Annotated in this window: 60 protein-coding genes, 1 tRNA gene and 2 pseudogenes (2 of these 63 running past the window's edge); 42 read left to right on the top strand and 21 right to left on the bottom strand. The window is 66.3% G+C overall.

Going from position 1 to position 55186, the window contains the following annotated elements:
• The 3 genes in view from BN973_RS01015 to BN973_RS01005 are tightly spaced (at most 47 nt apart) and all read left to right on the top strand, a layout consistent with a single transcriptional unit that may run on beyond the window.
• A protein-coding gene (locus tag BN973_RS01015; RefSeq protein ID WP_036465360.1) for an ABC transporter permease crosses the window boundary here: on the top strand, positions 1–111 show its end. It extends 576 nt beyond the left edge of the window; the window shows 111 of its 687 coding nt (coding positions 577–687); its start codon lies off the left edge, out of view; it ends in the stop codon at positions 109–111.
• On the top strand, positions 108–851 hold the full coding sequence (locus BN973_RS01010; RefSeq protein ID WP_036465358.1) for an ABC transporter permease: 744 nt from the start codon (positions 108–110) through the stop codon (positions 849–851). The genes BN973_RS01015 and BN973_RS01010 overlap by 4 nt, the downstream gene beginning before the upstream one ends.
• Positions 852–898: 47 nt before the next feature.
• Positions 899–1453 (top strand): putative glycolipid-binding domain-containing protein, encoded by a 555-nt coding sequence (locus tag BN973_RS01005; protein WP_084163250.1) that lies wholly within the window; start codon positions 899–901, stop codon positions 1451–1453.
• On the opposite strand, the gene BN973_RS01000 is transcribed toward BN973_RS01005, so the two are convergent.
• Entirely contained in the window at positions 1416–2360 is a 945-nt protein-coding gene (locus tag BN973_RS01000) for a prephenate dehydrogenase (RefSeq protein ID WP_036465354.1), read from the bottom strand. The two genes, BN973_RS01005 and BN973_RS01000, sit on opposite strands and share 38 nt — an antisense overlap.
• Before the next feature lie 131 nt (positions 2361–2491).
• Here BN973_RS01000 and BN973_RS00995 point away from each other — a divergent pair, with 131 nt between their 5' ends.
• From BN973_RS00995 to BN973_RS00985, 3 genes are all read left to right on the top strand, one after another.
• Positions 2492–3013, top strand: a complete 522-nt coding sequence (locus BN973_RS00995) for a tRNA adenosine deaminase-associated protein (protein ID WP_036465352.1) — start codon at positions 2492–2494, stop codon at positions 3011–3013.
• Positions 3010–3468 carry a nucleoside deaminase gene (locus tag BN973_RS00990; RefSeq protein WP_139830020.1) on the top strand — a complete coding sequence of 153 codons (459 nt, stop codon included), beginning with the start codon at positions 3010–3012 and terminating at the stop codon, positions 3466–3468. Before BN973_RS00995 ends, BN973_RS00990 begins: the two co-directional genes overlap by 4 nt.
• Before the next feature lie 29 nt (positions 3469–3497).
• A tRNA-Ser gene (locus tag BN973_RS00985) sits at positions 3498–3587 on the top strand.
• A gap of 40 nt (positions 3588–3627) precedes the next feature.
• On the opposite strand, the gene BN973_RS00980 is transcribed toward BN973_RS00985, so the two are convergent.
• From BN973_RS00980 to BN973_RS00970, 3 genes are all read right to left on the bottom strand, one after another.
• Positions 3628–4866, bottom strand: a complete 1239-nt coding sequence (locus tag BN973_RS00980; RefSeq protein ID WP_414098498.1) for an MCE family protein — start codon at positions 4864–4866, stop codon at positions 3628–3630.
• A 30-nt stretch (positions 4867–4896) separates the two neighbouring features.
• Positions 4897–5655 (bottom strand): alpha/beta fold hydrolase, encoded by a 759-nt coding sequence (locus BN973_RS00975; RefSeq protein WP_036471894.1) that lies wholly within the window; start codon positions 5653–5655, stop codon positions 4897–4899.
• Between the two features lie 105 nt (positions 5656–5760).
• Positions 5761–6531, bottom strand: a complete 771-nt coding sequence (locus BN973_RS00970) for a TetR/AcrR family transcriptional regulator (protein ID WP_232232005.1) — start codon at positions 6529–6531, stop codon at positions 5761–5763.
• A gap of 74 nt (positions 6532–6605) precedes the next feature.
• Here BN973_RS00970 and BN973_RS00965 point away from each other — a divergent pair, with 74 nt between their 5' ends.
• A complete protein-coding gene (locus BN973_RS00965) occupies positions 6606–7679 on the top strand; it encodes a GGDEF domain-containing protein (RefSeq protein WP_036465349.1) in 1074 nt (357 codons plus the stop codon).
• Positions 7680–7698: 19 nt separating this feature from the next.
• Here BN973_RS00965 and BN973_RS00960 read toward each other — a convergent pair whose 3' ends face one another.
• Positions 7699–8265: an isomerase gene (locus BN973_RS00960; RefSeq protein ID WP_036471893.1), complete on the bottom strand. Its 567-nt coding sequence runs from the start codon at positions 8263–8265 to the stop codon at positions 7699–7701.
• A gap of 88 nt (positions 8266–8353) precedes the next feature.
• Between BN973_RS00960 and BN973_RS00955 the strand changes: the two genes are divergently transcribed.
• Genes BN973_RS00955 through BN973_RS00930 form a run of 6 tightly spaced genes read left to right on the top strand, consistent with a single transcriptional unit; the run spans position 8354 to position 13383 of the window.
• Positions 8354–8989, top strand: coding sequence for a TetR/AcrR family transcriptional regulator (locus BN973_RS00955; RefSeq protein ID WP_051641056.1), 636 nt, complete (start codon positions 8354–8356; stop codon positions 8987–8989).
• A 50-nt stretch (positions 8990–9039) separates the two neighbouring features.
• Positions 9040–9813: an SDR family NAD(P)-dependent oxidoreductase gene (locus BN973_RS00950; RefSeq protein ID WP_036465347.1), complete on the top strand. Its 774-nt coding sequence runs from the start codon at positions 9040–9042 to the stop codon at positions 9811–9813.
• 11 nt (positions 9814–9824) lie between these two features.
• On the top strand, positions 9825–10262 hold the full coding sequence (locus BN973_RS00945; RefSeq protein WP_169718176.1) for a nuclear transport factor 2 family protein: 438 nt from the start codon (positions 9825–9827) through the stop codon (positions 10260–10262).
• Positions 10259–11107 carry an enoyl-CoA hydratase/isomerase family protein gene (locus BN973_RS00940; protein ID WP_407067551.1) on the top strand — a complete coding sequence of 283 codons (849 nt, stop codon included), beginning with the start codon at positions 10259–10261 and terminating at the stop codon, positions 11105–11107. The genes BN973_RS00945 and BN973_RS00940 overlap by 4 nt, the downstream gene beginning before the upstream one ends.
• A gap of 20 nt (positions 11108–11127) precedes the next feature.
• On the top strand, positions 11128–12231 hold the full coding sequence (locus BN973_RS00935; RefSeq protein ID WP_036465345.1) for a nitronate monooxygenase: 1104 nt from the start codon (positions 11128–11130) through the stop codon (positions 12229–12231).
• Positions 12232–12291: 60 nt separating this feature from the next.
• Entirely contained in the window at positions 12292–13383 is a 1092-nt protein-coding gene (locus BN973_RS00930) for a Rieske 2Fe-2S domain-containing protein (protein WP_051641519.1), read from the top strand.
• A gap of 68 nt (positions 13384–13451) precedes the next feature.
• Here the strand turns inward: BN973_RS00930 and BN973_RS00925 are convergent, their stop codons facing one another.
• The 3 genes from BN973_RS00925 to BN973_RS00915 form a co-directional block, all read right to left on the bottom strand.
• Positions 13452–14552, bottom strand: a complete 1101-nt coding sequence (locus BN973_RS00925; protein WP_139830081.1) for a glycosyltransferase — start codon at positions 14550–14552, stop codon at positions 13452–13454.
• A 144-nt stretch (positions 14553–14696) separates the two neighbouring features.
• Positions 14697–15827 carry a glycoside hydrolase 5 family protein gene (locus BN973_RS00920; RefSeq protein ID WP_036465343.1) on the bottom strand — a complete coding sequence of 377 codons (1131 nt, stop codon included), beginning with the start codon at positions 15825–15827 and terminating at the stop codon, positions 14697–14699.
• A 95-nt stretch (positions 15828–15922) separates the two neighbouring features.
• Positions 15923–16384, bottom strand: a complete 462-nt coding sequence (locus BN973_RS00915) for a TM2 domain-containing protein (protein ID WP_036465342.1) — start codon at positions 16382–16384, stop codon at positions 15923–15925.
• 306 nt (positions 16385–16690) lie between these two features.
• Between BN973_RS00915 and BN973_RS00910 the strand changes: the two genes are divergently transcribed.
• Positions 16691–17077, top strand: a complete 387-nt coding sequence (locus tag BN973_RS00910) for a DUF2237 family protein (protein ID WP_036465341.1) — start codon at positions 16691–16693, stop codon at positions 17075–17077.
• Here BN973_RS00910 and BN973_RS00905 read toward each other — a convergent pair.
• Positions 17067–17966 (bottom strand): IclR family transcriptional regulator, encoded by a 900-nt coding sequence (locus tag BN973_RS00905; protein ID WP_036465340.1) that lies wholly within the window; start codon positions 17964–17966, stop codon positions 17067–17069. The two genes, BN973_RS00910 and BN973_RS00905, sit on opposite strands and share 11 nt — an antisense overlap.
• A gap of 50 nt (positions 17967–18016) precedes the next feature.
• On the opposite strand from BN973_RS00905, the gene BN973_RS00900 reads away from it, so the two are divergent.
• The 5 genes from BN973_RS00900 (at position 18017) to BN973_RS30910 (ending at position 22660) form a co-directional block, all read left to right on the top strand.
• On the top strand, positions 18017–19285 hold the full coding sequence (locus tag BN973_RS00900) for a sulfotransferase family protein (protein WP_036465339.1): 1269 nt from the start codon (positions 18017–18019) through the stop codon (positions 19283–19285).
• Between the two features lie 9 nt (positions 19286–19294).
• A complete protein-coding gene (locus tag BN973_RS00895) occupies positions 19295–20554 on the top strand; it encodes an MBL fold metallo-hydrolase (RefSeq protein ID WP_036465338.1) in 1260 nt (419 codons plus the stop codon).
• A 22-nt stretch (positions 20555–20576) separates the two neighbouring features.
• Positions 20577–21062, top strand: coding sequence for a VOC family protein (locus tag BN973_RS00890; protein WP_139830082.1), 486 nt, complete (start codon positions 20577–20579; stop codon positions 21060–21062).
• A 1-nt stretch (position 21063) separates the two neighbouring features.
• Positions 21064–22029 carry an LLM class flavin-dependent oxidoreductase gene (locus tag BN973_RS00885; protein WP_036465337.1) on the top strand — a complete coding sequence of 322 codons (966 nt, stop codon included), beginning with the start codon at positions 21064–21066 and terminating at the stop codon, positions 22027–22029.
• A 349-nt stretch (positions 22030–22378) separates the two neighbouring features.
• Positions 22379–22660, top strand: a complete 282-nt coding sequence (locus BN973_RS30910; protein ID WP_139830083.1) for a hypothetical protein — start codon at positions 22379–22381, stop codon at positions 22658–22660.
• 17 nt (positions 22661–22677) lie between these two features.
• Here the strand turns inward: BN973_RS30910 and BN973_RS00880 are convergent, their stop codons facing one another.
• The 3 genes from BN973_RS00880 to BN973_RS00870 all read right to left on the bottom strand — a co-directional run bounded on the left by BN973_RS00880 (position 22678) and on the right by BN973_RS00870 (position 28655).
• Entirely contained in the window at positions 22678–24000 is a 1323-nt protein-coding gene (locus BN973_RS00880) for a M1 family metallopeptidase (protein WP_036465336.1), read from the bottom strand.
• The gene (locus BN973_RS00875) at positions 23997–27920 is read right to left on the bottom strand and encodes a Pls/PosA family non-ribosomal peptide synthetase (RefSeq protein WP_051641518.1); all 3924 of its coding nucleotides are present in this window, start codon (positions 27918–27920) and stop codon (positions 23997–23999) included. The genes BN973_RS00880 and BN973_RS00875 overlap by 4 nt, the downstream gene beginning before the upstream one ends.
• A gap of 75 nt (positions 27921–27995) precedes the next feature.
• A complete protein-coding gene (locus BN973_RS00870) occupies positions 27996–28655 on the bottom strand; it encodes a GntR family transcriptional regulator (RefSeq protein ID WP_036465335.1) in 660 nt (219 codons plus the stop codon).
• 67 nt (positions 28656–28722) lie between these two features.
• Here BN973_RS00870 and BN973_RS00865 point away from each other — a divergent pair, with 67 nt between their 5' ends.
• From BN973_RS00865 to BN973_RS00850, 5 genes are all read left to right on the top strand, one after another.
• Positions 28723–30096, top strand: a complete 1374-nt coding sequence (locus BN973_RS00865) for an LLM class flavin-dependent oxidoreductase (RefSeq protein WP_036465333.1) — start codon at positions 28723–28725, stop codon at positions 30094–30096.
• Positions 30089–31273, top strand: a complete 1185-nt coding sequence (locus tag BN973_RS00860) for a CaiB/BaiF CoA transferase family protein (protein WP_036465331.1) — start codon at positions 30089–30091, stop codon at positions 31271–31273. The genes BN973_RS00865 and BN973_RS00860 overlap by 8 nt, the downstream gene beginning before the upstream one ends.
• A gap of 13 nt (positions 31274–31286) precedes the next feature.
• On the top strand, positions 31287–32195 hold the full coding sequence (locus BN973_RS00855) for an HpcH/HpaI aldolase/citrate lyase family protein (RefSeq protein WP_036465330.1): 909 nt from the start codon (positions 31287–31289) through the stop codon (positions 32193–32195).
• An 82-nt stretch (positions 32196–32277) separates the two neighbouring features.
• Positions 32278–32433: a hypothetical protein gene (locus BN973_RS30905; protein ID WP_139830085.1), complete on the top strand. Its 156-nt coding sequence runs from the start codon at positions 32278–32280 to the stop codon at positions 32431–32433.
• 63 nt (positions 32434–32496) lie between these two features.
• Positions 32497–33192 carry a type 1 glutamine amidotransferase domain-containing protein gene (locus BN973_RS00850; RefSeq protein ID WP_036465328.1) on the top strand — a complete coding sequence of 232 codons (696 nt, stop codon included), beginning with the start codon at positions 32497–32499 and terminating at the stop codon, positions 33190–33192.
• 34 nt (positions 33193–33226) lie between these two features.
• On the opposite strand, the gene BN973_RS00845 is transcribed toward BN973_RS00850, so the two are convergent.
• The gene (locus tag BN973_RS00845) at positions 33227–34624 is read right to left on the bottom strand and encodes an aldehyde dehydrogenase (RefSeq protein WP_232232004.1); all 1398 of its coding nucleotides are present in this window, start codon (positions 34622–34624) and stop codon (positions 33227–33229) included.
• Positions 34625–34718: 94 nt separating this feature from the next.
• Between BN973_RS00845 and BN973_RS00840 the strand changes: the two genes are divergently transcribed.
• The 12 genes and pseudogenes from BN973_RS00840 (at position 34719) to BN973_RS00785 (ending at position 44550) form a co-directional block, all read left to right on the top strand.
• Complete coding sequence (locus BN973_RS00840; RefSeq protein WP_036465324.1) at positions 34719–35987, top strand: aromatic ring-hydroxylating oxygenase subunit alpha; 1269 nt, start codon at positions 34719–34721, stop codon at positions 35985–35987.
• Entirely contained in the window at positions 35984–36322 is a 339-nt protein-coding gene (locus BN973_RS00835; RefSeq protein WP_198048968.1) for a hypothetical protein, read from the top strand. Before BN973_RS00840 ends, BN973_RS00835 begins: the two co-directional genes overlap by 4 nt.
• On the top strand, positions 36319–37572 hold the full coding sequence (locus BN973_RS00830) for a metal-dependent hydrolase family protein (protein WP_036465322.1): 1254 nt from the start codon (positions 36319–36321) through the stop codon (positions 37570–37572). Before BN973_RS00835 ends, BN973_RS00830 begins: the two co-directional genes overlap by 4 nt.
• A 12-nt stretch (positions 37573–37584) precedes the next feature.
• A complete protein-coding gene (locus BN973_RS00825; protein ID WP_036465320.1) occupies positions 37585–38040 on the top strand; it encodes a MarR family winged helix-turn-helix transcriptional regulator in 456 nt (151 codons plus the stop codon).
• An 86-nt stretch (positions 38041–38126) separates the two neighbouring features.
• Positions 38127–38393 (top strand): annotated as a pseudogene (locus tag BN973_RS00820) (2Fe-2S iron-sulfur cluster-binding protein); the annotation flags it as partial.
• Positions 38390–39133 (top strand): SDR family NAD(P)-dependent oxidoreductase, encoded by a 744-nt coding sequence (locus BN973_RS00815; protein ID WP_036465316.1) that lies wholly within the window; start codon positions 38390–38392, stop codon positions 39131–39133. The pseudogene BN973_RS00820 and the gene BN973_RS00815, both read left to right, overlap by 4 nt.
• 21 nt (positions 39134–39154) lie before the next feature.
• Positions 39155–40426 carry an aromatic ring-hydroxylating oxygenase subunit alpha gene (locus tag BN973_RS00810; RefSeq protein WP_036465315.1) on the top strand — a complete coding sequence of 424 codons (1272 nt, stop codon included), beginning with the start codon at positions 39155–39157 and terminating at the stop codon, positions 40424–40426.
• Between the two features lie 2 nt (positions 40427–40428).
• A complete protein-coding gene (locus tag BN973_RS00805) occupies positions 40429–40764 on the top strand; it encodes a hypothetical protein (protein ID WP_139830086.1) in 336 nt (111 codons plus the stop codon).
• Positions 40765–40795: 31 nt separating this feature from the next.
• Positions 40796–41641, top strand: a complete 846-nt coding sequence (locus BN973_RS00800; RefSeq protein ID WP_036465311.1) for a TauD/TfdA dioxygenase family protein — start codon at positions 40796–40798, stop codon at positions 41639–41641.
• Entirely contained in the window at positions 41625–42194 is a 570-nt protein-coding gene (locus tag BN973_RS00795; protein WP_051641054.1) for a carboxymuconolactone decarboxylase family protein, read from the top strand. The genes BN973_RS00800 and BN973_RS00795 overlap by 17 nt, the downstream gene beginning before the upstream one ends.
• Positions 42191–43324, top strand: a complete 1134-nt coding sequence (locus BN973_RS00790; RefSeq protein WP_036465308.1) for an acyl-CoA dehydrogenase family protein — start codon at positions 42191–42193, stop codon at positions 43322–43324. Before BN973_RS00795 ends, BN973_RS00790 begins: the two co-directional genes overlap by 4 nt.
• The gene (locus BN973_RS00785) at positions 43321–44550 is read left to right on the top strand and encodes an acyl-CoA dehydrogenase family protein (RefSeq protein ID WP_036465306.1); all 1230 of its coding nucleotides are present in this window, start codon (positions 43321–43323) and stop codon (positions 44548–44550) included. The genes BN973_RS00790 and BN973_RS00785 overlap by 4 nt, the downstream gene beginning before the upstream one ends.
• Before the next feature lie 3 nt (positions 44551–44553).
• Here BN973_RS00785 and BN973_RS00780 read toward each other — a convergent pair whose 3' ends face one another.
• The 7 genes and pseudogenes from BN973_RS00780 to BN973_RS00745 form a co-directional block, all read right to left on the bottom strand.
• Complete coding sequence (locus BN973_RS00780; RefSeq protein WP_051641053.1) at positions 44554–44964, bottom strand: ArsI/CadI family heavy metal resistance metalloenzyme; 411 nt, start codon at positions 44962–44964, stop codon at positions 44554–44556.
• 24 nt (positions 44965–44988) lie between these two features.
• A pseudogene (arsB, locus tag BN973_RS00770) lies at positions 44989–46504 on the bottom strand (ACR3 family arsenite efflux transporter).
• On the bottom strand, positions 46504–46869 hold the full coding sequence (locus BN973_RS00765) for an ArsR/SmtB family transcription factor (RefSeq protein WP_036465302.1): 366 nt from the start codon (positions 46867–46869) through the stop codon (positions 46504–46506). Before BN973_RS00765 ends, arsB begins: the two are co-directional and overlap by 1 nt.
• A 63-nt stretch (positions 46870–46932) precedes the next feature.
• Positions 46933–47541 carry a TetR/AcrR family transcriptional regulator gene (locus BN973_RS00760; RefSeq protein ID WP_036465300.1) on the bottom strand — a complete coding sequence of 203 codons (609 nt, stop codon included), beginning with the start codon at positions 47539–47541 and terminating at the stop codon, positions 46933–46935.
• Positions 47538–48311, bottom strand: a complete 774-nt coding sequence (locus tag BN973_RS00755; RefSeq protein ID WP_036465299.1) for an SDR family NAD(P)-dependent oxidoreductase — start codon at positions 48309–48311, stop codon at positions 47538–47540. The genes BN973_RS00760 and BN973_RS00755 overlap by 4 nt, the downstream gene beginning before the upstream one ends.
• Complete coding sequence (locus BN973_RS00750; protein WP_084163247.1) at positions 48308–48814, bottom strand: VOC family protein; 507 nt, start codon at positions 48812–48814, stop codon at positions 48308–48310. The genes BN973_RS00755 and BN973_RS00750 overlap by 4 nt, the downstream gene beginning before the upstream one ends.
• A complete protein-coding gene (locus BN973_RS00745; protein WP_036465297.1) occupies positions 48811–49893 on the bottom strand; it encodes an NAD(P)H-dependent amine dehydrogenase family protein in 1083 nt (360 codons plus the stop codon). The genes BN973_RS00750 and BN973_RS00745 overlap by 4 nt, the downstream gene beginning before the upstream one ends.
• Before the next feature lie 95 nt (positions 49894–49988).
• Between BN973_RS00745 and BN973_RS00740 the strand changes: the two genes are divergently transcribed.
• Entirely contained in the window at positions 49989–50852 is an 864-nt protein-coding gene (locus tag BN973_RS00740; RefSeq protein ID WP_036465296.1) for an SDR family NAD(P)-dependent oxidoreductase, read from the top strand.
• Positions 50853–50997: 145 nt separating this feature from the next.
• On the opposite strand, the gene BN973_RS00735 is transcribed toward BN973_RS00740, so the two are convergent.
• Positions 50998–51630, bottom strand: coding sequence for a TetR/AcrR family transcriptional regulator C-terminal domain-containing protein (locus BN973_RS00735; RefSeq protein ID WP_036471883.1), 633 nt, complete (start codon positions 51628–51630; stop codon positions 50998–51000).
• A 94-nt stretch (positions 51631–51724) separates the two neighbouring features.
• On the opposite strand from BN973_RS00735, the gene BN973_RS00730 reads away from it, so the two are divergent.
• The 5 genes in view from BN973_RS00730 to BN973_RS00710 are tightly spaced (at most 53 nt apart) and all read left to right on the top strand, a layout consistent with a single transcriptional unit that may run on beyond the window.
• Positions 51725–52630: an alpha/beta hydrolase gene (locus BN973_RS00730; RefSeq protein ID WP_036465295.1), complete on the top strand. Its 906-nt coding sequence runs from the start codon at positions 51725–51727 to the stop codon at positions 52628–52630.
• A 4-nt stretch (positions 52631–52634) separates the two neighbouring features.
• Positions 52635–53249 (top strand): maleylpyruvate isomerase family mycothiol-dependent enzyme, encoded by a 615-nt coding sequence (locus BN973_RS00725; RefSeq protein WP_232232003.1) that lies wholly within the window; start codon positions 52635–52637, stop codon positions 53247–53249.
• Positions 53250–53281: 32 nt separating this feature from the next.
• Entirely contained in the window at positions 53282–53665 is a 384-nt protein-coding gene (locus BN973_RS00720) for a DUF1330 domain-containing protein (protein ID WP_036465292.1), read from the top strand.
• 53 nt (positions 53666–53718) lie between these two features.
• Positions 53719–55074: a WS/DGAT/MGAT family O-acyltransferase gene (locus tag BN973_RS00715; protein WP_036465291.1), complete on the top strand. Its 1356-nt coding sequence runs from the start codon at positions 53719–53721 to the stop codon at positions 55072–55074.
• Positions 55075–55079: 5 nt separating this feature from the next.
• Positions 55080–55186, top strand: the 5' portion of a protein-coding gene (locus tag BN973_RS00710) for an NUDIX domain-containing protein (RefSeq protein WP_036465290.1). 379 nt of this gene lie beyond the right edge of the window; the window shows 107 of its 486 coding nt (coding positions 1–107); it begins with the start codon at positions 55080–55082; the stop codon falls past the right edge of the window.

The raw sequence follows: 55186 nt of genomic DNA, 5'->3' as shown, positions 1-55186 counted from the left end.
ATCGACGTGTTGATCGTGGTGGCCGGCCGGCTCGCCACGCCCTGGTCGCACGCGGGTGCCGCCCCGCGCCGCCGATCCGTACTCGCCCCGGCGGTGGGAGGCGCGCGATGAACTTCATCGGCCAGGCGGTGTCCTATCTGCTGACCGTCGACAACTGGACCGGCCCGGTCGGCCTTGCGGCGCGGATCTTGGAGCACGTGGAGTACACCGTCGTCGCGGTGGGCGCCTCGGCGCTGATCGCCATTCCCATCGGCATGGTCATCGGTCACACCGGCCGCGGCACGCTGCTGGTCGTGGGTGCGGTCAACGGGCTGCGCGCACTGCCGACGCTCGGGGTGCTGCTGCTGGGCGTGCTGCTGTTCGGATTGGGACTCGGGCCGCCGCTGGTAGCCCTGATGCTGCTCGGTGTGCCGGCACTGCTGGCGGGCACCTACGCGGGCATCGCCAACGTCGACCCGGTGGTGGTCGACGCCGCGCGGGCGATGGGCATGACGGAGGCGCAGGTGCTGATGCGCGTCGAGATGCCCAACGCGATGCCGTTGATTCTCGGCGGGCTGCGCAACGCGACGCTGCAGGTGGTCGCCACCGCGACGGTGGCCGCCTACGCCAGCCTCGGCGGGCTGGGCCGTTACCTGATCGACGGGATCAAGGAACGCGAATTCCAGCTCGCCCTGGTCGGCGCGCTGATGGTGGCGGGGCTGGCGCTGATCCTCGACGGCCTGCTGGCCATGGCCGTCTGGATTTCGGTGCCGGGCACCGGACGGTTGCGCAGGCCTGTCCGCCGCGTCGATGTGACGGTGACCGCAGTTGCCGACCAGCCTGCCGCGGCCGGTGGGCACGTTTTACGGTAGGGAGTGTGAACAGCCCCTCTGACCCGACTGAGCGCGTCTGGCCCGCGATGCTGACCTGGCGCGCGCCGGATATATCTCGCATGGAATCCGTGCGAGTACAAGTGTCCGGCAAGCGAATTAGGGCTGCCGGCCGAATTGTGGCCGCGGCTACCGCGACCAACCCGGCATTCGGGGCCTTCTACGAAGTACAGACCGACGAGAGCGGAGCCACCAAGAGGTTCGGGCTGACGATCACGCTCGCCGAGCGGGAACGTCAGCTCGCCATCGCGCGCGACGAAGAGAACATGTGGATGGTCACCGACCACCAGGGCGACCGTCGCGAGGGATACAACGGCGCGCTCGACGTCGACGTGGTCTTCAGCCCGTTCTTCAACGCCCTGCCGATCCGCCGGCTGGGGCTGCACGAGCGGGCCGAAACCATCACGCTGCCGGTGGTCTACGTCAACGTGCCGGACATGACCGTCATGGCGGCCACGGTGAGCTACACCGGACAGGGAGTCCCCGAGGGGATCAAGTTGCGTTCGCCGGTCGCCGACACCACGGTGAGCGTCGACACCGACGGGTTCATCGTGGACTATCCCGGATTGGCAGAGCGGATCTGATCACCCCGCCGGCCCGCCCGGCGGCGGCCAGCTCCTCACGCCAGTCCGGCGCGCCGATCGTGATGGTGAAGATGTCGGAGCGCGGGAAACGGTCGTAGCGCGTTCGCGCGGCATGGCCGGCATCGACGAGTTCGGCCACCGAGTTGTCCCAGTCCAGCGAGTCGCGGGCGCGGCTGAGCAGGTCGATGACCCGGTCGACCGCCGTGAGCAGATGCGCGGTATTGCCTTCGCACATCGCGCGCACCAGGTCCGGGGCGCTGCCCGCCACCCGGGTGCCGTCCCGGAAAGACCCGGCGGCCAGCGCGAAGGCCAGCGGCACCTCCGCGGCCGTCACCGCCAACGCCTCGGCGAGCAGGTGCGGCAGATGCGAGATGGCGGCCGCCGCGGCGTCGTGCTCGTCGGATTTGGCGGGCACCACTACCGCGCCGCAATCCAGCGCCAGCGTCATCACCATCCACCACACCACCGGGTCCACGTGGTCGTCGACGCTGACGACCCACGGTGCCGCGGTGAACAATCCGGCGTGGCCGGCCGCCCAACCAGAGCTCTCGGTGCCCGTCATCGGGTGTCCGCCGACAAATCGGTCCTGCAGACCGGCCGCGACAACCTCGTCGAGCACTGCCGTCTTGACGCTGGTGACGTCGGTGAGCGGACATTTCGGGGCGAGTTCGCTCACATGGGCGAGCATGGCCGGCAGCGCGGGCATCGGCACGGCCAGCACGATCAGGGCGCCGCTGTCGGCGGCGCGGGTCAAGGTGTCCGCGAGCTCAGTCGTCGCGGCAAAGCCGTCGGCGAGCGCTCCGCGCGCGCCCTCCACGGAGCGGTTGTAGCCGAACACCTCCCGGCCCGCCGCCGCGGCCGCGCGCATGACCGAGCCGCCGATGAGTCCCAATCCGAGAACACACACCGGGGTCCTAGCCGCCGTCCACGACACAGACCAAGGTTGGCACAGTTGGATCGACAACGAAGGCCCGAGGTCCCCCCGGAGGCTTGCGCTGTCTGGTCAAGCCGCCTGGTCAGCGACTAGCGTAGGCGCCCATGGGACGAGAGCGGGCCGCAACGCAAGGCCCGTCCGTGGATACACCGGACGGCTTTGGCGTCGCCGTCGTACGCGAAGAGGGCCAGTGGCGGTGTTCGGTGATGGCACCCAATTCGCTGACGAGTCTGGCCGCCGCCGAGACAGAGCTGCGTGAACTACGCAGCGCGGGAGCGGTCTTTGGGCTTCTCGACATCGACGACGAGTTCTTTGTGATCGTCCGGCCGGCACCATCGGGAACTCGGCTGTTGCTGTCGGATGCCACGGCGGCATTGGACTATGACATCGCCGCCGAGGTTTTGGACAACCTGGACGCCGACATCGATCCCGAGGACCTCGAGGACTCGGAGCCGTTCGAAGAAGGCGACCTCGGGTTGCTGTCCGACATCGGCCTGCCCGAGGCGGTCCTCGGCGTCATCCTCGACGAGTCCGACCTGTACGCCGACGAGCAGTTGGGCCGCATCGCACGCGAGATGGGCTTTGCCGACCAGCTGTCGGCGGTGATCGACCGTCTCGGTCGGTGATTTCGGACGAGGAGCTGATCCGGGCCGCGCTGGCGGCCGCCGCGACGGCGGGCCCCCGCGACGTGCCGATCGGTGCGGTGATTGTCGCGGCCGACGGAACCGAACTCGCCCGCGCGGTGAATGCCCGTGAGGCACTTGGTGATCCGACCGCGCACGCGGAAGTCTTGGCGATCCGCGCGGCGGCGAACGTGCTGGGTGACGGGTGGCGCCTGGAGGGCGCCACGCTGGCGGTCACCGTCGAACCCTGCACGATGTGTGCGGGTGCTCTGGTGCTGGCGCGCGTCGCGCGGCTGGTGTTCGGCGCGTGGGAACCAAAGACCGGGGCGGTCGGATCGCTGTGGGATGTGGTCCGCGACCGCCGGCTCAATCACCGCCCCGAGGTGCGCGGCGGTGTGCTCGCCACCGAGTGCGCCGCGCCGCTGGAGGAGTTCTTCGCCCGTCAGCGATTGGGGTGAGCGGGCGCTGGTTGGGTAAGCTGCTCGGCGGTGGCGTGTCCGAGCGGCCTAAGGAGCACGCCTCGAAAGCGTGTGACGGCTAACACCGTCCGAGGGTTCAAATCCCTCCGCCACCGCCACAGCGTCCCGCGGGAAACCGCAGGTGAAGCTCTATTTCGTCTATCCGCCACCATCCGCTGGAGCCGTGGCCGGCGGGGGTCCGGGCAGCGGGCCGAATCCCGGTGGCGGCGCGGGCAGCGGCAGCGCATTGGGGTCGACCCACGGTGGCCGCAGGGGGTCATGCAGCGGATCGAGGGTGTAATTCATGCGAGACGGGGTCCCGGGCGCCGGCGGTATGGGCATGTCCGGCTGCCCCCAGTGGGTCCCCAACATCAGTCCGCGCTTGAGTCGTGGAATCGTCAGGTCCAGATCGGCAGTGATGTTGAAGTAGTCGCCGCGTACGGCGCGGTCGACGAAGTTCTGGTTGAAGGGGAACAAGAACAGCGCCGCCACCGCCATCCCGAGCTCGGGTCCCACATCGGCGAGCGCTTTGAGGGCCGGCTCCAAGTTCTTGAGGTTCCGAATCAGGTCCTCCTGGGCGTCGTTGACCAACCGATTCGCGGTATTGCTGAACGCGCGCAGGTGATCCAGGGCCTCCGTCAATCGCGGGCGCTCCTTGATCAACACCTCAAGAGCCGGCGGAATCTTGTGCAGCGCCTCGGTCAACACATCACGCTGGGCCGCGAAGGTGCCCGACAGCCGGTTGAGCGCCTGAATGGACTCAACGATGTTGTCGCGCTGCTGATCCAGCGTCCCCACGAACGTGTCCAGGCGGTTGAGCAGATCCCGCGCGGCACCCGCGTGCCCCGACAGCGCGGTCGAGAAGTTGTGGATGACCTCCCCGATCTGCCCCAGCCCGCCGCCGTTGACGACCGCGCCCAACGACGACAACGTCTGCTCGGTCGACGGATACGCCGTCGACCGGCTCAACGGAATCGTGGCCCCGGGCTGCAGCCGACCGCTGCCCGACTGGCCCAGCGGCGTATTGAGCTCCACATGCATCGAGCCCAGCAGGCTGGTCTGACCGACGGTGGCCACCACATTGGCCGGCACGACGACATCGCGCTTGACCGAGATCTCGACGTCGGCATGCCAGCCCTGCACCCGCATCTCACCGACACTGCCGACCACGACGTCGTCGACCATCACCGGCGAATTCGACTCCATCGTCCCAACATTCGGCAACTCGACGTGATAGATATTCGCCCCCGGCCCACGCCCCACCGCACCGGGCAACGGCAACGAATTCACGCCCTGGAAGCCGCATCCCGCTACCGACAACACCACGCTGCAGCCGAGGGCGCACCCCCGCCGCACCGCAACTCGGCCGACGCGCTCGGCGCTCGACAGCGAGACCAGCAGCGTCACCGACACTCCTTTCCCGTGCGACTACCGCGGGGTTAGTGAAGCGACCGGTCGGGTGGTGGTCGCGTGGACGAGCAGTTCGGCGAGTTCGGCGGGCCGGCTCAGAAAGGGTGAATGCGAGGAGTCGATCGTGAGCGGGTCGACACCCAGGCGGGTGGCCACGACGTCGGATAGCCACCGTGGTTTCGAACGGTCCTGTAGGCAACGGATGTAACTGCGGGGCAGATCGGCTTCCCAGAAACGAGGCACCGATACCGGCGTGGTCGTAGTGTCGCCGAACCGTTCCGGGCACAAGCGCTGAAACGCCCAGCGCGCGGTTTGCTCGTCGCAGTCGTGGTAGAAGTATTGCCACGCGCCTTCGAAGGTGGCGAAGCTCATGGCGCCGTCCTCGTCAAAATTCAAGTAGGACAACATTTCTCCGACATCGGCGTCAAAGGAGCCGTCTTCGGAATCGCGCATCGCCATTGCCTCGGGATAGGTTCGGCCCTCACGAGGCAGGGCGGCCGCCAAGTAAATGGTGTGGGCGACAAGGTCAGTGGCAGCATCGGCGGCCAAGGTGATGTCGAAACCGCCTCCGGAGTGCCCGACCAGGACGTCTCCTGGCCGTAGCACCTCGACGATGGCGTCGCGCCGGTTGGCAAGCGTGGATTCCTCGTGAAGACGCGCGCCGTGGCCGGGAATGTCGACCGCGACCGCGTCGTGCCCGAGGCGGTTCAGTTCGGGGATGGTTCGCTCCCAGCACCATGCCGCGTGAAAGCCGCCGTGCACGAGGACGAAACGCATCGAGCCTGCCTCACCCATGAGCCCAGACGCTAACACGATTTCTACAAATGTAGGAGACAAATCCTACGTTTGTAGAAAACTCGACCTAGCCTGCGGGGGGATGGGTCAGAGCTGGCCGTTGTGCACGTGGTGGGAAGCGGCAACTCCGGCGACCAGCGCGTGCAGCAGCTGAGTGAGTTCCTCGGCACTCTCCACGCCCGGATGTCCAAATACCTGCCGGAAGCTCACGCCGTTGATGAAGGTCGTGATCGCGCGGGCCTGTTTCTCCACCAGAGCCCGATCGACAGGGCCGGGTTGCAGTTGCGTGACGGCTCGTTCGCTCAGCGCTACGAAACCCGTCGTCACATCCTGGAGGGCGCTGTGCAGCACCTCATCTCGGTGCGCGTGCAGCGCCAATTCGTAACGCGCGCGCGACCGATCCAGGGCAGGTCCGGCCGCCGAGCGCATCACCATTTCGGCGAGCACCGACAAAGTCGTGTCGGTCGTCTTGGTCTCAGCCTGGGCGCAACGCTGCACGACTTCTTCGAAATCGATGGCGTCCAGTTCGGCCACCCGCTCGGCCGTCGCGCGGAGCAACGCCGAACGGGTGCGGAAATACGATGACGTCGTGCCGTCGGGCAGCCCTGCCCGTTGCTCCACCTTCCGGTGCGTGAGCCCCTTGGCCCCTTCGTCGGCAAGGATTTGGATCGCGGCATCACACAGAACGCGGCGGCGCCCCTCGACATCAGCTTTGCGCTTCATAGCAACGCGGGCAGTGTAACTCAGGTCAAAAGGGGTGCCGACGAGAAATCGCAGGTAATTGCCTGCTGCCAGGAAGCCACGGGCTATCGACCCCGCCTTTCTCGGCGATTCGAGATATTTGCGGGCCGTGATCATATTTACTGTGACCCAACTCACTCAATAGTCGCGGGCGTAGTTCGTGGGTAAATGAGTGCGGGAGGGGCAGACCGATGACGTGGCTGACGACGTGGTGGGGGCAGGACCACCATTTCGATTGGCTGACAGGCTATTTGCAATCCCACGGGCTGGGTTCGAAGACCCGCAAGCTGATGGCGGGGGTTGCCGCCTCGTTGGTGCTGGTCCCCGCGAACGAGTGGTTGGGCCCGGCCCCGTTGTTTCGGCCCGCGGCGCTGGCGTATTCCGTGCTGGCCGCCGTGATCGGACTGGGTATGGCGATACTCTGGCTGCGCGGATGGCCCACGCGGCGCCAGTCCCTTTTCTTTATCTTGACCGGCACCGTCATCATCTCGATCGGCTGCTTGTGGCAACCCGTGCCGCTGGTCGCGCTGATGGCATGTTCGGCGCTGGCGGTTCCCGGCGGCTACCTCGCGTTCTTCCACACCGCCAAGTACATGGCGCTCAACTTTGCCCTGGCCTGCGCAATCGCGGCCTGGGAAGCGGTGCGTGTGGCTGCTGCGGGGAACGCGGTCCTGGCCTTCTCCGGCTATTTTCTGGTGCTGGAACTCAACGTGGTCGTACCGTTGGCCATCCAGATCGTCGTGCGCGCACTCTGGGTGGATCTGTTGCGCGCCAACTGCGACCCATTGACCGGCCTGCTGAATCGGCGGGCCTGCGATCGCGCCGTGGTGGGGCGGATGGTTCTCGGTGCCCACCACATGTTTTTGATGGTGGCGATGATCGATCTGGACCGGTTCAAGAAGCTCAACGACACCCATGGACATGCCGCCGGCGATGAAGCGCTCGTCGCGGTGGCCGGGGCACTGAACGCCGCCTGCAGCGACACCGCGATCATCGGCCGCGTCGGCGGCGAGGAATTCTTGATTGCCGACATCGTGACGGCAGAACAGAAGCCCGACTGGGGGCGACACCTCTGCGATGCCGTGGCCGCGATCAACGCCCCCGTGACCGCAAGCGTCGGAATCGCCGCTCTGACGCTGCGCGGCATGGGCACCGACGACGCCGACCCGGCGTTTCGCCAGTTGGTCGCCCATGCCGACAATGCGATGTATGAAGCCAAACGGCGTGGGGGCAACCAAACTCACCACCACGCGCTCGTCGTCTGAACGGTCACTCCCGCCCGGATCAACGACGAAATCGCCGGGCGACCAGCTTGGTGAATTCGACCGTCGACCGGCGCACGGATTCGAACTCCAGTGACACCAACAACGTGTCCACCATCGCGAACGGCAGTGTGGTCGCCACGGCCCCGCGGCCGTACTCGATGTGCCATGAGCCGGGGTGAATGGTCAGGCCCCGTGCGCGGCCCCGCTCGAGGCAGGTGTGTTCACCGGGCATCAGCGTCATGGCTGTCGTATCGTCGCTCTCGAGATCGTAGGAGTCGATGCGCCCGGCCAACAGGAACTTGTGGATGTCCACATGCTTGTAGCGGCCCGAAAAGCCTTGAGTGCCAGTGGGAGAACCGAAGATCACGATGTACTCGCGGGGGCTGAAGTAGAGAAAGCGGACCTTGCCGAGGATCCCGCCGGCCTTACTGCCCACCCATCGGCCCGGCGTCGGATCGACCAGGCCGGGGTATTCGTCGGCGAGCAATTCGACGGCCCGCGTGATCAATTCGCCATCCTCGAGCGGCAGGCCGACGACTTGTTTGGCGATGTTGTGCAGCGCATCCGGATCGATTTTGTACGGCATCAGCACGTCCCTTCACACACCGAGCACCCGCCGCGAAACTAGCAGCGCTCGGCCGCCACGACCAGAGCTGACTGGGTATGGTTCGACGATGACGCCGGGCCGCGCAGCACAAGAGCGCCCGGACGCGTCCGACGCGAAAGCCGATGACGCCGCCCGGGGCCGTCCGCGCGACATGCAGCGTCGCGCGGCCGTCATCGCCGCCACCCGGGAACTGTTGATCGCCAGCGGCTACGAGGAGATCACGCTGGCCGGCGTCGCCCGCCATGCCGGGGTGTCGCGCCCCTTCGTCTACGAACACTGGGGCAGCAAGTTCGCGCTGGTCGAGGACGCCATTTTTTCCGTCCCCGGCGAGCTTCCGGCCATCGACGAACTCCCCTTCGCCGACGCGCTGACCAGCCTGATCACCGGCATGGTCCGCGTCCAATCGGATCCCGCCTATCTGGCCGGCATGCCGGGCGTCGCGACCGTGCTCTACAGCCGACCGGACCTGGTCGAACAGGTCGAAGCGCGGTACATGGCCCCGATCCGGGCGCTGTGGGTCCGACTGATCGAACGCGGAAAAACCGAGGGCCTGGTGCGGTCCGAGGTCGACGGGAGCGCGCTGATGGACACCGTGCGTGGCGCGGTCACGCTGCACACCTCGGTGAACAAGGCGCTCGGCGAGGCCGAACTGATCGCGCACCTGAAGTCATTGATCGCCCATGGCATTACGCTCCAGCAATAGTTTCCTTACATTGTGTAAGGTAATGGCGCTGCGGAGGAGGGCTGCCGACCTTGACCACTGACTCGCTGCGCGCACGCTTCGACCTCACCGGGCGCACCGCCATCGTCACCGGCGGCACGCGCGGCATCGGGCTGGCCATCGCCGAGGGATTGGTCGAGTGCGGCGCCAATGTGGTTGTCGCCAGCCGAAAGGCCGACGCGTGTGCGGCGGCGGCGGACAAGCTGCAGGCGCTGGGCGGCGGCCGGGCCGTCGGCGTCCCCACTCATCTGGGCGACCTGGACGCCATCGGTCGACTCGTCGAGGCCACCGCCGCGGCATTCGGGGGGATCGACATGGTGGTCAACAACGCCGCCAACGCCCTGTCGCTGCCGCTCGGCGAGTTCACCCCGGAAGCGTGGTCGAAGTCGTTCTCCGTCAATCTGCAAGGCCCGGTGTTCCTGATCCAGGCGGCGTTGCCGCACCTGCGCAACAGCGGGCACGCCTCGATCCTCAACATCGTCTCTGCCGGGGCCTTCATCTATTCGCCTGCGACATCGATGTATTCGGCGGCCAAGGCCGCGATGGTCTCGTTCACCCGCTCCATGGCCGCGGCGTTCGCAGCGCAAGGCATTCGCGTCAATGCCCTGGCGCCCGGCTCGGTCGACACCGACATGGCGCGGGCCAACCCGCCGGAGTTCATCGAGGTGATGAAGGCAGCCGCGCTGCTCAAGCGGATCGCCGACCCTGCCGAAATGGTGCCTCCCGCGCTGTTGTTGCTTTCTGACGCAGGCAGTTTCATCACGGGGCAGACCATCATCGCCGACGGTGGAATGGTCGCCAGGTAGGAATGGCAATCATGACCGGCACAGACGGCGCAACGCGCGAAGCCAACAAGCAAACACTCCGGCGGGCGATGGACGGCATCGGCGCGCTCGACCTCGACGCCGTCGTCGCCGAGCTCCATGACGGTGTTCGGTTCGAATTACCTTACGAGGAAGCGGTTCCCGACTCCGGCATGGACGGCATCCGCACCCTGCTCGGTTCGATGTTCGGCATGTTCGGAAAATTCACGATCACACTCACCGACATCTACGACCTGCTCGACCCGAACATGTTGGTGGCGCGCTACCGCGGCGACGCGCTGGGTCGTGACAAGCCCGTCGTGTACCGGAACGACTACATCGGCGTGTTCGAGTTCCGCGACGGCAAGATCACGCTGTGGCGGGAGTTCGACAACCCCATGGTGTCGGCCGCAATGGTCGCCGGGTTCGCCGCGGACGGGGCAAGCGCGTGAGCACCGATACGGCGATCACCGTCGAGCGGTTAGACGACGATGCGATCGCGATCCTGACGATCAATCGTCCGCAGCGCCGAAATGCCTTGGACTCACAGACTCTCGTCGAACTGCATCGCCTGCTGGACACGTTGAACGGTGATCCCGCGCTGCGCGCGATCGTGGTGACGGGCCAAGGCGTCTCGTTCTGCGCGGGCGCCGACCTGAGGTCGCAGCCGGACGATTTGTCCGACACCGCGGGTGTCCCGTACGCCCAGCTGCGCTCCGCGGCCACCTCGACCGTCGCTGTCACGATGGCCGCGCAGGAGCTGATGGCGTCGGCCTTCGAGAAGATCCACCGGCTGCGGGTCCCGGTGATCGCCGCGGTCAACGGATTCGCGTTGGGTGGTGGCTTCGCGCTGGCGTTGGCCTGTGACATCCGGTACGCGGTCGAATCGGCCACGTTCGGCGCGGTTTTCATCCGGCACGGGGTGTCGGCGTGCGACATGGGCACCAGTTATTTCCTGCCCCGGCTGGTCGGAGCGTCGCGCGCGGCCGAATTGATGCTCACCGGACGGGTTTTCGGCGCGGCCGAAGCGGTCGCCATCGGGCTGGTCCTCGAAGTCGTCGACGCCGCGAGCCTGCTCGACACCGCGGTCGCGAAAGCCCGTGAGATAGCCCAGAACTCGCCCTTGGCGATCTGGATGACCAAGGAAACGATGTGGCAGACCGTCGACTCGCCGAGTCTGCGTCACGCGCTCGACATCGAAAACCGGACACAGGTGATGTGCACGGGCACGGGGGATCTGGCCAACTCGTTCGCCGCCTTTCGCGACGAAGGGACAGCTCGTTGGAATCCACTGTGACTCAGGAAGGCCGCTAAAGCATGGCGAACGCTCTCTGTGAACGACTCGGTATCGAGTTCCCGCTATTCGCGTTCTCGCACTGTCGCGACGTCGTCGCCGAGGTCAGCAAGGCCGGCGGCTACGGCGTACTGGGCGCGCTGGCCTACAACGCCGAGCGCCTCGAGGTCGAGCTGTCCTGGATCGACGAGCACGTCGGCGGCCGGCCGTACGGCGTGGACTTCGCGATGCCGGAGAAGTTCGTCGGCAAGGGTGAGCCCTACAGCCTGGACGCGCTGCGCGAGCTGATCCCGGCCACCCACACCGAACACATGGAAAAGGTGCTGAGTAACCATGGCGTGCCGCCGCTGCCGGAGGACGCCGAGCGGCGGGTGATCGCCGCGGGTCTCGGGGTCGAGGCGGAAGGGCCCGGCCAGGTGGAGGTCGCGCTTCGTCACCCGGTGTCGATGGTCGTCAACGCGCTGGGCCCGCCACCGGCGTACGCCGTCGAGGCCGCACACGAAAAGGGCGTCCTGGTAGGCGCATTGAGTGGCTCGCCGCGCCATGCCCGGCGCAACGTCGACGCCGGCGTGGACGTGATCATCGCCCAGGGCGGCGAGGCCGGCGGACACACCGGCGAGATCTCCACGATGGTGCTGGTGCCCGCGGTCGTCGACGAGGTCGGACCCGACATCCCCGTGCTGGCTGCGGGGGGCATCGGGAACGGTCGACAGATGGCGGCCGCGATGGCTCTGGGGGCGCAGGGCGCTTGGACTGGATCGCTGTGGCTGACGGTCGCCGAGGCGTCGACCGAACCGTGGGTCGTCGAGAACCTCTTGAAGGCCGGGTACTCCGACACGGTGCGGTCGCGCGCGATGACCGGCAAGCCGGCCAGGCAGATCCGCACCGAATGGACCGAGGCCTGGGACGGCCCCGACAACCCGGAACCTTTGCCAATGCCGTTGCAAGGCATCATCTATGCCGATGCTTCCGCACGGTTCATGCGGGCGCGGTCGAGCGCGTTGTCGGGCTCCCCGGCGGGTCAGATCGTCGGGTCGATCAACAAGGTGCGGCGCTCGCGGGAGGTGGTCCTCGACATCGTCGAGGAGTGGCTGGCCACCGTGCGGCGTCTGGCGGAAGACGACTGAGGAGGAATCGCTGTGGTCGACATCGACAACGACGTCCGGGACATCGACACCGGTGCACCCATGACGCGCTTTGCTCGCGGCTGGCACTGCATCGGCCTGGCAGAGGACTTCCGCGACGGAAATCCACACGCGGTCAACGCATTCGGCACTCGACTGGTGGTGTTCGCCGACTCCGATGGCGATGTGCATGTCCTCGACGCGTACTGCCGCCACATGGGTGGCGACCTGTCCCAGGGTACGGTCAAGGGTGATTCGATAGCCTGCCCGTTTCACGACTGGCGCTGGCAAGGCTCGACCGGGCGCTGCTCGCTGGTGCCCTACGCCAAGCGCACGCCCCGGTTGGCGCGGACGCGGCGCTGGCCCACCGGCGAGGTCAATGGCCAACTGCTCGTCTGGCACGACCCCGAGGGGTCGACGCCGGCACCGGAGCTCTTCCCGCCGACCATCGACGGGTACGCCGAAGGGCAATGGTCGCCGTGGTCGTGGAACTCGATCCTCATCGAAGGGTCACACTGCCGCGAGATCGTCGACAACAACGTCGACATGGCCCACTTCTTCTACATCCACCACGCGTACCCGACGTTCTTCAAGAACATCATCGAAGGCCACACCGCGACCCAGATCATGGAGTCGAAGGCCCGCCCCGATACCACGAACAACTACGAAAAACTGTGGGAGGGAACGAAGCTTCGCTCCGAGGCAACGTATTTCGGCCCCGCCTACATGATCAACTGGCTGCACAACGACGTGGCGCCGGACTTCACGATCGAAGTGGCGCTGATCAACTGCCACTATCCGGTCACCCACAACTCGTTCGTGCTGCAGTGGGGGGTGGCCGTTCAGGAACTGCCCGGCCTGCCGGCGGACAAGGCGGCCAAGCTCGCCGCCGCGATGAGCCGATCGTTCGGCGAGGGCTTCCTCGAAGACGTCGAGATCTGGAAGCACAAGACACGCATCGAAAACCCGTTGCTCACCGAGGAGGACGGCGCGGTGTATCAGCATCGGCGCTGGTACGAACAGTTCTACGTCGACGCCGCCGACGTCACCGCGGAGATGACGGACCGCTTCGAAATCGAGATAGACACCAACCACGCCAACAGGTTTTGGCAACACGAGGTCGCCGAGAACCTCGCCGCGGCCGCCCAGTCCTAGCTTCGTCCTTCGACCAGGAATGTCCCGCGGGCCGCGGTCACGGGAGGCGCCCGCGGCATCGGCGGGGCTTAGTTCGCCAGCAGCGCCGCTACATCGTCGGGTGCGGGCATGTCGCCAATTTGCCCGGCAATCCTGCGGGCCGCGGCCCGGTATCCCGGATTGCGCAGAATTTCGTTTGCCGCCTGGGCAATTCGGTGTGGACTGAACTCGTCGCGTGGAATGCAAATTCCGGCGCCCGAAGCCGCGACACGCTCGGCTTGACCGCGTTGATCGGCACCCTGAGGTGCGAGCACCAGCGGAATACCGTGGGTCAGCGCGCCGAGATTGCTGCCCGCGCCGCCATGAGCCACCACGGCGTCGACACCCTCGAGGAGTTCGCGGTACGGCATGAACTCTTCGAAGCTTACGCATTTGCGGTCGACCGTGAAGTCGGCACGTGATTGGTTGCGGCCGAGCGTAACTCGCAACGAGAAATCGTGCTCCGACAATGCCCGGAGAATGGGATCGAGTACGGCAGGATCGCCGAACATCGTGCCGAATGTCACCAGGATCCCGGGCTTGCGAGCCAACGGTGTTGGCGTCTTGGATTGCGGCGCGCTGGGCGACCGATACGCCTCGGGTCGCATGGGTACCCATCCTGGCGGCTCCTGCCATCCATCGACTTGCAGGTCGGGCGGGCATATGTCGACGACCCACCTGGCCCGTCGCCAGCGCACCCCGCGGGCCCGATAATCGGCGGCGGCGCGCAACTCGGCGGCCCGGACGAAATCCGCCGACACATCCGCGCCGAAGGTGTGGCAGACCCTTTCCACGTCGCAGGCCGCGGCAAGAAACGCCCCGACGTAGTCCATCAGGTCATGGACCACCAGATCTGGGCCCCAGGCTTTCGCCACCGCGAGCGAGTCATCAACGGACATATCGATTCTGGCGCTGGTAAACGCTTCGATCACCGCTTCGCGAGAGCACTCGCCCCTGACGTCTTCACCGGTGCGTCGCATCACCTCGGCAATCACCGATGGAGTGTCCGCACCGGCCACCAGGACCTGAAGATCTTCGTCCGACACAACCGATACTTCGGCCCGCGAAACCATGATGGCCACCTGGTGTCCGCGCGCCCGGAAAGCTCGGGCAAGCGGCAACAACGGAATGAGGTGCCCATATCCAGGCACACAACTGAAGAGTATTCGCATCGGCTGACCTCACGTTCCGGGCGTCGGCTGGACCACAGTAGGGAACGACTTATCGGGACGCGAAATTCGTTTTTGTTACCTAGGCTTATCGTCTTGGCGTTCCGGCGTTGCTGTCGGACGCGCTCAGCCCAGGCCGCCGGTCAGCCCGCGAACCGCCTGCATTTCATTCGGCCGATAGGGCCGTCCGTCGGGAAGCAGCAGGTCGTGGAACCACAGTTTCGGCGGTGCGGTGTACGGGTGATTCCAGGAGTCCCACGGAAAGTAGGTCTGGGTTTTCCCGGCCACGAAGCCCCAGTTGAACGCACCGACATTGTGCCGCTTGGCGATTGGCAAGATCGTTTCGATGGTGCTGCCCTGGGACCGGGCCATGTACTCGGTGCACAGGATCGGGCGGCCCATCGGCGCCAGTTCGTTGATCTTCGATTCGAACTCGGCGGGTCTGCCGTAGTTGTGGAAGGTGATCACGTCGGCGCTGTCGAGCTGAATTGCGCTGATCGTGCTGCGGCTTCCCCGGTCTCCCCACGCCCCCTGCCACACACCGCTCGTCAGCGGTTGAGCCGGATCGACCGCCCGCGCCCACCGGAACACCTGGGGAAGCAGGTCGGCGACATGCTGCAGCTTGTCGGCGCGCTCGACCTTGCGATATTCCTTCGCGGGATTGTCTGGCTCGTTCCACAGGTCCCAACCCAAAACCCGGTCGTCATTGCGGAACTGGCTCAACACGCCGGTGACGTAGTCCTGCATAACCGGGACGTAGCGGGGGTCGCCGAGGCGTTCGGCACCCGGACTCTGCACCCAGCCGGAGTTGTGTACTCCCGGCACCGGCGCGTGCTGCGCTCCGGCCTTGGGAAGCGGGTCCCAACAGGAGTCGAACAAGACGAAGAGCGGCTTAATGCTATGGCGCGACGCGATTCCGACGAACTGGGCCAGCCGGCTCTGGAAGCCCTGCCGGTCGGTCGCCCACAACTGGTCGTGCAGGAAGACGCGCATGGTGTTGAACCCGAGTGCGCGGGCCACGCCCAATTCGCCGTCAATGCGTTGCGGGTCAAACGTTCCCGGCTGAAACATCTCCAGCTGGTTGATCGCGGTCGACGGGATGTAGTTCGCGCCGACAAGCCAACCCTGCGCGCGATACCAGGCATTGGCGCGTTCAGTCGACCACCGGGTCGCTTCAGCAGAAGCACGCGGCATCTGGGTCAATGCCGCGCCAGCTGCCAGCACCAGAGGCAACTTCATGGCCGTTCGGCGGTTCACGAAGTGACACTAGATTTCCCTTGTCCCGCAGGAGGTTCGACGCGCCGATCGCAATGATTTGAGGGTGGCAATTGTGACCTGATCGTGATCTGGGACTAGCGCAACCTGCGGCCGTAATTGTCTTTCACACTGCCGGTGAACATCATGATCGCGTCGACGATGGCCCAGACGATGCTGCCGAGCAGGAGTGGTGCTGCGATGAAGCAGAACAGGGTGAAGACGAGTCCGACGAGACCGAGCAGCAGCTGCGCGACCGCGATCTGGGTCGAGTCGATATAGAAGCGGCCGACGCCGAACACGCCGAAGAACAGCTGCAACAGCCCCGCCGTGGTACCGGACTTGTCCGACAGCGGAACACCCGTGGCGGGATCGCGCCCGAACGGCGCTTGGGGGTCAACTCCGGGATACCCGGCATAGCCGGGATACGGCTGCGCAGGTGGATAGCCGGGCGGCGGGTACCCCGACGGCGCCGGGTCTCGGGGCGGCACGTAGCCCGGCCGCTGCCAACCCTCGGGCGGCGGGCCCGCGGGGAAACCGGGTGGGTTCGGCGTCGACATTGCGCTGAGTTAACCCTGCCGGGGCGGGTGAGTCCATTCGCCGCGGGCGTGGTGCACCCAAAAGCGAGCAACCAGCCAGCACGGCGGTACTTGTGTAGACCCAAACAATTTCCTATCGCTACTATTGCATGCGATATCTTTTTGCCGACCCCAGGAGTGCGGCGATGCAGTCCATGTCCTTCGACCCGGCGGTGGCCGTCGTCGGCACGCGGATCGTCGGCAGTGCGATACACGCGCGGCACATTCGCTGGATCCAGTCGGTGCTGTCTCTTCTAACTTCGGCCCCGACGGCGCGATACTAACGAGATGTCCGATCGCAACGTGCTCGGCGGCCCACTGCAACCGTGTGGCACCGAACCCCTCACCGGTTACTACCGCGATGGCTGTTGCTCGAGCGGACCCGAGGACGTCGGCCGGCACACGATCTGCGCGGTGATGACCGCAGATTTTCTCGAGCACCAGCGTTCCATCGGCAACGACTTGCTGACTCCCGTACCCGAATACCGCTTTCCGGGCCTGCTGCCCGGTGACCGGTGGTGTGTGACCGCCATGAATTGGCTGCGGGCTCATCGAGATGGCTGCGCCGCGCCCGTGGTGCTGGCGTGCACCCACGAACGCACCCTCGAGGTCGTGCCGCTCGAGGCGCTGATGGAACACCAAGTCGACGTTCCCGACGACCTGGCTAACTTGTAGGGTTCGCGAGCTGCGGTTCGATCCTTCGCGCCGCGGCGCACACCTGCTCACGGAGCCGCGCGACGTCGGCCGCGCTCAGGTCGGTGAACGGTGCGGCGCTGATCGACATCGTGACCACCCCGTCGTCGTCGAAGATCGGCGCGGAAATGGTGGCGATGCTGTGCGTCTCGTTTTCGGCGAGCTCGCTGTCCAGCACGTCGATCACCGTCAGGTCGGCGAACGCCCGCGCCAGGTGCGCGGTGATCGCGTCGGGTTCTCCGTCGCCGCGCAGTGCGCGCAGTGCCGTGTAAACCTGCAGGTATTCGCGGCTGAGGCGTTCGACGGTATAACCACGTTCTCGAATCTCGCCGAGTACCGCGGTGATTCGCCGTGACAGCGCGGCCGACGGCTTGCCGATGCCCTCGAGCCAGGCGCGTTGCGCGGAAGGCGGGCTCCAGGCGATGTAATCGCGGCCGAACGGCGCGACCAGCGGCATGCGCAGTCCACGGTCGATGCGCATCCCGGAGGCGGATTCACCGGCACTGTCCAGCACCACGACGGCATTGCCCTCGCGTCGCGCCAGAAACGCCTGTGCCGCTGTCGATTCGGCGAGCTGCTGCAAAATCCCATGAAAGACTCGGTCGCCGGCCGGCTTGGCCAGCGACGCGATGCCCGGCCCCCAGGAGTAAGCGGCCGTCGCGTTGTCACGCACCACCCAATGGTGGGCGGCCAGGGTCGTCAGGATCGCATGCCCGGTGGCCCGGCTGATGCCCAGCTCGCGGGTGATCTCCGCGAGGGAGAAGGCGCGCGTGGGTTGCGAGCCGAGCAGCCGCATGATCGCGACCACGCGCTCGGTCGGTGGGGAAGTGGGTTGACGAGGCGTCTGCACCGCGTCTACCGTCCGTATCATATTTCGAATGATACGTCGAATATTCGACACTCGGTCGAGGAGGCGGTCGCATGGGCTCTGCGGGCCCCGACATCGCTGATATCGACTTCGACGACCTGACATCGCCGCGGCTGACCGAGGTCCAGCAACAAATTCTGGAATTCACCGAGGCCAAACGGGTCGAATTCGACATCGGCCGGATGCTCGCGGAGGCCGTCGAGCAAGCCGGCGCCGACGACCTGGACGACACGGACGGTTTCGCGGACCGGCTGATCGCGCACGTCGGTGCGATCGAAGCCGACGGCGGCTTGCGGCAGCTCACTCGTTCGACCTTGCGGCAGCGCGTGGTCCGCCTGCTGCGAAACCGGTTGTCGCTCACCGAGCTCATCAAGCGCTACCCCGAGATCGAATCGATTCGGATCGAGAAGCCCTTCATCGTCGTCGGAATGCCGCGATCCGGCACCACCCATCTGGTGAATCTCATTGCCGCGGACCCGCGCCGGCGCGCATTGCCGTATTGGGAGAGCCAGGAGCCGATCCCCGCGCGCGGGGAAGGCCCCGACATCTTCGGGGTCGATCCGCGCTACGCGCGCGCCAAGGCCGAACACGACGCCCTGATGGTCAGTGCGCCCGTGGTGGCCGCTATGCACGACCGCTTTCCCGAGGCGATCGAGGAGGAGGTCGAACTCCTCGATCTCGACCTCGCCGGCTACGTCCTGGAATGGCATGCCCGCGTGCCGGATTGGCGCGATTATTACCTCGCGCTCGACCAAACACGGCATTACGCGTACCTGAAGAAGGTCTTGCAGGCGCTGACTTTTCTGCGCGGCCCGCGGACCTGGATCCTAAAGAGTCCCCAGCATTGCGAGCAGCTCGGCCCGCTGATGGCGACCTTTCCCGATGCGACCGTGGCTTTCACGCACCGCGATCCCGTGGCGGTCGTGCAGTCGGCGATCACGATGATGGCCTACTCCGATCGACTGCGCCGGACCACCATCGATCCGGGGTGGCTGCTGGATTACTGGACCGACCGGGTGCACCGGCTGCTCAGCGCGTGCGTGCGTGACCGCGAGCTGGTGCCGCCCGAGCGCAGCATCGACGTGAACTTCCACCAACTCAACGGCAACGAATTACCGTTGCTCGACCAGCTTTACCGGCGCGGCGGGGTCGAATTGACGCCGAAGGTGCGCAACCGGTTTCAGCAATACCTCGACGGCAATCCGCGCGGTAAGCACGGTCGAATCCGCTACGACCTGCAACGGCACTTCGGCATCTCGGCCGAGGAACTGCGTGGGCGGTTCGACTTCTACTTCGATCGGTTCGACGTCCGCCCCGAATGAGGAGCATCGATGAGTGCCGAAGATTTTGAGCCGGTCTATCGCAGCAGGCCGGGCGCCGACGGACTGCGGCCGGCCGCGGCCGAACGCGCCGAGGAAATCGCCCCGGGACTGTGGTGCTCGCCGGGCCTGTCGAACGCGTACTTGCTGACCACCGGCGACGGCCGGGTGATCGTCAACACCGGCATGGGTTTCGAGGGGCCGGTGCATCGCGCCAACTTCGATGCCGTCGACTCCTCCCCGGTGCGCTACATCATCTTCACCCAGGGACACGTGGACCACGTCGGCGGCCTGGACAGCGTCCGCGATCCCGGCACAATCGTTGTCGCCCAAGCGAACTGGACGCACTGGCGAGACGATAACGAGCGCCTGATCCCGTACCGCGCCAGCCGCAGCGCGTTCGCCTTCTCCGACACCCTGGCGACGGGGATCCAAGCCATTCAACGCCGCCTGGGCACCACCCGGTTGCCGGGTCAGAGCGTCCCGACGGTCGACCTCGACTTCGAAGACACCCTCACCCTCGACGTCGGCGGCCGGCGACTGGAGCTGATCTCGGTGCCCGGCGGCGAGACCACGGACTCGTTGGTGATCTGGCTGCCCGACGAGCGAATATGTCTGTGCGGAAACACCTTTGGCCCGATCTTCGGGCACATTCCCAACCTCGTCACGATGCGCGGCGATCGCTACCGTGACGCTCTGACCGCGATCGCGTCGGTCGAGCGGGTACGCGATCTGCGGCCCGAGCTGCTGGTGACCGGCCATTTCGACCCGATCGTCGGCGCCGATCGCATCCACCACGAGCTCAGCCGACTGCGCGACGCCATCGAATACATTCACGACCAGACCGTGGCCGGGATGAACGCCGGAAAAGACGTCCACACCCTGATGCGCGAGATCACCTTGCCCGCGGAATACGAAGTGGGGCAGGGCTACGGCAAGGTCTCCTGGGACGTACGGGCAATCTGGGAGAACTACTCGGGCTGGTTTCACCACCGGTCCACCACCGAGCTGTATCCCATCGGGTTCGACGCCGTCGGCACCGACGTGGTGGAACTTGCCGGAGCCGACGCGCTCGTCGGCCGGGCCAGGGCACACCTCACCGAGAACCGTCCCGTGCACGCCATCCACCTTGCCGAGCTCGTCACCACCGCGCAGCCCGAGCATTCGGGGGCGCGCGACGTGCTGCGGGAAGCCCATGAAAGTCTGCTGGGCGGTACCACCAATTTCTGGGAAAGAGCGTGGCTCTCGCGGCAAATAGCGAGCAACTCGTGACCGCACGGGAAGGGACATCACTGTGACATTTGTGTTGCAGCCCAAGGACTTCTATCACACCGGCATCGTGGTGCCCGACCTCGAGGCCGCGATGGCCCGGCTCACCGCACTGGCCGGCTACCGGTGGATCACCCCACTCAGCTATACGCTGCCCTTTCGCACCACGGCCGGGGTTTCCGAACTGACCTCGACGATCGTGTACTCCGTGCAGAGCCCGCACATCGAACTGGTCCAGGAGGTTCCGGGAACGCCGTGGACGGCCGCCCCGGGTAACTCCGTGCACCACGTCGGCTACTTCACCGACAACCTCGCCGACACCGCCCGGGCGTTGGAGAACAACGGCTTCACCTTCGAAATGACCGGCGAAATACCCGATTCGGAGTTCGGGATGTTCGCCTACTACGTCGACGCGTTCGGCACCCGCATCGAGATCGTCGATCGCGCACTGTTCCCCGACTTCGCCGCCTTCGTAGCGTCCATCGCCGCCCCGGGCCCCGACGGAGCCTGACATGGTATTGACGGTGCTGCGCTTCAACTTCGCCTCGCCGCACGGGGAACCACGCACCCAGAGCACGCTGTTGTCCGCCGCGCTCGAATTGGCGCAATGGGGCGAGTCCCATGGCGTCACCTCGGTCAGCGTCGACGAGCACCACGCCACCGGACACGGCTGGAGTTGCAACCCGATCATGGCGGCCGCGATGTTTCTGGCGCGCACGTCGACGATGATCGCCAGCGTGGACTGCGCGCTGGGCCCGCTGTGGAACCCGGTCCGCCTCGCCGAAGACATCGCCCTGGTGGACAACATGAGCCGCGGCCGGTTGCACACCACGGTGGGCCTGGGCTACCGCACCGTCGAATACGACTCACTCGGAATGGATTTCAGCCAGCGCGGCGCGCTGATGGACGATCTCGTCGCACAGCTGCTGGCGGTCTGGTCCGGCGCCGGGGAGGGAATCTGCACCGGCACCTGGAGCCGGCCGCATCCGCCGCTGTACGTCGGTGGGGGTGCGCGCGCCACGGCGCGCCGGGCGGCGCGCTTCGGGCTGCCGCTGAGCCTGGCCGACCACCTGCCGGACATCGCCACCTACTACCGCGAACTGTGCGCCGGCGCGGGCATCAAGCCGATTATCCTGATGCCCGGGCCGATCAATCGCGGCATGATCTATCTGCACGAGGATCCGGACCGGGCGTGGGCCGAACTCGGCAAGTACATCCTTTGGGAGGCCGTTACTTACGGCGAATGGTCAACCGACCAACGATCCCTGATGCACCTGCCCGGCGTCCGGACGCTGGACGAGGTCAGGGCATCCGGGCGTTACCGGTTCCTGACACCCGACCAGCTGATCGCCGAGATCAGGGACGTCGACGATTACGGGCCGCTGGTGCTGCACCCACTGGTCGGCGGCATGCCTGTCGATGAGGCGTGGAAGTCGGTCCAGCTGCTGACCGACACCGTGCTGCCCGCGCTTCGCTAACGCTGCCGATCGGATGATTCGACCGGCGGTGAGCGGGTACCGCAGCCAAATGGGTAATTTGCTGAGATCTGATGCCGTGAAACGCGGATGTGCGCTTGTCGGTGGTGCGGGCTTGCTCGTGTTGGCGGTCGCGTGCGGTGCCGGGGCGGGTACGCCGGTGGCCGCGCCGCCGACGACGTCACCGCCTACCTCGTCCAATACCCCGGGGCCGACGTTGCTTCCGTCGACATCGGTGCCCGCACGTCCCAACGGGGGCTAGGAACCCGACGAACTTTCCGTGGTTGGTCTCGTATCGAACGGGTATCGCACCTAGGCGCGACAAGAGATCCGACAACCGAGTGGAGGTTCCATGAGTTCGCACGCAGTGAAAACGGGGTTCGCGCTTCTTGGCGGGGCGGCCGTAGTCGGCCTGGGGATTGCCTGCGGTAGCAGCGTCCCGGAGTCGGTCGCCGCGCCGGCCACGCCCACACCGGGGCCCGCCACGTCCACCCCGCAGTTGGCTCCGGGTGCGCCGATCCAGCCGGGCATGGGTTCGGGCGGCCAAAACATGCCCAGTGGGCCCGGCGGCGCAGCCGGCGGCGGATCGGCAGGTGGTGCCGCGGGCGGCGGCGCGGCCGGCGGCGGAGGCTGATTTCCGCGCTCAACTCGTCACGGTACTGCCGTCGAGTACAGCCACGCTTCCCACAATGGCCGCAGCGACTCGTCGGAGTAGTTGGCCGCCAGGCCGGTGAAGTCGGCGGTGGCGGCGGTGCCGTGACGATGCCGCGACGTCCAATCCTTCAGCAGCGCAAAGAAATTGTCGCTGCCCAGCCGCCCGCGCAGTGCGTGCAGGGTGAGCGCGCCCCGTTTGTATACGCGGTCGTCGAACATGTCGCGGGCTCCGGGATCGGTCAGTAGTAGCTCTTGCGGCTTGGCGCGCAACTGGGTGTGGTGCAGCCGCGCGAGGTCGTCGGCGCTGGGGCCGCCGCTGTGTTCCGACCACAACCATTCCGCGTAACACGCGAATCCTTCGTGCAGCCAGATATCGCGCCATTGGCCCGCGGTCACCGAGTTGCCGAACCACTGATGGGCCAGTTCGTGGGCGATCAACCGTTCGCTCGACCGGGTGCCGTCGCAATGATTGGCCCCGAAGATCGAAATGCCTTGGGCCTCGAGGGGTATCTCCAGCGGATCGTCGGTGACCACGACGGTGTACCCGGCGGCCAGCGGATACGGTCCGAACAGATCGATGAACAGCTTCATCATCTCGGGTTGGCGGGCGAAGTCGTGATCGAAGTCGCGGCGCAACCGCTCGGGTAACGCCGCCTGTATCGGCACCGGCGTGCGGGCCAGCCGCCGCATCTGGTAGCTGCCGATCTGCAAGGTGATCAGGTAGGTCGACGTCGGCTCGGGCTGTTCATAGGTCCACACCGTCCGCGATGCGCGGGCCCGGCGCGAGAGCAGCCGCCCGTTGGCGAGCACCCGGTACCGGCTTTCGGTGCTGATCTGCAGGTGAAACGCCGCTTTGGCGCTGGGGTGGTCGTTGCAGGGAAACCACGACGCGGCGCCGTTGGGTTGCCCGGCGACCAGGACGCCGTCGGTCAGTTCCTCGAAACCGACGTTGCCCCACAGCGAACGAATCGGACGTGGCGAACCGCCGTAGCGCACCGCGATCGACAACGAGGCCCCGGTCGGAAGCTTCGAGGCCAGTCGGATCCGCAATTTTCCGTTGCGACAAGAGAATTGGTCGGCGCGTTTGCCGTTTACCGACACCTTGGACACCGTCAGCGCATTGGAGAGGTCGAGCGTGAGTTGCTGCAAGTCGGTCAAGGCGACGGCGGTGATCGTGGCCGAACCGGACAGTCGGTTGGACGCGGTCTTGTAGTCCAGATCCAGCTCGTAGCGCGACACCTGGTAGCCGGTGTTGCCATTCTTCGGCAGGTACTCGTCGATCACATCCGGCGGTGTCGTCTTCTTCGCGGAGGCCTTCACGCGGCGGTGTCCTGCGCGCTGCGCCCGGAGCCGGTCTTACCTGCCTTCTTGCGGCCGGCATTCCATGGCCTGATCGGATTGCCCTGCCAACGTGTCGATCCCGGCACCTCGTCGCCACGCACCACCAGGGACGCGGGCCCGACGGTCGCGCCGGCGCCGAGCCGGGCGGCGGGCAGTGCGACGCAATGCGGGCCCAGCGTCGCACCGGGCTCCAGCACGACACTGTCCATTCGCATGATCCGGTCGTGAAACAGGTGTGTCTGCACCACGCAGCCGCGGTTGACGGTGGCCCCGTCGCCCAGGGCGACGAGGTCGGCCTCGGGGAGCCAGTAGGTTTCGCACCACACGCCGCGGCCGACGCGGGCGCCCAGCGCACGCAGCCACAGGTTCAAGATCGGTGTCCCGCTGGCCGCCCGCGCGAACCACGGCGCGGCAACGGTTTCGACGAAGGTGTCGGCGACCTCGTTGCGCCATACGAACGACGACCAGAGCGGATATTCGCTGGCCCGGATCCGGCCGACCAGAAGCCATTTCGCGACGATCGTGATCACGCCCGCGATCGCGCCCGCCGAAAGCAGCACCAGCCCGCCGCCCAGTGCGGTCCACCAGATGCCGAATATCCTTGCCAGCGCCTGTAATCCGCCCAGCACGGCCAGGCCGATCGCGACCGACACGATCACCGGCAACAGCCGGAACGTCTCCACGACCGCCCGCAACACCTTCAGTCGTCGCGGCGGGTCGAACGTGGTGGATGCGTCGGTCTCGGCGGGGCGCCGGCGCAGCCGCATCGGCGGGCTGCCCAGCCAGGACGAGCCGCGCTTGGCCTTGGGCGGCGCGGCCGACAGCACCGCCACCAGTCCGTCAGCGGGAACCCGGCGACCGGGCTGGGTGATACCGGAGTTGCCGAGGAACGCCCGGCGCCCGACGGTCGTCTTCGCCGCGTAGATCCAGCCGCCGCCGAGCTCGTAGGACGCGACCATGGTGTCGTCGGCCAGGAACGCGCCGTCTTCGATCACGGTGAACTTCGGCGTCAGCAACACCGTCGAGATCTCGGTGCCGGCACCGACTTTGGCGCCCAGCAGGCGTAGCCACATCGGCGTAAGCAGGCTGGCGTACAGCGGGAACAGGTAGTTGCGTGCGGCGTCCATCAGGCGCTCGGTCGCCCACAGTTGCCACCCGGCGCGGCTGCGCACCGGGTGGTAGCCCTCGCGCAGACCCAGCGACAGCAGTCGCACCCCGAGCACCGTCAGCAGCGCGTACACCGCGAGTGCGGTCAGTGTCGCGGCCGGCGTCCACAGCAGCGCCGGGACCACGGCCTGCGACAGCCGGTGCGTGTTGCGCACGGCCAGCCCGATCACCGCGAGGCCACCCGCCGCCGCGATCAGCGGCAACGCCCCCAGCAACACCGACGTCAGCCCGTACACCGCGACCCAATGCGTCCGCCGGGCGGGGCGTTCGTCCGGCCACGGGTGGTTGACCCGGCCCGACTTCACCGCCGGCGAGCCCTTCCAGTACTGGCCGTTCTTGATCTTGTCCCGCACGCCCGCGCCCGGGGCCACGTCGGCGTTCTTGCCGACGACCGCGCCGGGCAGCAACGTGCTGCGGGCGCCGACCGTCGCGTCGTCGCCGATGGTGATCTCGCCGACCTGGAGGACGTCCCCGTCGAGCCAGTGACCGCACAGGTCGACTTCGGGTTCGACGGCGCAGCGGTGACCCAGGGTGAGCATCCCGGTGACCGGCGGCAGCGAATGCAGGTCGACACCCTTGCCGATGTCGGCGCCCAGCGCGCGGGCGTAGTACACCAGCCACGGCGCCCCGGACAGGTTGTGCGCACCGCTGGCCTCGGCGAGCCGTTCGGTGAACCAGATCCGCAGGTGCACCGACCCGCCGCGGGGATAGCTGCCCGGACGCACCTTCGACAGCAAAATCCGTGCGGACAGCACAGCAATACCCATGCGGCCCAACGGTGTGACGAACAAGACGAACGCCACCGCGACCAGCCACCAGTTCACCGCGACGGTCCACGGCACCACGTGCAGGGCGCGGGCGACGTTGTTGCCCAACGCCAGCCACGTCAACCACGGCAGGGCCGACAGCGTCGCCAACGGCACGGCAAGCACGCTCTGGGTGAAGCGCGTCAGCCACGGCGTCGGCCGGACCGTGCGCTCGGCGACCTCCGGCGGCGCCTCGAGCTCGTCGAGGAACCCGGCCAGCGAGCCCAGCCGCGGGTGGTCGTACAGATCGGCAACGGTGACCTGTGGGTACCGCTGGCGCAGCACCGCGACAAGCTGCGCTGCGGCGAGCGAACCGCCGCCGAGCGCGAAGAAGTCGGCTTCCCGACTGTCCACCGCCGCGCCGAGCAGGTCCCGCCACACCCCGGCCAGCCAGCCGCTGGTGCCGCCGAGGTCTTTCGACTCATCCGACTGGCCACCCGGCGGCGGCCACGGCAACGCATCGCGGTCGACCTTGCCCGACGTGCGGGTGGGCAGTTCGTCCACCCGGACCAGCCGCGGCAGCAGCGAGGCCGGCAGCTGTGCAGCGAGCCGGGTGCGCGCCTCGTCGAGGTCGAACCCGGGGTCCGCGCTGACCAGATAGCCGACCAATACCGGTGTGCCGGTGGCGGTATGGCGCACCGCGGCCGCTCCGCCGCTGACGCCGGGCAGGTGCACCAGCGCCGAGTCGACCTCGCCGAGCTCGATCCGCCGGCCCCCGACCTTGACCTGGTCGTCGCTGCGGCCGCAGAAATACAGGCCGTCGCGTTCCAGCCGAACCAGGTCGCCGCTGCGGTAGGCGCGGGGCCAGCCCAGCGACGGCATCGGGGCGTACTTCTCGGCGTCCTTGTCCTTGTCCAGGTAGCGGGCCAGGCCGACGCCGCCGATCACCAACTCGCCGACATCGCCGTAAGCGACTGGCAGACAGTCGGCGTCGACGACGGCCAGATCCCACCCGGGCAGCGGCAGCCCGATGCTGATCGGCCCGGTGCCGCCGAGCTTTGCCGCGCACGCGACCACCGTGGCCTCGGTCGGGCCGTAGGTGTTCCACACTTCCCGGCCGTCGACGGCCAGCCGATCGACCAGCTCCGGCGGGCAGGCCTCACCGCCAAAGATCAACAGCCGCACCGCTTCCAGTGCCTCACTGGGCCACAACGCCGCCAGCGCCGGCACCGTCGAGACCACGGTCACGTCGCGGGTGACCAGCCAGGGGCCCAGGTCCATCCCGCTGCGCACCAGCGAGCGCGGGGCGGGAACCAGGCACGCACCGTGGCGCCACGCCAGCCACATTTCCTCGCACGACGCATCGAAGGCCACCGACAGGCCGGCCAGAACCCGATCGCCGGGACCAATCGGGTTGTCCTGCAAGAACATCTGCGCCTCGGCGTCGACGAACGCCGCGGCGCTGCGGTGTGTCACCGCGACACCCTTTGGCGTGCCGGTCGATCCGGACGTGAAGATGATCCAGGCGTCATCGCGGGCCAGCGGCGCGGTGGCCCGCCAGCCCCGCGACAAGCCGACGCCCCGGAGCAGGCCGGCCTCGGTGATGATGCCCACGACGCCGGCCTCACCGAACACCAACTCGGCGCGCTCGTCGGGATCGTCGGCGTCGACGGGCACGTACGCCGCACCCGTGGCCAACGTCGCCAGAATCGCGACGTACAGCGCGTAGCTGCCCGACGGCATCCGGATCCCGATGCGGTCGCCGCGCCCGATGCCCCGGGCGGCCAGCCAGTCCACGCTGGCCTCGATGTCGCCGATCAATTCGTTGTAGGTGAGCTGGACGGTGCCGTCGTCGATGGCCGTGGCGTCCGGGTAGCGCGCGGCGGTCTCGTAGAGGATGTCGATCAGCGTGCGCGGGCGCGGGGCGGCACGCGACAGCGTGTACTGCGCTGGGACTCGTGCGGGGATAGGAGGCCCAGAAGGCAAAGTCACCCCACGAAAATACTCAAATCCGGACGCCGCGCCGGCAAGCGCTCGCGGCGTGTGACGGCCGGTTGCGTCTCAGGCGGTGCGGCGCTGCTCGAGCCAGTCGGCAAGCGAGCGCCCCGCGTCCAGGACATGGCGTTCGGCGATCGTGCGGGACCGTTCGACGTCCTTGTCGCCGAGCGCGTCGATCAGTTCTTGGTGCTCGTCGAGCGAGTGTTTCTCGTGGTCGGGAAACAGGGTGAGGAAGTTGGTCGGCACCACGCGCGCGGCCTGCTTGATCTGCGTCATCAATCGCGGTGAGTGCGCGGCGCGGTGGATCTTCTGGTGGAAGTGCCAGTTGGCCTCGCCGATGCTGTCGTCGCCGGAGCGGGCCACCACATCCGCGGCGAGTTCGCGCAACATGTCGAGCTCCCCCGGTTCGATGCGCTGGGCCGCCCAGGCGGCGGCCTGTCCGGTGAGCACGCCGAGGATGGTGAAGCTGTCCATCACATCGGTGGGGCTGATGCCGATCACGGTGACGCCGCTGCGGGGCGCGACCTCGACCAGGCCTTCGAAGGAGAGTTCCAGCAGCGCCTCGCGGACCGGGGTCCGGCTGGTCGCGAACTCCGCGGTGATGGCGTCGAGGTCGACCCGCGTACCGGCGGGCAGGGCGCCGGTCAGGATGCGGTCCCGCAGCTCGCGGGCGGCCCGTTCGCGCACCGTTCCGGAGATGTCGATCCCAGGGGTCGAGGGCATCCGCGAATGGTATCAAACAGCACATCTCACATTTGAAATCTGAAATATCAGGTGTTAGATTTCGACCATGGCTGATCGACGACAAGACAAGATGGCTCTCGTTGCATTCATGCAGGCGGGCAGCACCTCGGTATACGCCGGATCGTGGCGGCACCCGGCCACCGAACACGGCTACCTCGACGCCGCGTACTACGCCAAGATCGCCCGCCAGCTCGAAGAAGGCTGCTTCGACCTGATGTTCTTCGACGATCGCTTGGCAATGCCGGGGGTCTACGGGGGATCGGTGGCCGAGGCGGTGTCTTACGGCGCCCGCCCGGTCAAGCTGGATCTCAGCATCGTGCTCGGCGTGCTGGCGCAGGCGACGTCGCGCATCGGATTGGGTGCGACCTACTCGACCACCTACTACCAGCCGTTCCATGTCGCCCGAACATTCGCGACGCTGGACCATCTGTCCGGCGGCCGCGCGGCCTGGAACGTGGTCACCTCCGTCAACGACAGCGAGGCGCAGAACTTCGGCGTCGATACCCACCTCGGCCACGACGAGCGCTACGACCGCGCCGACGAGTTCATGGACGTGGTCGCCGGGCTCTGGGACACCTGGGAGGACGACGCGATCCTGCACGACCGGGCGACCGGGCAGTATGGCGACCCGGACAAGGTGCACGAGCTCAGGCATGTCGGGCAGTACTTCTCGTCGCGTGGTCCCCTGACCGTTCCGCGCACCCCGCAGGGCCGGCCGGTCATCATCCAGGCCGGTTCATCGGGCCGCGGACGCGAATTCGCCTCCCGCTGGGCGGAATTGATCTTCACCGGCGATCCGGGCATCGAGGTCGCGCGCAGCCACTACGCGGACCAGAAAGAGCGCATCGCCGAGGCCGGGCGTGATCCTGCCGCGGTGCGAATCTGCCCGATGGCCTACGCTGTGGTCGGCGAGTCCGAGGCCCACGCCAAGGAGCGCGAAGCTTTGTTCCTCGACGAACTGGTTCATCCCATGGCATCGCTGACACTGTTGTCGGAGTTGATGAATTACGACTTCGCGCAACACGATCTGGACGATCCCGTCACCGACGAGCTGATCGCGTCGTCCTCCGGAATTCGTGGACTGGTGCAGAACCTGCGCACCCACATCGGTGGCGACACGGTGACCGTGCGCGACCTGGCCGGCCATCGCGCGACGCTGCTGCAGGGACCCCGCTTCGTCGGCACCGGCGAGCAGGTCGCCGACCAGATGGCGGACTGGTTCGAGAGCGGGGCCTGCGACGGTTTCGTCCTGGCGGCAACGCATCTGCCCGGGGCATTCGAAGACGTGGTGCGGATGGTGGTTCCGGAGCTGCAGCGACGGGGCCTGTTCCGCACCGGGTACGAGTCCTCGACGTTGCGGGGACACCTTGGGCTGCAACGGCCCTCGAATACCAGGGTGGGCGCCGGTGCAAATGCTTGAGGGTGTGCGAGTGCTCGACCTCGCGACGCTGGCGGCCGCCCCACTGGTCGCGACGTATCTGGGCGAGTTCGGCGCCGACGTGATCAAGGTCGAGGACCCGCGGCACGGAGATCCGATCCGCGGCTGGGGCAATCAGCGCGAAGACGTCGGACTCATGTGGAAGTCCTTGTCGCGCAACAAGCGAGCGATCACCCTGGATCTGCGCTGCGCCGAAGGGCAGGCGATGGTGCGACGGTTGGTCGAACATGCCGACGTCGTCATCTTCAACACCCGGCCGCAGACGTTGCGCAAATGGGGCCTGGACTACGAGAACCTGCGCGCGGTCAATGACCGGATCGTGATGCTGCATATCACGGGGTACGGGTTGACCGGGCCGAAGAGCGAACGTCCGGGCTTCGGGACGCTGGGCGAGGCGATGAGCGGGTTCGCGCACATCACCGGGCAGGCCGGCGGCCCGCCCACGTTGCCCCCGTTCATGTTGGCCGACGGCGTCGCGTCGTTGAACGCCGCCTACGCGGTGATGATGGCGCTGTATCACCGTGACGTTCACGGTGCGCCAGGGCAGCTGATCGACGTCAACCTGATCGACCCGCTGGCGCGGCTGCTGGAGCAGACGCTGCTGGGCTACGACCAATTGGGGTTGGTGCCCGAGCGTTCCGGCAACCGGTGGGACATTTCGGCGCCGCGCAACACCTACCAAACCGCGGACGGGCGGTGGCTGGCCATGTCCGGCAGCTCGCCGGCCCTGGCGTTACGGGTATTTCGCGCGATCGGCCGCGACGACCTGGTGTCGGACCCGGACTTCTCCGACCCGCAGCGGCGGCTGGCGCGGGCCCGTGAGGTCGATACGGTGGTCGCGGATTGGGTTGCCACCAAGACACTTTCGGAAGCGATGCAGACCTTCGAAGCCCACGAGGTCGCCGCGGCACCCGTCTACGACATCCGGGACCTGCTCGCCGACGAGCAGCTCACGCATCGCGAGGTGTTCATCTCGGTCTCCGACGAACAGCTCGGGGCGATGACGGTGCAGGCGCCGGTTCCGCGCTTCTCGTCGGCGTCCGGGGTGGTGGACCATCTGGGGCCGCGCCTCGGTGAACACAACGCCGAAGTCTACGGCGAGCTACTCGGCTTGACCCCCAACGAGATCGACGATCTGCGCGCCCGCGGCGTGTTGTGACAGAAGGAAATCGATGACTGATCTTCTCCGCCGTTCCGAACTCGCCGTACCCGCGTGCAACGACAACATGTTCGAGAAAGGCGCCAAGTGTGGCGCGGATTTGGTGTTCCTCGACCTCGAGGATGCGACCCCCGTCGGCGTCAAAGTGGAATCGCGCGCCAAGGTCATCGCTGCACTCAACGACATCGACTGGGGACGCACCGCTCGCGCCATCCGAATCAACGGCCTGGACACCCAGTGGTGCCACGACGACGTGATCGACGTCGTCACCAAGGCCGGAGAGAACCTCGACACCATCATCATCCCGAAAGCCCGTACGGCACGGGATGTCTGGTGGGTGGACGTGCTGCTGACCCAGCTGGAGGCCAAACTTGGCTTGCAGAACCGGATTCGGCTCGAGGTTCTGATCGAAGAAGTGGAGGGACTTGCCAACGCGGAGGAGATCGCGGCGGCCAGCTCGCGCCTGGATGCGTTGATCTTCGGGGTGGGTGACTTCTCGCTGTCGCAGGGTGCACGGGTGGACACCAACTTCGTCCCGCTCGGCGAATACCCCGGCGAATTCTGGGCTTACGCGCGGAACAAGGTCATCGTCGCGGCGCGCATCGCCGGCATCGACGCTATTGACGCGCCCTATCCCGACTACCGAGACCTGGCCGGCTACGAGCGTGACGCGCGGCGCGCCTCCCTGCTCGGTTACACCGGCAAGTGGGCCATCCATCCCGACCAGGTGCCCGTCGCAAACGTGGTCTACGCGCCGACCGCCGATGAGATCGCCCGCGCCGAAGCCAATATCGCCGCCTATCGGGACGCCGAGGCCAAGGGGCGTGGCGCGGTCGGAGTCAACGGCGTGCTGGTCGACGCCGCCCACGTGAAGCAGGCCCAGCAAACGTTGGCCCGCGCGGCGCTGATAAACGACAACTAGCGATCCCTGATTGAGCGCGTTGCGGCCGGGGTAACCCGTTCAGTGACCAATTCTACTGACGCCCAATAGAAGGGGGCTCGACGTGATCGTTTTAGGCATCATTCTCGCTGTCATCGGGTATTTCGCCGCCATCCCGATTCTGGAAACGATCGGTGGCATCTTGGTGCTGATCGGTGTGATCCTGTGGATCCTCGGGGCGGTCGGGCGCCCGGTGGCCGGCCGCAAAGTCTGGTTTTAGGGCTTAGCGCACAAGCCGTTTCGGCGCGTTGCCGGCGATGCGGTGACGACGTAGGTTCATCGCATGGCCAAGATCCTGTTCGTCGTCACCGCAACGAGTTACTGGACGCTCAAGGACGGAACCCGGCATCCGACGGGGTTCTGGGCCGAAGAATTCGCCGCCCCCTACGACGCGCTCACCGGGGCGGGCCACCAGATCGTGGTGGCCACACCCGGCGGCACGGTGCCGTACGTGGATGTGATGAGCCTGCGTCCATCGATGGCCGGCAGCGTCGAGATCGCGGAAAAGCTCGAGGGAATCCTGCGCTCCGCCGAAGAGCTGCGCGCGCCAATCCAACTCGCCACCGCCCGCCTGGACGACTACGACGCGGTCTATTACCCCGGTGGCCATGGCCCGATGGAAGACCTGTGGCGCGACGCCGATTCGGGCCGACTGCTCATCGCCGCTCTCGCGTCGGGCAAGCCGTTGGCGATCGTCTGCCATGCGCCGGCCGCGATCCTGGCCACCCGCCGCAACGGGGTCTCGCCGTTTGCGGGCTACCGCGTCACCGCCTTCACCAATGACGAGGAGGACGGCGTGGGACTCCGCGAGAAGGCGCCCTGGACGGTCGAGGACGAACTGGTGAAATTGGGCATCGATTTCGTCCGGGGCGAAATGTGGAAGCCGTTCACGGTGGCGGACCGCAATCTCCACACCGGGCAGAACCCCGCCTCGGCCGGGCCGCTGGCGGCGAAGGTGCTCGAAGTACTGCCGCGTTGATCGACGGCTGTTTCTGATTCGAGAATGCGCCAGTTCACGCCCCCGGCGCGACCGCAATGGATTTGGTGTCCAGGTAGCCGTCGATACCTTCGGGGCCCAATTCCCGGCCGTAGCCGCTGCCTTTGACGCCACCGAACGGCGCGAACGGATCCATGGTGTAGCCCTGGTTGATGCCCAGGGTGCCGGTGCGGATGCGCGCGGCAATGCCCAGCGCCCGCTCGGTGTCGGCGGTCCACACCGACCCGGCCAGGCCGTAGTCGGAGTCGTTGGCAATGGCCACCGCATCGTCCTCGTCGCGGTATCCGATGACGGTGATCACGGGCCCGAAGATCTCTTCGCGGGCAACCCGCATGGCGTTGTTCGCATCGGCGAACAGGGTGGGTTGGACGTACCAGCCGCGGTCGAGCCCGTCGGGCAGGCCGGTGCCGCCGATGACCAGTCGCGCGCCTTCGCCCTGCCCGATGTCGATGTAGTCGCGGACGCGCTGCTGCTGGCGCTGGGAGACCAGCGGTCCCATCTGAGTCGCCGGGTCGCCGGGATCGCCCACCCGGATGTTGGTCATCTCGGCCGCCAGTGCGTCGACGTACTGGTCGTGGCGGTGCGCGGGGACCAAGACGCGGGTCAACGCATTACAGATTTGGCCGCTGTTCGAAAGGCTGGCCGAACGCACCCCAGCGGCGACCTTCTCGGGTGCGGCGTCGTCGAGGATGATCGCCGCCGACTTACCCCCGAGTTCGAGGCTGACCTTGGTGAGGTTGGCACCAGATGCCGCCGCGACGGCCCGGCCCGCCGCCGTCGAGCCGGTGAACGAGACCTTGTCCAGGCCGGGGTGGGCGACGAGTTGCTCACCGACCGCGGCGTCGCCCGGCACGACGCTGAAGACACCTGGGGGTAGGTCGATCTGGGCGATCATCTCGGCCAAAAGCAAAGCGTCCAACGGGGATTCGGGTGCCGGTTTGAGCACCACCGTGCAGCCTGCCAGCAGCGCGGGCACCAGCTTGGTGGCGATCAGGAACTGCGGCATGTTCCACGGCACGATCGCGGCGACCACGCCGACGGGTTGCTTGTGCACCAGCACGTCGGCGCCGAAGAAGCCGGGCCGCTTGTCTTCCCACGGGTGGCGCTCGGCGAGGTCGCAGAACGCCCGCATCATCATCGCGGGCAGGCCGACCTGGGCGCGCTGGGCGAAGGTGATCGGTGCGCCGATCTCGGCGGTGATGGTCTCGGCCATCTCCGCGCGCCGCTGGTCATAGATGTCGGCGAGCCGGCGGATCGCCGCGATGCGCTCGGCCGGCCGGGACTGACCCCACGGACCGGAGTCGAAGGCCTTGCGAGCGGCGCTGACGGCAGCGTCGATGTCGGCCGGACCCGCCGCATCGACCTGCGCAATAGACTGCTCGGTGTGCGGCGAGATGACATCGAAAACCGTCACCGGTGACCTCCCCAGGCTGCAGTATCAACTACTTGCGATTAACGGTTCGAGGATATACCGTCGGCCCGACGGAGTCGTACGGACAGGAGCGATCATGCCTCGATTTCCCAAGCCGTCGGAGGGAAGCTGGACGCAGCACTACCCTGAACTGGGCACCGCGCCGGTGTCCTATGAAGACTCCACCAGCCCGGAGATCCATGAGCTGGAGCGCGATGCCATCTTCCGGCGTGCGTGGCTGAATGTCGGTCGGGTGGAACAGGTTCCGCGTAAGGGTAGCTACTTCACCAAAGAGCTCAAGGTCGTCAAAACCTCAATCATAGTGGTGCGCACGACATCTGGTGAGGTGAAGGCGTACCACAACATCTGCCGCCATCGCGGCAACAAATTGGTGTGGAACGACATGCCCCTCGAAGAGACCAGCGGTGTGTGCCGGCAATTCACCTGTAAGTACCACGCCTGGCGCTACGACCTGGACGGCAACCTGACCTTCGTGCAGCAGGAGGAAGAGTTCTTCGACCTCGACAAGAGCCGCTACGGGCTGGTGCCGGTGCACTGCGAGGTCTGGGAAGGCTTCATTTTCGTCAACTTCGCCAAAACGCCCGAGCAGTCGCTGCGCGAATTCCTCGGGCCGATGGTGACGAATCTGGAGGGCTACCCGTTCGATCAAATGACGTCGCGCTGGGCTTACCGGTCCGAGGTGAAAGCGAACTGGAAGCTGTACATGGACGCGTTCCAGGAGTTCTACCACGCGCCGGTACTGCATGCGAACCAGTCGCCGACCGCTTACTCGAAGGCGGCCGCCGAGGCCGGGTTCGAGGCCCCGCACTACCGGTTGGAGGGCCCGCACCGGCTGGTGAGCACGTCGGGTGTGCGGGCCTGGGAGATGCCCGACGAGATGCGCAAGCCGATCGACGACATCTGCCGCAGCGGTCTGTTCGGGCCATGGGACAAGCCGGATTTGGGAGAGATGCCGGTTGGCCTCAATCCCGCGAAATGTGATCCCTGGGGCCTGGATTCGTTCCAGCTTTTCCCGAACTTCGTGATTCTGTTCTGGGGCCAGGGCTGGTACCTGACCTACCATTACTGGCCTACCTCGTATAACAGCCATATCTTCGAGGGCACCCTGTACTTCCCGCAGCCGCGGACCCCGCGCGAGCGGGTCGCCCAGGAACTGGCCGCGGTGTCTTTCAAGGAATACGGGCTACAGGACGCCAACACCTTGGAGGCCACCCAGTCGATGATCGAGTCCCGGGTGCTCGACGAGTTCTTGCTCTGCGACCAAGAGGTCCTGATCCGGCATCTGCATAAGGAGACCGCGGCATGGATCGAGGATTACCGCCGCACCAGCACGGCGGGAGTGTGACCACGATGTCCGCTTTGCTGCCAACCGAATTCGCCGACCTTGAGCCGTTCGCCGAATGGTGCCTGCCCAGCGAACCGCAGCGCTACGCCAAGCGGCTGGCCAGTTCGATGGTGGAAATGAAAGCGTTTTACGACGCGATCACCCCGCGCGCCGAGGAAGCGCTGTCCTATTGCGACAAGTTCCCCCTCGACGACCTGCCCGAAGATGTTCTCAACCTCATGCATCTGCTGTATTCGATGATCATGGTGTCGTTCCCGGTGGAGTGCTGGAAGCAGCCGCGGGTGCCGGACTCGGGTGCGTCCACGTTGGACTGCGTGTCCGAGCCCGTTCCGTGACCGGTGTAACCGTCCTGCGGGCGGCCCGTTGGGCCGACGTCGACGCCGGTGTGATTCAGTCCCCGGCGGTCGTGGTCGTTGACGGCAACCGCATTACCGCGGTCAATCCCGAAGGGCCAGTTCTGGATTCGGCTACCGATATCGATCTGGGTGATGTCACGCTGCTGCCCGGCCTGATGGACATGGAACTCAACCTGCTCATCGGCGGTCCCGGCGGCCCGGAAGGCTTGCCCGCCCCGATGCACGGCGTCCAGGACGACCCCGCGTATCGGACGCTGCGCGGCGCCGTGAATGCGCGCACCACGCTTCAGGCAGGCTTCACCACCGTGCGCAACCTCGGGCTGATGGTCAAGACCGGCGGCTATCTGCTCGACGTCGCGCTGCAGCGGGCGATCGACCAGGGCTGGCACACCGGTCCGCGCATCTATCCCGCCGGGCACGCCGTGACGCCCTACGGCGGACACCTGGATCCCACGGTGTTCCAGCGGTTGGCGCCGGGAGTCATGCCGTTGTCGGTCGCCGAGGGCATCGCCAACGGGGTGCCCGACGTTATCGCGTGTGTTCGCTACCAGATTCGCCACGGTGCCAAGCTGATCAAGGTGTCGGCATCCGGCGGGGTCATGTCGCACAGCACCGCCCCGGGCGCCCAGCAGTATTCGGACGCGGAATTCGCCGCGATCGCCGACGAAGCCCACCGCGCCGGCGTGCGGGTGGCCGCGCATGCCGTCGGCGACTCGGCGATCCGCGCGTGTATTCGCGCCGGGATCGACTGCATAGAACACGGATTCCTGGCCACCGACGAGACAATTCAGATGATGGTCGACCATGGCACCTTCCTGGTCTCCACCACATATCTGACCGAGGCGATGGCGATCGACCGGATCGCGCCCGAACTGCGCAAGAAAGCACTCGAAGTCTTTCCCAAGGCAAAAGCGATGCTGCCCAAGGCGATTGCCGCTGGGGTGCGGATCGCGTGCGGCACCGATGCACCGGCCATCCCACATGGCCAGAACGCCAAAGAACTCGAGGCACTGGTGGACCGCGGCATGACACCGATGCAGGCGATCCGGGCCGCCACCGTGGTGGCCGCCGAACTCATCGAGGCCGACCACGAACTGGGCCGCCTCGCGCCCGGCTACCTGGCCGACATCATCGCAGTACCCGGCGATCCGTCCCACGACATCGCCGCCACACTCGACGTCACGTTCGTGATGAAGGACGGCCAGATCTACAAGACGCCGGTTGTCTAGTCGGAGGCTGATATGGAACTCACCGAGAACATCCTGTGGCTGCTCAAGCAGGCCTTTTACTTCTCGCTGACCACCGTGAACGACGCGATCAGCGCCCACGGCGTGAGCACCGCCCAGATCGGTGTGCTGCGCCAGCTCTCCAACGAACCCGCCCTGTCCGGCGCCGAGCTGGCCCGTCGGCTGCTGATCAGCCCACAAGGCGTGCAACTGGCGCTCACCGCACTGGAACGGCGTGGCCTGGTCGAACGCCAGCAGGACCCCGAGCACAAGCGCATCCTGCGGGCCTATCTGACCGAGCAGGGGCGCGACGTCGTAGCGGTGGTCCTCAGCGACGCGGTCGCCGCGCACGAAAAGGTGTTCGGCGTGCTTAGCGCCGACGAACAAGAGACGTTGCGCGAATTACTGGGCCGGGTCGTCGAGAAGGGCACCGGCCACGAGCTCACCCAGCGCGACATCTCCAGTACTTGAGATGAATAACAAGTACTTGATACTCTGCCCTCATGCTGGAGTCTCGCGCGCCGTCGTATGCCGGGCCTACCGACGGCGGCACCGAGAAGGTGACCATCGAGCTGGATCGGTCCACCACCACGGTGGCCTACTCGACGGGCGACACCTTGCTGCAGACCGCGCGGATGGCCGGCCTGTCCCCGCCGTCGTCGTGCGAAGTCGGTTCATGCGGAACATGTATGGCCCGGTTGACCGAGGGATGCGCGCGGATGCTCAACAATGATGCGCTCGAAGACGACGAGGTGGCCGAGGGTTGGGTGCTTACCTGTCAGGCCTTGCCGTCCAGCCCGACGGTGCGGGTGGTCTACGAATGAGCAGGGTGGCCGTCGTGACCGGCGGCGCCTCGGGCATGGGGGAGGCGACCTGTCACGAACTGGGCCGACGCGGCCTGAGCGTCGCGGTGCTCGACGTCAATGAGCAAGCCGCGCAACGCGTTACCGAAGACCTGCGGGCGGCCGGAGTCACCGCGATCGGGGTCGGTGTCGACGTCACCGACCGCGCCGGCGTCGAGCAGGCCTTCGCGAAGGTTCGCACCGAGCTGGGCCCGGTGTCGGTGCTGGTGACCAGCGCGGGCATGTTCGGGTTTTCGCCGTTCGGTGACATCACCGTCGAGTCCTGGTCGAAGATCATCGAGGTGAACTTGACCGGCACGTTTCACTGCTGCCAAGTCGCCCTGCCGGACATGGTGGCCGCGAATTGGGGCAGGATCGTGATGATTTCGTCGTCCAGCGCTCAGCGGGGGTCACCGTTTTCCGCGCACTACGCGGCGTCTAAAGGTGCGGTCATCACGCTCACCAAGTCTCTTGCCCGCGAGTACGCGTCGCACGGGATCACCGTGAACAACATTCCGCCCTCGGGTATCGAAACCCCGATGCAGCACCAGGCCCAGGCGGCCGGCATCTTGAAGTCCAACGAAGAGCTAGCCGGCAATATCCCGCTGGGCCGTCTGGGTACCCCGGCAGACATCGCCGCGGCGGTCGGTTTCCTGTGCTCGGACGAGGCCAACTTCATCACCGGCCAAGTACTGGGCGTCAACGGCGGAGCGGTGATGTGACTGTCACGCAAGGAGGTTCAGATGACGCGAGAAGGTAGGCCGCCGGAAGGATCCTGGACCGAGCATTATCCCGAGCTCGGCACCGGGGACATCTCGTTCGCCGACTCGACCTCGAAGGAGTTTTTCGAGCTGGAGCGCGAAGCGGTGTTCAAGCGGGCCTGGCTCAACGTGGCCCGCGTCGAAGAGCTACCGCGCATCGGCAGCTACGTCACCAAGGAGCTCGAGGTAGCCCGGACCTCGGTCATTCTGGTCAAAGGACGCGACGAACAAATCCGCGCCTTCTACAACGTCTGCCGTCACCGCGGAAACAAGCTGGTGTGGAACGACTTTCCCGACCGGGAGACCCGCGGGACGTGCCGTCAATTCACCTGCAAGTACCACGGTTGGCGCTACGACCTCGACGGCGCGCTGAAATTCGTGCAGCAGGAATCGGAGTTCTTCGATCTCGACGCCGCCGACTACGGACTGAGCCCGGTGCACTGCGACGTGTGGGCCGGTTTCATCTTCATCAACCTCGATGCCGAGCCGCGACAGAGCTTGCGTGAGTTCCTGGGCCCGATGATCACCGCCCTCGACGACTACCCGTTCGACAAGCTAACCGAACGCTACGAGTGGGTCGCGCACAACAACAGCAACTGGAAAATCTTCGCGGACGCGTTCCAGGAGTACTACCACGTGCCGTCGCTGCACTCCCAGCAGGTGCCGGCGGAGGTACGCGTCCCCGGAGCCGGATTTACTTGCGGCCATTTCCAACTCGACGGGCCGCACCGGCTGGTCTCGACGGCGGGCCGGCGTCGCTGGCTGCTGCCCCCGGAGTACATGTATCCGATCGAGCGCGCCACCAAGAGCGGCCTGGTGGGTCCGTGGCGTACCCCGGACATCGGTGAACTTCCGATGGCCGGGCTCAACCCCGGCGGCATCGAGCCCTGGGGCATCAGCAATTTCCAGATCTTCCCCAACACGGAGATCCTGATCTACGGCGGTTGGTACCTGCTCTACCGGTATTGGCCCACCTCCTACAACACCCACCGGTTCGAGGCCTACACCTACTACCACCCGGCCCGTACGGTGCGGGAGCGCATCGAGCACGAAGTCGCCTCGGTGGTGCTCAAAGAATTCGCATTGCAGGACGCCGGCATGCTCGGCGGCACCCAGGCGGCCCTCGAGTACGGCGTCATCGACGAATTTCCGCTCAACGACCAGGAGATCCTGGTGCGTCACCTGCACAAGGTCGTGGTCGACTGGGTCGATGCGTACCAACGCGAAAAATCTTCCCTGCCGGCGGGTGTGTGACCATGTCAGATACCTTGCTGCCCAGTGCATTCGCCGAGCTCGAGGACTACGCGAAGATCTGGTGCCTGGCCACCGAAACCGAACGCTGGGACATGCGGCTGGCCAGCACGATGGACGAGTTGCGCCAGTTCTACGACGCATTCTTCCCGCGGCTTGAAGAGGCCATCGACTACTGCGACAAGTTCCCGCTCGACAACGTACCGGACGATGCGCTGAACCTGCTGCACATGATCTATTCGTTGGTCATGGTCGCCATGGCGGTGGAGATCATGCATCAGCCCGCCCCGACCGACGCCGCCGACGCGGTCATGATCCGCATCGGCGAGCCCATTCCGTGATACCCACCAGACCACGAAGGAAGGACAGACCATGAGTCTGCTCACCGTCACCAAGCTCAGCGAATCCGTCGGCGCCGAAGTCACCGGCCTGGATCCCGCTCACCTGGGCGCCGACGACCCGGTCGGTGAAACCATCTTGGATGCATTGGAGGACAACGGCGTTCTGGTGTTCCGCGGTCTGAACCTCGAACCCGAGGCCCAGGTCGCGTTCTGCCACCGGCTGGGCGCCGTCGACTACTCGTCGGACGGGCATCACCCGGTCGCCGGCATCTACCCGGTCACACTGGACAAGTCCAAGAACTCCTCGGCGGCCTATCTGAAGGCGACCTTCGACTGGCACATCGACGGCTGCACGCCCACCGGCGACGACTACCCGCAAAAAGCCACCGTCCTGTCTGCCAAGCAGGTCGCCGAACGCGGCGGCGAAACCGAATTCGCCTCGTCCTACGCGGCTTACGATGCGCTGACCGACGAGGAAAAAGACCGGTACGGCGCGTTGCGGGTGGTGCACTCGCTGGAGGCCTCCCAGCGGCGCATCACCCCGGACCCGACGCCGGAGCAGTTGGCGCGTTGGCGGTCCCGCCGCACCCACGAACATCCCCTGGTGTGGACGCACCGCTCCGGCCGTAAGTCGTTGGTGCTGGGCGCTTCTGCCGACTATGTGGTGGGCATGGACCTCGAGGAAGGCCGTGCCCTGTTGGCCGAGTTGCTGGAGCGGGCCACCACGCCCGACAAGGTGTACAGCCACAGCTGGTCGGTCGGCGACACCGTCATCTGGGACAACCGCGGTGTGCTGCACCGGGCCGCGCCGTATGACCCCGACTCACAGCGAGAAATGTTGCGTACCACCGTACTTGGTGATGAGCCGATCCAGTAGATTCCACGTGACCGACCGACACACGCCGCGGCTGACCCCGCTGCCCGCCGACGAATGGGACGACCGCAGTCGCCGCGCCATCGCCTCGCTGATTCCGGCCGAGCGCGCCAATCCCACCGGCGCCGGCAATATCCTGTCGACCCTGGTACGCCATCCCGATCTGACCCGGGCGTATCTGCCGTTCAACACCTACCTCCTCAACGGCTCCACGCTGTCGCCGCGGGTACGCGAGGTGGCGCTGCTGCGTTCGGTGCACCGGCGAAACTGCGAGTACCTGTGGGCGCACCATCTCCCGATCGCCCGCCGGGCGGGATTGAGCGACGTCGAGATTGACGGCATTAGCGACGGACAACTCGCCGACGACGCCGACCAGTCGGTGCTGGCCGCGGTGGACGACCTGGTGGACACCGGCACCATCTCCACGCCCACCTGGGACCGGTTGGGCCGCCATTTCACCGACGACCAACGCATGGACCTGGTGTTCACGATCGGGGGTTACTGCCTGCTGGCCATGGCGGTCAACGCTTTTGGCATACAAGATGAGGAACTGTGACACCGTCCTCGTCCGAGACCGAGCTGTTCCTTTCCACCGCCCGCGCGTTTCTGGACCAGCACGCGACGTTGGTCCAGCAACGCGCGCTACACGCCGAGGACCGCCCCGTCGGCCCCAAGTGGTGGAAGCAGGCCGCCGAACTTGGCTGGGCCGGCTTGCTGGTGGCCGAGGAGCTGGGCGGCGGCAGCGTCTCCGGCAGCGGGCTGCACGACCTGGCGGCCATCGCCGAGCTGACCGGCCACACGATCGCACCGGGACCGCTGCACCCGGTGAGCACCGTGCTGGCCGGGCTCGTCGATGCCGACAACCACGCCGATCACGCCGGAACCATCCGGGCGCTCGTCTCGGGTGATTCGGTGGCGACATGGGCGGTCGACGAACCCGGCCGCGGTTTCGACCCGTCGAAGCCCACGCTCACCGCGACTGCCACCGCAGCGGGCTATCGCCTCGACGGCGTCAAGGACCGGGTCGAGGCGGGTGCGGAAGCCGACTTGCTGCTGGTCACTGCCCGTGCTGAAGACGGCGTGCGTCAGTTCCTGGTCCGAGCCGACACCCCCGGCGTCACGATCCGCCCCCAACGCTGCGTCGACTTGGTAAAGCGTTACGCACGAATCGAATTCGACGGTGTCTCCGTGGAAGCGCCGGTGGGATCACATGCCGATGCACGGGCTCTGATCGACCGGCAAAGCCAGGTCGCCATCGTGTTGCAGTGCGCCGAGACGGTCGGAGTTCTCGACACCGTGCTCGCATTGACGATCGACTGGAGTCGCGATCGGTACAGCTTCGGCCGGCCGCTGGGGTCCTATCAAGCGATCAAGCACCGCCTCGCGGACATGACGATGTGGCTGCACGCCGGCCGTGGCATCACCGCGCGAGCGGTCCAGCGAGTAGCTACTCGCGCCGCCGATGCCGCGCTCTGGGTCAGCGCGGCCAAGTCCTACCTGGGCGAGCATGCCGGGCCGCTGGTACAGGACTGCGTACAGCTGCACGGTGGCATCGGCGTGACCTGGGAACACGATCTGCACTTGTTCCTGAGACGAATCACCTTGTATCGCGGGCTATTCGGCACGCCGACCGAGCATCACCAGGCCATCTACCGCCACGTCAGGAACCAGGGGCCGGCCGCATGACCGAGACGGTAGCCGAATTCGCCGCCCGGGCGCGAGCCTGGCTGGCCGACCACATGCCCCGCGTCGACCCGAACTCGCCGCCCCTCGGCGAACGCGACGACGAGGCCGCGTGGCAGCGCGCCCGCGACTTGCAGCGACGCCTCTACGCCGGTGGCTTCGCCGGGATCTGCTTCCCCCGCGAATACGGGGGCCTCGGCCTCGACGTCGCCTATCAAAAGGCCTTCGACGACGAGACCGAAGGCTACGAGATGCCGCTGATCCTCAACGTCCCCACCTTCACGATCTGTTGTGCGACCCTGCTGGACGTCGGCACCGAAGACCAGAAGCGCCAACACATTTCCGCGGCCCTGCGCGGCGAGGAGGTGTTGGTCCAACTCCTATCGGAGCCGGGTGGCGGCTCGGACCTGGCCGGACTGATCACCCGTGCCGAGCACGACGGTGAGGGCTGGATCGTCAACGGAGCCAAGACCTGGAGCACTAGCGCCTTCGCCGCGGACTACGGGCTGCTGCTGGCCCGCACCGACCCGACGGTGCCCAAGCACGACGGGCTCACCATGTTCCTGGTGCCGATTCACGCACCCGGGGTGACGCTGCGGCGCATCGAACAGGTCGACGGCTCCAACGAATTCTGTGAAGAGTTCTTCGACGGGCTACGCCTCGACGATTCCGCGGTCGTCGGCGAGGTCAACAAGGGTTGGGAAGCCGCGGGGCGACTGCTGTTTCACGAACGGCGTGCCGTCGGACAGGGCTCGGAGTTCGCCAGCGGCCGCGGCCGCGAGCGGTCGGAAGATTCCTACTCCGACTATTTCGTATTGGCCGATGCGGCGGGCAAGGCCGACGATCCGTTGACACAGGACAAGATTGGCCGGGTACTGGCCCGCCGGATGGTGCGCGACGGGCTCGTCGAGCACGTTGCCGCCGCGATGCGCGACGGTAGCCTCCCGCCGGCCGCCGGCTCGATCATCCGGCTCTTCCACTCCGATGTGACTTTCCTGCAGGTCGACACGGCGCTGGATATCGTCGGCGCGCTCGGCGTCGTCGACGACGACCACGAACTGCTGAAGGTCGGGGAGCGCTACCTGTCCCGTCAAACCGTCGCCCTGGGCGGCGGCAGCGATGAGATGGCCCGCAACGTGATTGCCGAGCGTGTTCTCGGCCTGCCCCGGGAATATGCCGCGGACCGTGGCGTGCCGTTCAACCAGGTGCGGCACAACAAGTCTCGGTAGGCGCTAGGACGCCGTGCAGCAGGCTTCGTCGGTGCCGGGCCCGAAGGTTTCGGAGTCGGCCAGCACGGTGTAGACCTCCCACCGCTCGCCGGCGGGTCCGGTGACCCAGACCTTGTCTTGGGCGGCGAAACAGCAGGTGGTGTTGATCTCTTCCTCGGTAAACAACCCTTCGTCAGTCAGCCGGGCGATCTCGGTGTGCACCGTGTCGCTGTCGGCAACTTCGACGCCGAGATGGTTGAGTGTGCCGCCGTGGCCCCGATTCTCGATCAGCACCAGCTTGAGTGGGGGTTCGGCAATGGCGAAATTCGCATAGCCGGGTTTGATCTTGGCGGGATCGATGCCGAACAGCTTGGAGTAGAAGGCGATTGCCTCGTCCAGATCATCGACGTTGAGGGCTAGCTGTACGCGCGACATCGTGGTTCCTTTCTTCGGATCCGGTTAAGGGGCTGAGGTGGTCGACAGGAGTTCGGCGATCAGGGCCTCGACACGGCGGGCGATGTCGTCGCGGATGATGCGCACGGTTTCCAGCGGTTGGCCGGCGGGATCAGGCAGCTTCCAATCGCGGTAGGACACTCCGGGAAAATATGGACAGGTGTCACCACAACCCATCGTGATCACGACGTCGCTGGACTGCACCGCCTCGGCCATCAGCAGCTTGGGGAGCTGGGTGCTGATGTCGATGCTGAGCTCCGACATCGCCGTGACCACCGCGGGGTTAAGGTGATCAACGGGATCGGTTCCCGCGGAACGGACTTCGACACGGTCGCCGGCCAGATGCATGAGCAGCGCCGCAGCCATTTGGGAGCGTCCGGCATTGTGCACGCACACGAATAAGACACTGGGATGGTCAGCCATCGCTGCTGCTCCTGCTCGAATCCACGGTGGCGCGAAAATTGAAGAGCCGGTCGCGAAGTGCCAGGGCGAGGTAGACGAGCCCGACGAGTACGGGGACTTCGATCAATGGCCCGACCACTCCCGCAAGCGCCTGCCCGGACGCGATGCCGTAGGTGCCGATCGCGACCGCGATGGCTAGTTCGAAGTTGTTACCGGCCGCGGTGAACGCCAACGTGGTGGTGCGGGCGTAGCGGAGCCGCAGTGCCAATCCGAGCGCGTATCCGCCGGCCCACATGATTGCGAAGTAGGCCAACAGGGGGAGCGCGATGCGGGCGACATCCCATGGACGGGAGATGATTTGGTTGCCCTGTAAGGCGAACAGGGTAACGATCGTGAACAACAACCCATACAGGGCCCATGGCCCGATGCGGGGAAGGAATCGGGCCTCGTACCAACCGCGGCCCTTGGCGTGTTCGCCGAGTCGACGGGACAGGTACCCGGCTAGCAGCGGGATGCCGAGAAAGATCAAGACGGATTTCGCGATATCCCACGGTGAGACGGCGATGCCGGTTTGCGGCAGACCTAGCCACCCGGGCAGCACCGACAGATAGAACCAGCCCAGCACGGCGAACATCACCACTTGGAAGATCGAGTTGAGCGCGACCAGGACGGCTGCGGCTTCGCGGTCTCCGCACGCCAAGTCGTTCCAGATGATGACCATGGCGATGCAGCGGGCCAGCCCGACGATGATCAGACCGGTGCGGTATTGGGGAAGATCGGCGAGCGGGAGCCATGCCAGGGTGAACATCACCGCCGGTCCGACCAGCCAATTGAGCACCAGCGAGGAAGCCATCAGTTTGTGGTCGTCGGCGATCTCGCCGAGCTGGTCGTAGCGCACCTTGGCGAGCACCGGGTACATCATCACCAACAGGCCCAGCGCGATCGGCAGTGAAATGCCGTCGATTTCAACAGCGCTCAGCGCCCATCCCAAACCGGGCACCATCCGGCCAAGTAGTAGACCGGCGATCATGGCCACCCCGATCCACAGCGGCAGCATCCGGTCCAAGGTCGAAAGCCGGGCGACTGTGCGCGCGGCCGCAGGCCCTGACCCGATCTCCATCACTGGCAGCGCTCCGGTGTCGTCACGAGCCTGTCGTCGACCTTCAGCGTGGATGAAAGTTGTTGCAAAGCCGAGGGAATCACCCAGTAGTACACCCAGGTGCCGCGACGTTCGCAGTCGATCAGGCCGGCTGAACGCAACAGTTTGAGATGGTGGGAAATCGTTGGTTGGGAGACATCGAACGTCGCCGAGATTTCACAAACGCAAGCCTCCCCGCCGGGATGGCTCGCGATCAGGCTTAGCAATCGCAGCCGCACCGGGTCGCTGAGCGCTTTGAACATCGTCGCCAAGGTAGCGGCCTGCGAATCGTCCAGCGCGGTAAAACCCAAACTCGGGCAACACCCCACCTGCATCTGATTCGACATTCTTCTATATAAACACATATCAAATTAACGCGCCAGTGGCGAGCTGCAGTCGGGACCGGCTGACTAGTCCGTCGAGCGCTTCTTTCGCCAGTAGGGGCTCTTGACCGCTTCGAGGGCCTCGATCACATAGCGGTCCAGGGGCTGTCGATTGGTTGACCGCCGGACCCACTGCTGGAACGCGAAATCCGCCGCACCAAACGCGAGTTGGATCAGCAGCCCGGGACGCATATCGGTCTCCGGGTTGGTGCCCATGCGTTCAGCGACGAGCTTCATCGCCCGCTCCTTGTCGGCGGGAGTGTGGATGGTTGCCTTGTCGAGCAAGCCCGGCGCGACCAGCAGGGCCGCGCGCCACTCCTCGCAGTCGGCACGGTCGAACGACTGGGTCCGGGTGATGATGGCGTTGATCAGCGCGACATCGGGTGCCTCGGCGGCGGGACGCTTTTCCAGATGATTGACGATCGCGGCACCGCCATGACGTACCGGCGCCAACAGTAACTCCTCCTTGGTCGGCACATGCCGGAAGAAGGTACGCGGCGAAACGCCTGCGGCAGTGGCGATCTCCTCGGTGGTGACCGCGTCGTACCCGCGCTCGACAAACAGCCGGAACGCCGCGCGCCGGATGTCGGCGCGAATCTGCGCGCGCTGACGATCACGCAGCGACTCGCCGGTCACCGGAAGCAGCCGATCCCACCGTCGACGTGAATGGTCTGACCGGTGATGAATGTGGCGTCGCTGCCGAGCAGGAACGCCACCAGGGCTCCCACATCGGTACGGACGTCGCCGATGCGCTTCATCGGGACCCGCCCCACCGCCTTGTCGTACTCCTTGGGCGCGAACGACTTCCAGAATTTGACGCCGTCGGACTCGGCGAACGGGCAGATGACGTTGACGCGGATGTTGTCGCGGCCCCATTCCAGCGCGGCGACCTTGGACAGGCCGCGGATGCCTTCCTTGGCGGTGGCGTAGCCGCCCCACTTGGGCTCGCCGCCGGTTCCCGTACCCGAGCCGAGGTTGACGATCGACCCGCCGCCGGCGGCGACCATCAGGGGGTGCACCGCCTGCATCAGCAGAAACGTCGCGCGGGGGCCGACGTCGTGGCCGAGCGCGAAGTCCTCGAGGGTGATGTCGACGAAGGCCTTGGGCTCGTTGGTGGCAATGGCGTTGTTGACCAGCCCGTGCACCGTGCCGAAGGCGTCGACCGCGGCCGCGGTGATCCGCTGCGCGCTGTCCGGGTCGCGCAGATCGGCGACCACGCTTTTCACCGGGCCCAATTCCTTGAGCTCGTTGCTCGTCGCTTCCAGAACGTCGGCCTGGATGTCGGCCAGCACTACCGACGCGCCGCGTTCGAGCAGTGCCGTTGCGGTGCCCTTGCCCACGCCTTGAGCCGCGCCGGTGATGATCGCGACGTGGCCGCGCATCGAATCGGGATGGGTGTAGCTCATCTGACGGGTCCCATCTGCAACCGCACGCCGCGGTGCATTTCGTAGGTGCTACGTACCCCGTCGGGCAGTTCGATGAACTCCACCGGTGTCCCGTCCGGGTCCTTGACGAAAAACATTCGGACTCCACCGATCTCGAACGGCTCCTGGTCGGGCGCATAACCGGCGCCGACGACACGGCGGTGGGTGTCGTCGAGATCGGTCACCGACAACGACACGTTGTGGATTCCGGTGATGCCACGCCGGGGCGGCTTGCCCTCCGGCGGGTTCGCGCCGATCGACAGCAGCTCGATCATCAACCCGCCCAGCAGCCCGCCGACCACCCGGCCCTCCTGCTTGCGGGTCGCATGCAGCACCGCGTCGAAAGGCTCACCGGAGATCAGGGATTCGAAGACGACTTCCATGCCGAGGAGGTCGCGGTAGAACGTCAGGGCGCGATCCATGTCGGTCACGCCGACGACGAGGTGGCAGAACGCAACGTCGTCAAGCACGCTTTCGCCGGTCACGATGGCTTCGCGAGAGCGGGCGCCGGGCGTCCGGCGAACAGCGGCAGATCGAGGTAGGTCTTGATACCCGGCTCGGCCGCGCAGACATCGGGTATGGCGTTGATGCAGTGGTTGGCCGTGACCACCACGCCGGGGTTCTTCACCAGCCCCTCCTCGATCGTCTCCGGTTGCAGGCCCTTGAAGGTGAGTTTCACGTCGGGGTCACCGGTGATCTCGACCTCGAACCGTTCGCCGATCCCACCGAAATTCCATGCGGGGTCTAGGTTTTCCTCACCCATCAACCAGTTGACCGCGGCCGTGATGACCGGCTCGCCGTCGACGAGAGCCTGCCACCGGAACCGGCGGGCGGCCACGGTGCCGGTGGTGATCGGGAACGGAGCGTAGTCGATATCGGCGGTTGCCACCGCGACGTCCTGGATGGTCCTGATATTGGGATCGATGCGGAAACCCATGTGGTCGGCGATCATTCGCACCGACTGCTTGAAGCCGGCATCGAGCAGGCCGGCCATGGGTCCGTTGACGGCTTCCTCGGGGATGCCGCCGAAGCCCATGATGTGGCGCACCACATCGGGTGCGTTGTAGGTGCGGATATCGGAGAACTCCTCGGCGCGGACATGGGTGACCGCGGACGAGAGCGAGGAAATCATCAGTGGGAAGCGCTCTGTGATGCCCCCGGGATGGATCCCCGAACCATGCAGCGTCACACCACTTTCCACTGCGGCATCGGCGACGGCTCGGTGACGCTTGTTGCCCGGATCGGGGTAGACCCAGCCGACCGGGGTGACCACATTCTTGCCGGACCGCAGGATCGCGATGACCTCGTCGTCGTTGGGCACCAGTGGGCTGTACATGACGCAGTCGGCGTCGAGCGCGAGGATCTCGTCGATGCTCGACGTGGCGGTGACGCCCAGGTCCTCCGTTCCGATGATCCGGCCGACATCGACGCCGTTCTTCTCGGCGCTGTGCACCCAGCAGCCGGCCAGCTCGAGCTGCGGGTGGTTGAGCACGCACGCGATCGCCGCCTTGCCGACGCCCCCGGTCGCCCATTGAATGACACGAAGCTTGGCCGAACTGTTCATCGGTGTCCTTTCGATTGCACGCTTTACATGCCAACGGCCGAAATGGCACAGTATGACCCGCTGACAGTCACTGTCAACGGTAGGAAGGTCTGTTCATGAGCGTCCTCGAGGGCAAGATCGCGATCGTCACCGGAACCAGCCGCGGCGTGGGTGTCGGCATCGCCCATGAACTGCTGCGGGCCGGCGCCACGGTCATCGGCTGTTCGCGCGGGCCGCTGGACACCATCCCGGGCGTCGACGCCGAATCCGACTGGGCGCCACGCGCCTCGCAGCGCGTCTGCGATCAGGGCGACTGCGGGTCGATCGACGCCTTCGTCGCCGACGTGGTCGCCACGCACGGCCGGGTCGACATCCTGGTCAACAACGCGGGTGGCACCGTCCCGGCGCCGCACGTGGAGAGCATTCCCGAACTCGTGCAACGCATTCAGGGCGCGCCGCCGAGCGACGACGACTACGAACGCACCGCGCTGTTCCACGCGTTCGCGGTGCAGATGAACCTGATCAGCCCGCTCTGGTTCGCCATCCGCGCCTATCGGCAGATGGCGACGCAGGACGGGGTCGGCTGCATCATCAACATCTCCAGCGGCGCCGGGCACCCGGCGGGTTCGCCGACCCTGGTCTCCTACGGCGCGGCCAAGAGCGGCCTCAATCACCTCACCCGGTCACTGGCCGAGGAGTGGGGGCCGAAGGTGCGTGTCAACTGCGTGGCACTGGGCCCGACGATGACCGAGAACTTCCGCTCGTTCGTGTTGCCCAAGGACGATCCGAGCGGGGAGAAATACTTCGCCGCCGTGCCGATGCGCCGCGCCGGTGAGCCCGCCGAGGTCGGACGGGTCTGCGTGTTCCTGGCCAGCGGGCAGGCGGATTTCGTCAACGGCACCACCATCGAATGCGACGGCGGAATGATGCCCGGCGTGCTTTATGACGCGGGCCTCAAGACGATCACCGATCTGCTGTAAGCCCGGTGTGCGTCCAGGGCATTGACTGTGAATCGTCGGCATTGACTGTGCGTCCACGGCGACGACACGCCGATGAGCGGCGCCGTCAGCGCACACGCGAAGCCCTCCTCGCACACGCGACGCCGTCAGCGCACAAGCGACGTCCTCAGCATCGGGCTTGGATGCCGGCCAGCAGCATGTCGAGTGCCCGGTCGAAATCGTCGGCCATCGTCGAACGCCGGCTGGTCTCGGACAGCGCCGCCAGGTGCGGGTGCTCGGTGCCGGCGAGCTCGCCGATGCGCTTGGCGACCGCCGCATTGGATTGTTCGCGGTCGGCCCCGGCGAGCGGACCGGCCAATTCGACTTGCGCAGCGCCCATTACGAGACTGAGCACTGCCCGAAATGCGGCGAGCACATCGAGGTCGCCCAGCCCCGAGCGCCGCAGCGCTTCGATGAGGCGTTCGGCGGGAAGGTAGCCCGCCGCCGAGACGGTGCGGCGCGTCAACACCAACGGCGCGGCGTTGGGGTGTTGACGAACTCCCCGCCAGAAAGCGGTCGCGATGGCTTTGACGTCGGAACGCCAATCGTCGGACGGCCGGGGCAGGCGGATGTCGGCGAGCACCGCCTCGGCGACGAGGCCTTCGAGTTCCTCGCGATCTTTGACGTAGTTGTACAGCGTCATCGGCCCGGTTCCCAACGCGGCCGCCAGCGAGCGCATGCTCAGGCTCGCGAGCCCGTCCTTGTCGACGATCTGGATTGCCTGCTCCCGCACCTCGGCGAGAGTGAATCGTGCCCGCATGTACCGGCCGGCCTCCTCGTCACGTGCACCCATTGACACGTACACCGTACGTAAGTTACAACGTACGGTGTACGTATCTAGAGAAGGATCTCACATGACCACGACCTACGACACCGTCAGGGTGTCCGTCATGTCGCGCGGCACCCGCTGCGCCGGCTGGCTCACTCTTCCCGACGGCCCCGGTCCGCATCCGGGCCTGGTATTGGCCCACGGGCTGGGCGCTACGCATGGCATGTCGATGGCCCAGTACGAACAGCATTTCGCCGAATCAGGGATAGCGACCCTGGCGTTCGACTATCGGTACACCGGTGCATCCGATGGTGAGCCGCGCCAGCAGTTCAGCATGCGCGGGCACCGCCAGGACGTCGAGGCGGCGTGGGACTACCTACGCGCGCACGGCAGTATCGACGCTGCCCGGCTCGGATTGTGGGGGACCAGCCTGGGTGCGCTGCACGTGCTGCAAGCGGCCGCGCGCGGAATCGATGTCGCGGCGGTGGTGGTGCAATGCCCGATCGTGCACGGTCCGGCAACGCTGCTGCGAGGCGGCCTGTTGCCCGCCGTGCGGCTCACCCCGGCGATCGTCACCGACGCCGTCAGCAGGCTGCGAAGGGCGGGCCGAACCTACGTCCCCATCGTCGGCGAGCCCGGCGGCCTGGCCGCGGTCACCGGCGCGGGGGCGTTGGACGGCTGGTATTCCACCGTGTCGCCCGGGTGCACATTCGACAACCGGATGGCGGCGATGGACGTGCTCGGCGTCGCCGCCGCCAGCGCGAAGCGTGAGGCGGCGAAAATCAAAGCACCGCTTCTCGTTTGCGTGTCGCGTCGGGAAACCTTGATGGATCCGCGCCACGCTGAGGACGTCGCCGCTGCGGCGCCCCGCGGAAGCGCCCGGCACTACGACGGCGATCACTTCCAGATCTATCACCCGCCGCTGCTTGGTGAGCTGCTGGCCGATCAGACAGCGTTCCTGCAGGAGCATCTCGGTGTTCGGGTCGGCTAATGCATTGCGGGACAACGACACACGGCTCGCCGAATTAGCGCGGGGCATCAGCGCGGCCCAGTGGGCCAGGCCGAGTCTCTGCGCCGAATGGACCAATCACGAAGTGCTGGCACATCTCGTCATCGGCTACGGGGTCGCGCTGTCCGCGGTTGCCACCAGCATGCTGCGCCATCGCGGTTCGTTCGATGCCGCCAACACCGAACTGGCTCGGGCGCTGGCGGCGCAGCGCGGTCCGGACCAGCTGCTCGACGACTTTGTGGCGCTGGCGCGCCGCCCGCGGGGAATCGGCCGCCTGTTCCCGCGGCGGCTGCTACTGGGCGATCACGTCATGCATGAACTGGACATCACGTATGCGTTGGGCAAGGGATCGGCGGTCCCGGTGCCGACCGTCGTCGCCGTGCTGAACACTCAGGTGCGGGTGCCCAACCCGTTCGTCCCGGCAGCAGCGCGGGCCCGCGGTCTGAATCTTCTTGCCACCGACGCCGATTGGTCCCATCAGGCCGATGGGCCCACGGTCGCCGGGCAGGCAGCTCACCTCGCGTCCGTGCTCGCGGGACGCCCCTGGGCACTGCCATATCTTCGCGGTGACGGAGTCGCGGTACTTTCATCACGGATGTGAACGCGTAACGGCACGACGGCAGGGAGATTCACATGAGCGGACTGGAACCCACTCCGGAGCAGTTCGCGGCGCTGGCCGCGCGCCCGGCTGATGCACCGGTGGTGATGGTCAACCTCCTGAAGTTCAAGCCCGAGGGCGGCCTGGAGCGCTACGCCCAATACGGGCGCGAAGTCGCGCCGCACCTCGAACGGGCCGGCGCCACCGTCCGGTATCTGGGAGGAGCGCCATCGGTGGTGATAGGTGAGGGTGAAAAGCCTTGGTGGGATGCGATTCTCATCGTCGAATATCCCACGCCGCAAGCCTTCATCGACATGGTGACGAACCAGGAGTACCTCAAGGTGCACGAGCACCGCGCGGGCGCGTTGGAACGCGGCGACCTGATCGCGACGTCGACGTGGACCCTCGCGCCGGAATAACCCCGGCCGCGCGGTGCTAGCGGGTTGGTTCCCGGTAGGGGTCTAATTGGGTGATGGAACTGATGAGCCCCACCGACTCGGTATTTCTGCTGGGCGAATCCCGTGAGCACCCCATGCACGTCGGCGGCCTGTCGTTGTACGAGCCCCCGGAGGGCGCCGGTGACGAGTTCGTGCGGGAGTTCTACGACAGCTTGGTCGTTCAGCAAGATTTCCAGCCGACCTTTCTCAAGCGGCCGGCGACCTTCTTGGGCGGGATCGCCAATCTCGGCTGGTCCTACGACAGGGACCTCGACATCGACTATCACGTCCGGCGCTCCGCGTTGCCCTCTCCGGGGCGGGTCCGGGATCTGCTGGAGCTGACCTCGCTGTTGCACAGCAGCCTGCTCGATCGCCACCGTCCGCTGTGGGAGGCATATGTGATCGAAGGGCTCAAGGACGGCCGCTTCGCCATCTACACCAAAATGCACCACTCGCTGATCGACGGCGTCTCGGCGCTGAAGCTGATGCAGCGCGCCCTGTCCGCTCACCCCGGGGACACCGAGATCCGGGCGCCGTGGAGCCTGCGCAAACCCAAACGGGAGTCCGCACCGTCGTCGCGTCTCAGTTCGCTGATGCGAACGGCGGGATCCCTTGCGGCACTTGCGCCGTCGACGGTGTCGCTGGCCCGTGCGGCACTGTTCGAGCAGCAACTGACGCTGCCGTTCGGTGCCCCGCGCACGATGCTGAACGTGAAGATCGGCGGTGCCCGCCGGTGTGCCGCGCAGTCGTGGTCGGTGGACCGTATCAAGAACGTCAAGAACGCCGCGGGGGTGACGCTCAACGACGTCGTCCTGGCGATGTGTTCTGGCGCCTTGCGTTACTACCTGCTGGAGCAGGACGCCCTGCCGGACACGCCGCTGTTGGCGATGGTCCCGGTCAGCCTGCGCCGGGAGGACGAGGCCGACGCCGGCGGAAACCTGGTGGGGGCGATCCTGTGCAACCTGGCTACCGACGTCGAGGATCCCGCCAAGCGGCTGGAGACCGTCAGTGAGTCGATGCACAAGAACAAGACGGTGTTCTCCCAGTTGCCGCGCGTACAAGCGTTGGCGCTTTCCGCGGTGAACATGAGTTCGCTGGCGCTGGCGACGGTTCCGGGATGGGTAGCCTCGACGGCGCCGCCTTTCAACATCATCATCTCGAACGTCCCGGGACCCCGGGAGCAGATGTACTACGGTGGTGCCCGCCTGGACGGCAGCTATCCGCTTTCGGCCATTCTCGACGGCCAAGCGCTGAACATCACCCTGATCAGCAACGCCGACAAGCTCGACTTCGGCCTGGTCGGCTGCCGGCGCAGCGTCCCGCACCTACAGCGCCTGCTCGCGCATTTGGAGGAGTCGCTGAAGGATCTGGAACGCGGCGTCGGAGTCTGAGCCCGGTGCCCAAACTCAGTGCGGGAGTGCTGTTGTACCGCATCCGTGACGGTGTGGTGGAAGCCTTGCTCGCGCATCCGGGCGGCCCGTTCTGGGCCGGTAAGGACGACGG

It is taken from the genome of Mycobacterium triplex (assembly GCF_000689255.1).
GTDB lineage: Bacteria > Actinomycetota > Actinomycetes > Mycobacteriales > Mycobacteriaceae > Mycobacterium > Mycobacterium triplex.
Note: the sequence above shows the minus strand (reverse complement) of the source record. Positions and strands in the feature narration are given on the sequence as shown.

Excerpts from the sequence above, each read along its gene's own strand:
- BN973_RS00855 (WP_036465330.1), top strand. The coding sequence starts at position 31,287 with ATGACTGATCTTCTCCGCCGTTCCGAACTCGCCGTACCCGCGTGCAAC.
- BN973_RS00795 (WP_051641054.1), top strand. The coding sequence starts at position 41,625 with ATGAGCCGATCCAGTAGATTCCACGTGACCGACCGACACACGCCGCGG.
- BN973_RS00915 (WP_036465342.1), bottom strand. The coding sequence starts at position 16,384 with ATGTCGACGCCGAACCCACCCGGTTTCCCCGCGGGCCCGCCGCCCGAG.
- BN973_RS00765 (WP_036465302.1), bottom strand. The coding sequence starts at position 46,869 with ATGTCGAATCAGATGCAGGTGGGGTGTTGCCCGAGTTTGGGTTTTACC.
- BN973_RS00965 (WP_036465349.1), top strand. The coding sequence starts at position 6,606 with ATGACGTGGCTGACGACGTGGTGGGGGCAGGACCACCATTTCGATTGG.
- BN973_RS00780 (WP_051641053.1), bottom strand. The coding sequence starts at position 44,964 with ATGTCGCGCGTACAGCTAGCCCTCAACGTCGATGATCTGGACGAGGCA.
- BN973_RS00905 (WP_036465340.1), bottom strand. The coding sequence starts at position 17,966 with ATGATACGGACGGTAGACGCGGTGCAGACGCCTCGTCAACCCACTTCC.
- BN973_RS00715 (WP_036465291.1), top strand. The coding sequence starts at position 53,719 with ATGGAACTGATGAGCCCCACCGACTCGGTATTTCTGCTGGGCGAATCC.
- BN973_RS00870 (WP_036465335.1), bottom strand. The coding sequence starts at position 28,655 with ATGCCCTCGACCCCTGGGATCGACATCTCCGGAACGGTGCGCGAACGG.
- BN973_RS00745 (WP_036465297.1), bottom strand. The coding sequence starts at position 49,893 with ATGAACAGTTCGGCCAAGCTTCGTGTCATTCAATGGGCGACCGGGGGC.
- BN973_RS00730 (WP_036465295.1), top strand. The coding sequence starts at position 51,725 with ATGACCACGACCTACGACACCGTCAGGGTGTCCGTCATGTCGCGCGGC.
- BN973_RS00970 (WP_232232005.1), bottom strand. The coding sequence starts at position 6,531 with ATGATCACGGCCCGCAAATATCTCGAATCGCCGAGAAAGGCGGGGTCG.
- BN973_RS00825 (WP_036465320.1), top strand. The coding sequence starts at position 37,585 with ATGGAACTCACCGAGAACATCCTGTGGCTGCTCAAGCAGGCCTTTTAC.
- BN973_RS00800 (WP_036465311.1), top strand. The coding sequence starts at position 40,796 with ATGAGTCTGCTCACCGTCACCAAGCTCAGCGAATCCGTCGGCGCCGAA.
- BN973_RS00955 (WP_051641056.1), top strand. The coding sequence starts at position 8,354 with ATGACGCCGGGCCGCGCAGCACAAGAGCGCCCGGACGCGTCCGACGCG.
- BN973_RS30910 (WP_139830083.1), top strand. The coding sequence starts at position 22,379 with ATGAGTTCGCACGCAGTGAAAACGGGGTTCGCGCTTCTTGGCGGGGCG.
- BN973_RS01010 (WP_036465358.1), top strand. The coding sequence starts at position 108 with ATGAACTTCATCGGCCAGGCGGTGTCCTATCTGCTGACCGTCGACAAC.
- BN973_RS00960 (WP_036471893.1), bottom strand. The coding sequence starts at position 8,265 with ATGCCGTACAAAATCGATCCGGATGCGCTGCACAACATCGCCAAACAA.
- BN973_RS00995 (WP_036465352.1), top strand. The coding sequence starts at position 2,492 with ATGGGACGAGAGCGGGCCGCAACGCAAGGCCCGTCCGTGGATACACCG.
- BN973_RS00720 (WP_036465292.1), top strand. The coding sequence starts at position 53,282 with ATGAGCGGACTGGAACCCACTCCGGAGCAGTTCGCGGCGCTGGCCGCG.
- BN973_RS00735 (WP_036471883.1), bottom strand. The coding sequence starts at position 51,630 with ATGCGGGCACGATTCACTCTCGCCGAGGTGCGGGAGCAGGCAATCCAG.
- BN973_RS00740 (WP_036465296.1), top strand. The coding sequence starts at position 49,989 with ATGAGCGTCCTCGAGGGCAAGATCGCGATCGTCACCGGAACCAGCCGC.
- BN973_RS00930 (WP_051641519.1), top strand. The coding sequence starts at position 12,292 with ATGACGCGCTTTGCTCGCGGCTGGCACTGCATCGGCCTGGCAGAGGAC.
- BN973_RS00860 (WP_036465331.1), top strand. The coding sequence starts at position 30,089 with ATGCTTGAGGGTGTGCGAGTGCTCGACCTCGCGACGCTGGCGGCCGCC.
- BN973_RS00865 (WP_036465333.1), top strand. The coding sequence starts at position 28,723 with ATGGCTGATCGACGACAAGACAAGATGGCTCTCGTTGCATTCATGCAG.
- BN973_RS00785 (WP_036465306.1), top strand. The coding sequence starts at position 43,321 with ATGACCGAGACGGTAGCCGAATTCGCCGCCCGGGCGCGAGCCTGGCTG.
- BN973_RS00815 (WP_036465316.1), top strand. The coding sequence starts at position 38,390 with ATGAGCAGGGTGGCCGTCGTGACCGGCGGCGCCTCGGGCATGGGGGAG.
- BN973_RS00900 (WP_036465339.1), top strand. The coding sequence starts at position 18,017 with ATGGGCTCTGCGGGCCCCGACATCGCTGATATCGACTTCGACGACCTG.
- BN973_RS00810 (WP_036465315.1), top strand. The coding sequence starts at position 39,155 with ATGACGCGAGAAGGTAGGCCGCCGGAAGGATCCTGGACCGAGCATTAT.
- BN973_RS00840 (WP_036465324.1), top strand. The coding sequence starts at position 34,719 with ATGCCTCGATTTCCCAAGCCGTCGGAGGGAAGCTGGACGCAGCACTAC.
- BN973_RS00935 (WP_036465345.1), top strand. The coding sequence starts at position 11,128 with ATGGCGAACGCTCTCTGTGAACGACTCGGTATCGAGTTCCCGCTATTC.
- BN973_RS00895 (WP_036465338.1), top strand. The coding sequence starts at position 19,295 with ATGAGTGCCGAAGATTTTGAGCCGGTCTATCGCAGCAGGCCGGGCGCC.
- BN973_RS00975 (WP_036471894.1), bottom strand. The coding sequence starts at position 5,655 with ATGCGTTTCGTCCTCGTGCACGGCGGCTTTCACGCGGCATGGTGCTGG.
- BN973_RS00850 (WP_036465328.1), top strand. The coding sequence starts at position 32,497 with ATGGCCAAGATCCTGTTCGTCGTCACCGCAACGAGTTACTGGACGCTC.
- BN973_RS00755 (WP_036465299.1), bottom strand. The coding sequence starts at position 48,311 with ATGAGCTACACCCATCCCGATTCGATGCGCGGCCACGTCGCGATCATC.
- BN973_RS00910 (WP_036465341.1), top strand. The coding sequence starts at position 16,691 with ATGTCCGATCGCAACGTGCTCGGCGGCCCACTGCAACCGTGTGGCACC.
- BN973_RS01005 (WP_084163250.1), top strand. The coding sequence starts at position 899 with ATGCTGACCTGGCGCGCGCCGGATATATCTCGCATGGAATCCGTGCGA.
- BN973_RS00885 (WP_036465337.1), top strand. The coding sequence starts at position 21,064 with ATGGTATTGACGGTGCTGCGCTTCAACTTCGCCTCGCCGCACGGGGAA.
- BN973_RS00945 (WP_169718176.1), top strand. The coding sequence starts at position 9,825 with ATGACCGGCACAGACGGCGCAACGCGCGAAGCCAACAAGCAAACACTC.
- BN973_RS00805 (WP_139830086.1), top strand. The coding sequence starts at position 40,429 with ATGTCAGATACCTTGCTGCCCAGTGCATTCGCCGAGCTCGAGGACTAC.